The organism is Streptomyces sp. NPDC050264 (genome assembly GCF_040655895.1).
Classification (GTDB): Bacteria; Actinomycetota; Actinomycetes; order Streptomycetales; family Streptomycetaceae; genus Streptomyces.
On record NZ_JBFAKV010000027.1, the window covers coordinates 42,278 to 99,948 of the forward strand.

At 73.3% G+C, this 57,671-nt stretch carries 37 protein-coding genes and 2 pseudogenes (1 of these 39 cut by a window edge); 16 read left to right on the top strand and 23 right to left on the bottom strand.

All coding sequences use genetic code 11. The features are described 5' to 3' along the window. Positions 1–67 precede the first annotated feature (67 nt). The 10 genes from AB0J02_RS35580 to AB0J02_RS35625 form a co-directional block, all read right to left on the bottom strand. Positions 68–1,144 carry an LD-carboxypeptidase gene (locus tag AB0J02_RS35580; protein ID WP_363197982.1) on the bottom strand — a complete coding sequence of 359 codons (1,077 nt, stop codon included), beginning with the start codon at positions 1,142–1,144 and terminating at the stop codon, positions 68–70. Beyond that, on the bottom strand, positions 1,141–2,397 hold the full coding sequence (locus tag AB0J02_RS35585) for a His/Gly/Thr/Pro-type tRNA ligase C-terminal domain-containing protein (protein WP_363197983.1): 1,257 nt from the start codon (positions 2,395–2,397) through the stop codon (positions 1,141–1,143). The genes AB0J02_RS35580 and AB0J02_RS35585 overlap by 4 nt, the downstream gene beginning before the upstream one ends. Next, entirely contained in the window at positions 2,394–5,276 is a 2,883-nt protein-coding gene (locus AB0J02_RS35590; RefSeq protein WP_363197984.1) for a molybdopterin cofactor-binding domain-containing protein, read from the bottom strand. The genes AB0J02_RS35585 and AB0J02_RS35590 overlap by 4 nt, the downstream gene beginning before the upstream one ends. Then, on the bottom strand, positions 5,273–6,166 hold the full coding sequence (locus AB0J02_RS35595; RefSeq protein WP_363197985.1) for an FAD binding domain-containing protein: 894 nt from the start codon (positions 6,164–6,166) through the stop codon (positions 5,273–5,275). The genes AB0J02_RS35590 and AB0J02_RS35595 overlap by 4 nt, the downstream gene beginning before the upstream one ends. Before the next feature lie 70 nt (positions 6,167–6,236). After that, positions 6,237–7,082, bottom strand: a complete 846-nt coding sequence (locus AB0J02_RS35600; RefSeq protein WP_363197986.1) for a class I SAM-dependent methyltransferase — start codon at positions 7,080–7,082, stop codon at positions 6,237–6,239. Positions 7,083–7,138: 56 nt separating this feature from the next. After that, complete coding sequence (locus AB0J02_RS35605; RefSeq protein ID WP_363197987.1) at positions 7,139–8,152, bottom strand: amino acid--tRNA ligase-related protein; 1,014 nt, start codon at positions 8,150–8,152, stop codon at positions 7,139–7,141. 238 nt (positions 8,153–8,390) lie between these two features. Beyond that, on the bottom strand, positions 8,391–9,743 hold the full coding sequence (locus tag AB0J02_RS35610; RefSeq protein WP_363197988.1) for a condensation domain-containing protein: 1,353 nt from the start codon (positions 9,741–9,743) through the stop codon (positions 8,391–8,393). 223 nt (positions 9,744–9,966) lie between these two features. Next, positions 9,967–11,592 (bottom strand): MFS transporter, encoded by a 1,626-nt coding sequence (locus AB0J02_RS35615; protein WP_363197989.1) that lies wholly within the window; start codon positions 11,590–11,592, stop codon positions 9,967–9,969. Next, complete coding sequence (locus AB0J02_RS35620) at positions 11,589–13,181, bottom strand: condensation domain-containing protein (RefSeq protein WP_363197990.1); 1,593 nt, start codon at positions 13,179–13,181, stop codon at positions 11,589–11,591. Before AB0J02_RS35620 ends, AB0J02_RS35615 begins: the two co-directional genes overlap by 4 nt. A 71-nt stretch (positions 13,182–13,252) precedes the next feature. Next, on the bottom strand, positions 13,253–15,070 hold the full coding sequence (locus AB0J02_RS35625) for an asparagine synthase-related protein (protein WP_363197991.1): 1,818 nt from the start codon (positions 15,068–15,070) through the stop codon (positions 13,253–13,255). A gap of 482 nt (positions 15,071–15,552) precedes the next feature. Between AB0J02_RS35625 and AB0J02_RS35630 the strand changes: the two genes are divergently transcribed. From AB0J02_RS35630 to AB0J02_RS35660, 7 genes are read left to right on the top strand one after another with little or no spacing between them, the layout of a single operon-like run. Beyond that, positions 15,553–17,196, top strand: a complete 1,644-nt coding sequence (locus AB0J02_RS35630) for a non-ribosomal peptide synthetase (protein ID WP_363197992.1) — start codon at positions 15,553–15,555, stop codon at positions 17,194–17,196. Further along, positions 17,193–17,966, top strand: a complete 774-nt coding sequence (locus AB0J02_RS35635; RefSeq protein ID WP_363197993.1) for a TylF/MycF/NovP-related O-methyltransferase — start codon at positions 17,193–17,195, stop codon at positions 17,964–17,966. Before AB0J02_RS35630 ends, AB0J02_RS35635 begins: the two co-directional genes overlap by 4 nt. After that, entirely contained in the window at positions 17,963–22,372 is a 4,410-nt protein-coding gene (locus AB0J02_RS35640; RefSeq protein ID WP_363197994.1) for a MupA/Atu3671 family FMN-dependent luciferase-like monooxygenase, read from the top strand. The genes AB0J02_RS35635 and AB0J02_RS35640 overlap by 4 nt, the downstream gene beginning before the upstream one ends. Continuing rightward, a complete protein-coding gene (locus AB0J02_RS35645) occupies positions 22,369–25,050 on the top strand; it encodes a beta-ketoacyl synthase N-terminal-like domain-containing protein (protein ID WP_363197995.1) in 2,682 nt (893 codons plus the stop codon). The genes AB0J02_RS35640 and AB0J02_RS35645 overlap by 4 nt, the downstream gene beginning before the upstream one ends. After that, the gene (locus AB0J02_RS35650; protein ID WP_363197996.1) at positions 25,047–25,760 is read left to right on the top strand and encodes a hypothetical protein; all 714 of its coding nucleotides are present in this window, start codon (positions 25,047–25,049) and stop codon (positions 25,758–25,760) included. The genes AB0J02_RS35645 and AB0J02_RS35650 overlap by 4 nt, the downstream gene beginning before the upstream one ends. Positions 25,761–25,771: 11 nt before the next feature. Then, a complete protein-coding gene (locus tag AB0J02_RS35655) occupies positions 25,772–32,476 on the top strand; it encodes an amino acid adenylation domain-containing protein (protein ID WP_363197997.1) in 6,705 nt (2,234 codons plus the stop codon). Then, the gene (locus tag AB0J02_RS35660) at positions 32,473–33,729 is read left to right on the top strand and encodes an MFS transporter (protein ID WP_363197998.1); all 1,257 of its coding nucleotides are present in this window, start codon (positions 32,473–32,475) and stop codon (positions 33,727–33,729) included. The genes AB0J02_RS35655 and AB0J02_RS35660 overlap by 4 nt, the downstream gene beginning before the upstream one ends. A gap of 39 nt (positions 33,730–33,768) precedes the next feature. Here AB0J02_RS35660 and AB0J02_RS35665 read toward each other — a convergent pair whose 3' ends face one another. Further along, positions 33,769–35,730 carry a BTAD domain-containing putative transcriptional regulator gene (locus tag AB0J02_RS35665; protein WP_363197999.1) on the bottom strand — a complete coding sequence of 654 codons (1,962 nt, stop codon included), beginning with the start codon at positions 35,728–35,730 and terminating at the stop codon, positions 33,769–33,771. Positions 35,731–36,226: 496 nt separating this feature from the next. Here AB0J02_RS35665 and AB0J02_RS35670 point away from each other — a divergent pair, with 496 nt between their 5' ends. The 4 genes from AB0J02_RS35670 (at position 36,227) to AB0J02_RS35685 (ending at position 39,422) form a co-directional block, all read left to right on the top strand. Further along, on the top strand, positions 36,227–37,753 hold the full coding sequence (locus AB0J02_RS35670; RefSeq protein ID WP_363198000.1) for an amino acid adenylation domain-containing protein: 1,527 nt from the start codon (positions 36,227–36,229) through the stop codon (positions 37,751–37,753). Positions 37,754–37,939: 186 nt separating this feature from the next. Next, positions 37,940–38,281, top strand: coding sequence for a hypothetical protein (locus AB0J02_RS35675; RefSeq protein WP_363198001.1), 342 nt, complete (start codon positions 37,940–37,942; stop codon positions 38,279–38,281). A gap of 26 nt (positions 38,282–38,307) precedes the next feature. Beyond that, on the top strand, positions 38,308–38,574 hold the full coding sequence (locus tag AB0J02_RS35680; protein ID WP_363198002.1) for a helix-turn-helix transcriptional regulator: 267 nt from the start codon (positions 38,308–38,310) through the stop codon (positions 38,572–38,574). A 287-nt stretch (positions 38,575–38,861) separates the two neighbouring features. After that, the gene (locus AB0J02_RS35685; RefSeq protein ID WP_363198003.1) at positions 38,862–39,422 is read left to right on the top strand and encodes a hypothetical protein; all 561 of its coding nucleotides are present in this window, start codon (positions 38,862–38,864) and stop codon (positions 39,420–39,422) included. Positions 39,423–39,445: 23 nt separating this feature from the next. Here the strand turns inward: AB0J02_RS35685 and AB0J02_RS35690 are convergent, their stop codons facing one another. From AB0J02_RS35690 to AB0J02_RS35735, 10 genes and pseudogenes are all read right to left on the bottom strand, one after another. After that, a complete protein-coding gene (locus AB0J02_RS35690) occupies positions 39,446–40,480 on the bottom strand; it encodes a LuxR C-terminal-related transcriptional regulator (RefSeq protein ID WP_363198004.1) in 1,035 nt (344 codons plus the stop codon). Between the two features lie 697 nt (positions 40,481–41,177). After that, on the bottom strand, positions 41,178–41,633 hold the full coding sequence (locus AB0J02_RS35695) for a TetR-like C-terminal domain-containing protein (protein ID WP_363198005.1): 456 nt from the start codon (positions 41,631–41,633) through the stop codon (positions 41,178–41,180). Between the two features lie 137 nt (positions 41,634–41,770). Continuing rightward, complete coding sequence (locus tag AB0J02_RS35700) at positions 41,771–42,490, bottom strand: IS6 family transposase (RefSeq protein WP_363198006.1); 720 nt, start codon at positions 42,488–42,490, stop codon at positions 41,771–41,773. 533 nt (positions 42,491–43,023) lie between these two features. Then, entirely contained in the window at positions 43,024–43,281 is a 258-nt protein-coding gene (locus tag AB0J02_RS35705; RefSeq protein WP_363198007.1) for a hypothetical protein, read from the bottom strand. Positions 43,282–43,349: 68 nt separating this feature from the next. Next, the gene (locus tag AB0J02_RS35710; RefSeq protein ID WP_363198008.1) at positions 43,350–43,826 is read right to left on the bottom strand and encodes a hypothetical protein; all 477 of its coding nucleotides are present in this window, start codon (positions 43,824–43,826) and stop codon (positions 43,350–43,352) included. A gap of 500 nt (positions 43,827–44,326) precedes the next feature. Further along, positions 44,327–46,783, bottom strand: a complete 2,457-nt coding sequence (locus AB0J02_RS35715; RefSeq protein ID WP_363198009.1) for an ABC transporter permease — start codon at positions 46,781–46,783, stop codon at positions 44,327–44,329. Beyond that, a complete protein-coding gene (locus tag AB0J02_RS35720) occupies positions 46,777–47,514 on the bottom strand; it encodes an ABC transporter ATP-binding protein (protein ID WP_363198010.1) in 738 nt (245 codons plus the stop codon). The genes AB0J02_RS35715 and AB0J02_RS35720 overlap by 7 nt, the downstream gene beginning before the upstream one ends. A gap of 142 nt (positions 47,515–47,656) precedes the next feature. After that, positions 47,657–47,878 (bottom strand): annotated as a pseudogene (locus tag AB0J02_RS35725) (VTT domain-containing protein); the annotation flags it as partial. 422 nt (positions 47,879–48,300) lie between these two features. Beyond that, complete coding sequence (locus tag AB0J02_RS35730; protein ID WP_363198011.1) at positions 48,301–48,519, bottom strand: hypothetical protein; 219 nt, start codon at positions 48,517–48,519, stop codon at positions 48,301–48,303. Positions 48,520–48,626: 107 nt separating this feature from the next. After that, a complete protein-coding gene (locus tag AB0J02_RS35735) occupies positions 48,627–50,090 on the bottom strand; it encodes a BTAD domain-containing putative transcriptional regulator (RefSeq protein WP_363198012.1) in 1,464 nt (487 codons plus the stop codon). 317 nt (positions 50,091–50,407) lie between these two features. On the opposite strand from AB0J02_RS35735, the gene AB0J02_RS35740 reads away from it, so the two are divergent. After that, positions 50,408–51,679 carry a sensor domain-containing protein gene (locus AB0J02_RS35740; protein ID WP_363198039.1) on the top strand — a complete coding sequence of 424 codons (1,272 nt, stop codon included), beginning with the start codon at positions 50,408–50,410 and terminating at the stop codon, positions 51,677–51,679. After that, the gene (locus tag AB0J02_RS35745; protein ID WP_363198040.1) at positions 51,679–52,311 is read left to right on the top strand and encodes a response regulator transcription factor; all 633 of its coding nucleotides are present in this window, start codon (positions 51,679–51,681) and stop codon (positions 52,309–52,311) included. Before AB0J02_RS35740 ends, AB0J02_RS35745 begins: the two co-directional genes overlap by 1 nt. Before the next feature lie 157 nt (positions 52,312–52,468). Here AB0J02_RS35745 and AB0J02_RS35750 read toward each other — a convergent pair. Both AB0J02_RS35750 and AB0J02_RS35755 read right to left on the bottom strand, forming a co-directional pair. Next, positions 52,469–52,830 (bottom strand): annotated as a pseudogene (locus AB0J02_RS35750) (transposase); the annotation flags it as partial. A 30-nt stretch (positions 52,831–52,860) separates the two neighbouring features. Then, a complete protein-coding gene (locus AB0J02_RS35755) occupies positions 52,861–53,286 on the bottom strand; it encodes a hypothetical protein (protein ID WP_363198013.1) in 426 nt (141 codons plus the stop codon). Between the two features lie 504 nt (positions 53,287–53,790). Between AB0J02_RS35755 and AB0J02_RS35760 the strand changes: the two genes are divergently transcribed. The 3 genes from AB0J02_RS35760 to AB0J02_RS35770 all read left to right on the top strand — a co-directional run. After that, positions 53,791–54,636, top strand: a complete 846-nt coding sequence (locus AB0J02_RS35760; RefSeq protein ID WP_363198014.1) for an alpha/beta hydrolase — start codon at positions 53,791–53,793, stop codon at positions 54,634–54,636. Between the two features lie 118 nt (positions 54,637–54,754). Then, positions 54,755–56,539 carry a stealth family protein gene (locus tag AB0J02_RS35765; protein ID WP_363198015.1) on the top strand — a complete coding sequence of 595 codons (1,785 nt, stop codon included), beginning with the start codon at positions 54,755–54,757 and terminating at the stop codon, positions 56,537–56,539. Between the two features lie 178 nt (positions 56,540–56,717). Then, a protein-coding gene (locus tag AB0J02_RS35770) for a phospholipase D-like domain-containing protein (RefSeq protein ID WP_363198016.1) crosses the window boundary here: on the top strand, positions 56,718–57,671 show its 5' portion. The gene runs 351 nt beyond the window's last position; the window shows 954 of its 1,305 coding nt (coding positions 1–954); it begins with the start codon at positions 56,718–56,720; the stop codon falls past the right edge of the window.

The following is a 57,671-nucleotide window of genomic DNA, read 5'->3' on the forward strand; positions in this document are numbered from 1 at the left end:
GCCACGGTGAGCGCCGCGAAGATGCGGCGCTCACCGTGGCGCGCTCGGGTCTGCGAAGGTCGGGCGGCTATGGACGGCGCGGGCGCAGCAGGCTGAGGGTCGGGGTGCTCGCCGGGTCGGGGCAGTTCAGCGTGGCCGGGCTGCCGACGGGGAGGGTGGCCATGGGGTCGGCGTGGCCCAAGGGGAAGCCGGCGGCGACGGGCAGCCCGTCCGGCAGGCACCGCAGCAGGATCTCGTCGTACCCGGCGTATCCGGACGATGTCGGCTGCGGCCCGCTGACCCTGCTCAGCAGCACGCCGGCCGCCCGGTCGAGGACGCCTGCGAGGCGGAACTGCTCGAGGCGGGCCCACAATTCGTCCGGGGCCATGCCGTCGGCCTCCAGGAAGAGAATCGAGCCGGGGGCGGGTGCGGGCCACAGCGGGGTGCCCAGCAGCAGGCCCAGCACGAGGAGGGAGCCGCCCCACAGCGGGCCGGTCGCCTCCCCGGGGCGCAGCACGCGGGCCGGCTGCTCGCCGCTGTTGCCCCGGCGGCGGCGGTCGTCCTCCCGGTCCCAGAAGAGGTTCTCGTCCGACCACTCCCCCGGTGTCGCCACCGTCCGCCGGGTCCAGTGAGGGCCCGCGCCCAGCACCGCGTCGAACTCGCTCTCGGTGGCTTGCCACGGGCCGTCCGCCTCGCCCCATTCGGAGACGACCATGGGCCCGTGGAAGGCGACGAGACCCGACCTGCGGGGCACGAGGTTGATGAGGGAGGTCAGGTCGCTGTAGCCGATCAGGGGTTTGCCCGCGCGGCCGATCCGGTCGAAGTCCAGGTGCGGGAGGACGGGCGTGAGCGTCCAGCCCCCGACGGCCGCGATCACGCCGTCGGTGTTCTCGAGGAGCGTGTGCAGTTCCTCCGCGAGGTCGGCGGGCGGCAGAGTGCCCGCACCGTTCGCGTGGTGGCAGGAGTCGCCGGTGACGACGGTGTACCCGCGGCGGCGCAGCGCGCCGAGGCCCCGCTCGAAGCGGCGCGGGAAGAGGACCGGGGCGGGGGAGCTGGGGGCCCACACGCCGAGCGTGGCGCCGGCCGGGAGGGGCGTGGGCCAGCGCGCCGTCCCGGGCCGCGCACCGTCCTGAAGTCCGTTGTCGGCGAGTGCCCTCGTGGTCATGCGAGCGCTCCGATTCTGTCGTCGTCGAGGCCGGCCGCGGCGGCCCACTCCTCGCGGCCGCGCCGGGCCAGGTGGTCGAGGAGGCCGTCCGTGGTCAGGGTGGTCTCCGTCTGGTGCGCGCCCCGCGCGCCGCGCAGGCGGGCCGTGCCGTTGTGTGCCTCGTCCCGGCCCACGACCACGCGCCAGGGCACGCCCACCGCGTCGGCGAAGCGCATCCGGCAGCCCATGGAGGCACCGTGCCGGTCGTCGAGGACCACGCTGACGTCGGCGTCGAGCAGGGTCTCGTAGATCCGCTCGGCCGCCCGTGCCTGACCGGGGCCGCGGCCCTGGGGGGTCACCATGACGTCGAAGGGCCGGACGGAGGCGGGCAGGGCGATGCCACCGGGGACGCGGTGCTGCTCCAGCAGGGCCACCACGCACCGCTGGACGCCGATGCCGTAGGTGCCCATCACCGGGACGCGCACCTGGTTGTCCTCGTCGCGGAAGCGGACGTCGAAGGCGGGGGTGTGGGTGTACCCGTACCCCATGGCGACACCGCCTTGTGGGAGGTCGTCGGCGGTCGTCGTGGGGCGCGTGGCGTCGCGGTGGTAGGGGATGGTGCGGCTGCGGGGACGGTCGCCGCGTGCGTAGGGGAAGATGAACTCGAAGCCGCCCGTCGCCTCGTCGCGGACGAGTTCGGCGCGTAGCCGCAACCGGTCGAGGACGGCGCGGACGGCGCGCTGGGCGTGCGTCGCGCTGCGCAGGTAGGCGTCGTGGTCGGTGTCCAGGCTGGCGAACAGGCAGCACTGGAACTGGCGCGAGTTGTAGATGCCCTGCGGCCGGTCGCGGAAGCGGAAGATCTCCCGGAACTCGAACAGCCGCATGGGCAGCTGGCGGTGGGAGGCGAGTCCGCCGGGGCCAAGGTAGCTCAGCAGGGGTTCCTCGCTGGTGGCGGCGAGCGTGTACTGGTCGAACGGGGGGCTGAAGCCGATCAGTTCGCCGCCGAACCGCTCCAGCCAGCCGGCCGGTGCGAGAGTCTCGACGCGGTGCACGGCGGGTCCGCGCAGCTCCGCGTATCCGGCGCGTTCCATCTCCCGGCGGACGACCTGCCGGATGTGGGTGACCAGGCGCTGGCCGACCGGGGCGAACCAGGGGAAGCCGGCGTCGGTGAAGCGGGTCAGGCCCAGGTGGTGCGCGAGGTCGGTGCCGGTGGTGTGCGGTTCGGGGAGAGGGGCGCCCAGCAGTTCGCCGTGCGGGATCCTGCTCAGTCTCATCGGTACTCCGGTACGGGCGTAGGGATCTGGTGGGCCGCCAGCAGGCCGAGGATGCGCCAGGGCGGCAGGTGGCGTTCGGTGAGGCGGACGCCGAGGTGGGCGAGCGCGTCCTCGACGGCGCCGACCACGGCCGCGGGCGCGAGCACCGCGCCGCCCTCGCCCAGTCCGCGGTAGGGCACGTCGCCGGCCCGCCGTGACTCCAGGTGGACCACGTCGATGGCCGGGGCGGTGCGGGTGGTGGGGAGCAGGTACTCGGTCAGGTCGCGGGAGAGGTGCGTGCCGTCGGGGGCGTAGCCGGACCGTTCCTGCAGGACCGTGCCGATGCCCTGCACGGCGCCGCCGCGCAACTGCCCGTCGGCGACGGCCGGGTTAATGATGCGTCCGCTGTCGGCGACGATCAGATAGCGGTCGAGTGCCACCGTGCCCAGGTCCGGGTCGATCTCCACCCAGCAGCAGTGCGTGGCCTCCGCCCAGCCGGTCTCCTCGCTGTCGAAGACCTCGCTCACGTCGAGCGGCGAGCGGCCCTGCGCCGCGGTGACGCAGGCCGCGGCCATCGCGGTGACCGTGCCGAGGACGTGGCCGTCCCGGGTGTCCACCACGTCTCCGGCGGCGATGTCCAGGGCTGCGACGGATCGCCCGGTGCGCCGCGCGGTGTCCGCGAGGAGCGTGGCGCGCAGGGTGCGCGAGGCGCGCAGCACTCCCCCGCCGGCGAGGGCGGCGGCCCGGCTCGCGCCGGTTCCCGCCAGGCTGTACGGCACGACGTCGGTGTCGCCGTGCACGACGTCCACCGCGTGCAGCGGCAGGTCAAGGGTGGACGCGGCGATCTGCGCGAGGGTGGTGACGTGTCCCTGGCCGTGCGGGATCTGGCCGGTCCTGATCTGCAGACGGCCTTCGGGGGTGAACAGCACGCGCACAGGTTCGGGTCCCATGTGGGCTCCCATCGCCTCGTGCAGGCTCCAGGGGCCGGGTGCGGGCTCCAGCAGTGTCGCGATGCCGAGCCCGGTCAGCCGGCCGTCCGCGCGGTCGCGTGCCTGCCGCGCGCGGAACTCCTGGACAGCGGCCTCCTCGCGGGCCCGGCGCAGGGTGGATCCGAGGGCGGGTACGTCGGTGAGGCGGGCGCCGGTGGCCGTGCGCGGGTCGGGGCCGTCGACCGGGGCGAGGTGGCGCAGCCGGTAGCCGGAGGGCTCTTCGCCGAGTTCGCGGGCGAGGAGGTCCATGGTGCGTTCGGCCGCGAACGTCGCCATCTCCCACGGGCCGCGGTAGGCGACGTACGGGGTGCGGTTGGTGAGGGCCAGGCGGCCGGTGAACTCGTAGGCGGGCACCCGGTAGGCGTTGGGGACCAGACAGCCGACGAGCGCGACGAAGACGGCGCTGGCGATCGGGGGGACGGGGTAGGCGCCCTGGTCGACGACGAGGTCGGCGCGGAGCGCCAGCAGTTCGCCCGCGGCCCCCAGGGCCGCCTCGACGTCGATCTCCTCACCGCGGGCCTGTCCGGCGGCGATCAGGTGTTCGCGGCGGTCCTCGATCCAGCGCACGGGCCGGCCCAGGTGCCTGCTCGCCCAGCACACGGCGATGTCCTCACGGAACACACCGCCCTTGATGCCGAAGGAGCCGCCCATGTTGGCGGGGACCCGGACGCGGACGGCGTCGATGTCCAGGCCGAGGACGTCCGCGAGGTACTGGCGGTGGGAGGTCGGTGACTGCGATGCCACGTCATAGGTCAGGTGGCCGGTCCCGGCGTCCCAGCGGGCGAGGCCGCCGCGGGGTTCGAGGGGCGCGTTCTGCACGCGGTCCTGCCGGAGGCGGTGGCGCACCACGCGCGCGGCACGCGCGAAAGCGCCGCTCACGTCGCCGTGGACGCGTCTTTCCGTGTACAGCACGTTGCTCGGCAGTTCGGGGAAGAGCGGCGGCCGCGTGCTGTCGGTGCCGGCCCGCGCGTCCAGTACGGGCGGCAGATCCTCGTAGCCGACGGCGACGAGCGCGGCGGCGTCCTCGGCCGCGGCCTGGCCGGTGGCGACGACCAGGGCCACGGGGTCGCCCTCGAAGCGGGCGCGGTCCCCGGCGAGCGGCGTGAAGGCGGGCGCGGTGTAGCCCTCCAGGGGGCAGGCGATACCGATCGGGTTGAGTCCGGCGCGCATGTCGGTGGCGGTGAAAACGGCGACGACTCCGGGGGCGGCGAGGGCGGCCGAGGCGTCGATGCCGGTGATGCGGGCGTGCGGGCGGTCGCTGCGGACGAAGCGGGCGTGCAGAGCCCCCGGCACGACGAGGTCGGCGATGTAGCAGGCCCGGCCGTCGAGGACGGTCCGGTCCTCGGCGCGCAGGGCTCTGGTGCCGACAGAGGGATCGGTGACCGCGGCGAGGGCGCCGCGGGGCGACGGCGGGTCGCTGTCGGGGGCTGTCGGGTCCGGCGCGGTGACCGGGGACGGGCCGGCCGGGTTGTCCCGGGGTGGGCGGGTGCGGGAGGCGAGCAGGGCCGCCCGCACGATGCTCTCGTAGCCGGTGCACCTGCACAGGTTGCCCGCGAGGTGGTGGCGGACCTCGTCCTCGGTGGGGTCGGGGTTCTCGGTGAGCAGGGCGTGGATCTCCAGGAGGAAGCCGCTCGCGCAGAACCCGCACTGGAAGGCGTGTTCCGACCACAGCACCTCGCGCAGGTGGCGCATCAGCGCGTCCCCGGTGTCCTGCGCGGTGCGCACGGGCAGGCCCTCCGCCTGTGCGGCGAGGACCGTGCAGGAGCGCGCCGTACGGCCGTCGAGGAGGACCGTGCAGGAGCCGCAGACGCCGTCCTCGCAGCCGAGCCGCACGGAGGTGCGGCCCAGGCAGTCGCGGAGGTGGTCGGCGAGGGTCCCGCACCCGTGGGGCGCGTGGGCCGGGGCGGTCATGACGTCTCCTCGAGTCGCGGGAGTGGCGCGCCGGGTCCGCGGTGGCGGGCCCGGGACAGCGCCTCGGTCAGGGCACGGTCCGCCAGCACGCGGACCACGTGCCGGCAGTACGCGGCCGGCGGCTCCTGCCGGTCCGGTGTCCCCGGCACGATGCGCACGGTCTGCGCGGCGGCCTCCCCCGCTTCCGTGAGCCGATGGGTGACATCGACCGCGGCGGGCGGTGACACCCGGGTGCCGACGGTGAGTTCGGCCCGCAGGAGGGTGCCGTCCGGCGCGGTGTCCACGACCGCGGCGACCGTGGTGGCCGGGCGTCCGCCGACGGGGTGGCCGAGCTGGGCGAGCGCGTATCCGCGGCCCGGTCCGCGCAGCGGCAGGTGGACGGCGGTGAGGATCTCGCCGTGGGCGACTCCGGGGGCGTGCGGGCCGCCGAACCAGGAGCGCAGGTCGCTCGTACGGGTGCCTTCGGGGCCGGTGACGACGAGGCGCGCGCGCAGGGCGTACGCGGCGACGACGAGCTGGGCCTGGCTCGCCGCGTGGGCGAGCGTGCCGCCGAGCGTGCCCCGGTGCCGGACGGAGGCGTGTCCCGTCGTGGCCGCGGCCTCGGCGAGCAGGGGGCTTGCGGCGCGTATGCGGGGGTCGGTGGCGAGGGTGTGCTGACGGGTCATCGCGCCGATCCGCAGGCAGCCGGCGTGCTCGGTCACGCCGGTCAGCTCGCCGACGTCGCGCAGGTCGACCAGGAGGCGGGTCGTGCGGGCCCGGGACGCCAGTTGCGGCACCAGGCTCTGGCCGCCCGCCAGCGGCAGGGCCTGGCCCGGCCGGGCCTCGGCGAGACGGGTCACCGCCTCCCCGAGGCGCCGGGGCGCCACGTGGGCGAGAGGGGGGAGCTTCACGGACGGCTGCCTTTCGGGCGGGGCGAGGGGCCCGGCACCGGGGCCGTCGGGGCCCCGGTGCCGGCCGGCGTCAGGACCGCGGGAGGACCGGGCTGGAGACGAACAGCTCCGGCTCGCCCAGCTCGTCGGTCTCGCAGCGCACCAGCAGCTCCGTGTAGCCCATCTGCGCGAGGTTGTCGCGGAAGAGCCGCATGTGGACGGCGTACTGCTCGGTGAGGACCTCGCGGGCCTCGGGGGTGAGTTCGTCGAGGTGGGGGCGGGCGAGGATGTCCCGGACGAACGAGTCGACCACCTCGTCGGAGATCCAGTCGAAGGTGTACTGCTCGCGGGTGAAGGGGATCCGCCCGTCACCGAGGAAGAAGTCCAGCCAGTACGACTCCTCCAGCGGCTCCACCGGGACCTGGATGGCGGCGGTGACGTCGGCGAGCAGCTGCTCGGAGGGCTGCTTGACGTAGTACATCGGGATGGCGGCGATGAAGCCGCCCGGCTTGACGACCCGGGAGTACTCGGCGAGGGCCCGCGCACGGTCCGGTATGAGGGAGGTGACGTTGCCGCAGAAGACCATGTCGAAGGCGTCGTCCGGGTAGCCGGTCGCGGTGGCGTCGTTGACCTCGAAGGTGATGAGGTGGTCCACGCCGAGGCTCTCGGCCCGGCGGCGGGCCTCGGCGATGCTGCGCTCGTTGATGTCGATGGCGGTGATCCGGCAACCCACCAGGCGGGCCAGTTCGATGGCCGTGATGCCGGTGCTGGTGCCGATCTCCAGGACGTGGCTGTCCTTGTCGAGGTGGGCGGCGGTGGCGAGGTGGGAGACGGTCTTCACGCCGCCGGGCGGGCGGTTGGTCTCGCGCACGACGGAGATCAGCTCGTTGTAGTTCATCGAGCGGATCTGCTGGGCGGTCAGGTCGCCGAGATTCATGGGTGCTCCTGGTGCAGGTGAGGGAGGTGCGTGGACGGGGTGTGGTGGCGGTCGGATCAGGGAGTGGCGGGAAGGCCGTTGGCGCGCTCGAGGAGTTGCAGGTCGCGCACGTCGTGGTGGTTGAGGACCCACATGAAGAAGCGCTCCACGCCCATGCCGAAGCCGCTCGTGTGCAGGGGCTTCTCCTGTTTCATCCGCAGGTACCAGTCGTAGTCCTCGGGCGGGACACCGTGCGCGGCCAGCGCGGAGAGGGCGTGCGCGGCGTCGGTGTGGCGCTCGCCGCAGCCGACGACCTCACCGGGTCCGATGAGCAGGTCGGCGTTGAGGGCCTTGGTCCCCGTGGCGTCGGTGGCCTGGTAGAAGGGGACGGAGAGGTGGTCGAAGTGGGTGAGCCACACGGCGGAGCCGTGCAGTTCCATGAGCCGGTGCTCTCCCGCCCGGGTGATGGTGCGCCACTGGTCGTGGGACTCGATGTAGCGCGGGTCGCCGTCGAGCGCGGTGACGGCGTCGTCGAAGGTGATGCGGGCGGTGGGTTTGGCCAGGAAGTCGGTGAGGTGCCCGGTGCCCCGGGCGATCCGGGCGACGGGCTCCGCCAGCTCCCGCAGGACCGCTTCGGTGAGGTGGCGCAGGTAGGCGTCGGCCACCGCGATCACGTCGTCGAGGCCGCCGGGGATCTCGGCCTCGCTGTGGAAGAACTGGCTGAGGTGGGTGGTGTCGGTCTCCTCGCCGCGGAAGCTCGGCATCAGGTAGTAGCAGCCCCGGTCGGCGATGCGGCAGCCGTACTCCAGGAGGAACTGCATGGAGTCGGCGAGGTAGGTGGGGACGCCGAAGAGGTCCACCTGGACCGGCAGCGAGTCACTGCCCAGGCCCATCGGTGAGGAGATGGAGGAGGTGGTGACGGGCAGGTGCAGCGCCTTGACCTGCCGGCCGCGCCAGAACGCGGCGGTCTCGTAGTTCACCAGGTCCTGGAGGTCGACCAGCGAGCGGTACAGCGGGTCGTCCAGGATCCGCAGGAAGCGCGGCCGGCTCTCCGCGAGCGGCCGGGGCGGGCGGGTATCGACATTCGGCATACGGGGGGCCTCCGTTGTGTGCGCACGCCTGTCGGGGACGGGGGTGGGGGGTGGCGGCCGGTGGTCACCGCGCGGTTCGTCGTCGCTCGGCCGGCCGTTCGACTCATCGAGCCTCGCACCCGGCGATTCCCGTTGCGTTGCCGTTCGTTCCGCGCCCGCGGCCAGGGTGCGGAAGACGCAGGGAAGGCGCTCGGTACGGGAAAGGCGCGCGGTGCCCGCGTCAGTGCAGGGAGTCGAGTCAGTGCAGGGAGTCGAGCCAGCCCTGTACGAGGGCACGGTCGAGGAGTTGTTTGCGGAAGACCCCACTGCAGCGCAGGGCGTCACCGGTGTCGGAGATCCACAGGCTGAGGTCGAACATGGCGTCGGTGAGCGTGGGGACGCCCACCTCGCCCCGTATGCCGTCGAGTTCGAGGCGCATCACGGGGTTTCCGGAGATGAACACCGACCGGCGCTCGTAGGCGAACCGCCCGTTGGTTTCGGCACCGTTGCCGACCGCGTCCCGGACCGCGTCGAAGGGGGCGCCCTGGTGGCGCAGGGTCCACAGCACGCCCTCGCGGACCGCTGCGGCCGTGGCCGGCAGGGTCGCGGCGGGTGGCGCGTGGACGGTGACCGGCAGGACGCTGACGAAGTTGCCGAGGACGTCCTGGGCGGCGGGGACGAAACGTCCGGGCAGCGGGGAGAAGAAGGAGAGTTCCTGGCCGAGCACGCTGGGGCGCATCGCGTGCAGGAGTTTGGCGGTGGCGAGCATGAAACTGGACACCGACAGCTCGGCGGCCTGCCGCACGTGCCGCCGGTAGGCCGGGCCGGTGAGGAGGGTCGCGGCCTGGTCGCCCTCGGCCGTGCACGCGGTCCAGGGCAGGGGGTCCGCCAGGACCATGTCGGGGATGCCGTCGGGCAGCCTGCGGCGCCAGGCGTCGCACAGTTCGTCGCGGCCCGCTCCGGCCAGGGCACGGCGCTCGGCCGCGGCGACCCGGGCGAGGGAGGCCCGGCGCGGGACACGGGGGGCCTGTTGCCGGTCCCGGCCCCCGGCCGGGTCCTCGGCACGGTAGGCGGCGGAGGTGTCGGCCAGGAGCCGGGCGTAGGAGATCCCGTCGCAGACCGTGTGGTCGACGGTGACGACGAGGACGGTGCCGCTGCCGTCCGGGGGCCGCACGCAGGTCACTCTCAGCAGGCGTCCGTCGCGCAGATCGAAGGGCCTGCCCATCTCGGCGTCCGCGATCCGCCGGGCTGTCGTACGGGCGTCCTCCCATCCGGCGCCGGAGGCCGCGGCGACATCGACACGCGGACGCCAGCCGGACTCCTGGTACTGAGGGCCGTGCGCGGGGTCGACGCGGTAGCGGTGGCCGAGGGCGGGGTTGAGCACGACGGAACGGGCGAGGGCGCGTTCCAGCCGGGGCACGTCGAGTGCGAGACCGGGAAAGGCGAAGAGGAAGCAGGTCAGATTCTCCGACGGCAGCGATCCGTCGTCCCGCGACTGGTACCGCAACCCGATGCTCATCCGGTGCGGCACGTCGCGCCAGAGGTCTGCGGGGGCGTCTGCGGGAGCTTCGGCGGGGGCCCCGGCGCGAGCTTCGGCGGGGTGAGTGGGCAACGGGACTCCTGAGGGCGTGGGGTGTAAGTACGACGGGGTTGCCGCGTCCGGGGGCACGGATCGGGGTGCGCGATCCGGGGGCGCGGATCCTGTGCACGGAGCGGGGGCACGGAGCGGGTGCACGGTCCGAGTACACGGTTCAGGCGCACGCTCCAGGTGCGTTCCGAGTACACGGTTCAGGCGCACGCTTCAGGTGCACGATCCGGGCACACGATGGAACACGTCAGGAACGGGGAGCCGGGGTGGACGGCGCCGGATCGCCGGTGCGGAGCCCCGGCTCGTCGGGAGGCAGTAGCCGGGCCTCGGCATGCGAGGGACCGGACGAGCGGCCCGGGAACGCCTCCCGCGCCGCCGCGTCGAGCGCCGGCGACGGCGGTACGTCGTCCTGGCCCGGGGCACCGGATGCGTCCGCGCGGTGTCCGCGCGGGACACTCCCACCGTCACCGTCACCGTCACCGCTACCGCTACCGGGCATTGGTGCACCGGGCCCCCCGGACGTAGCGGCGTCGGCAGGCGGCCGCGCCCGCACGGCGGAGCGGACCGCCGGCGCGGGCGGGCGGCTGCCCACGGCCGGGTCGCCGTTCTCACCGGCCGGATCCGCCGTGCGCGGTGCCGCCGGGCGCTCCTGACCGGCCCGGCCCCGCGTGGCGCGCCGTTCCCTCAGCAGACCCGTCACGTGCAAGGCCGCCGCCATCGCCTGGGCCAGGGACAGGATCACGAACACCGTGTGCGTCCCCGCCGGTTGGATCGTGGCGCCCGTGACGAGCAGGCCGCAGGTTCCGCCCGCCAGGGCGACGGCGGTGGCCACGGTGAGGGCCTCGGAACGGACGGCGGCCGGGAGGCTCAGCGCGCGCACGGCGGCGACCGGCGCACTCGACACACCGTTGAGGAGCCCCGCGAGCACGAGGCAGCCGAACACGGCGGTGAGGCCGAGCGGGAGCAGCAGCACCGCGAAGCAGAGCGCCAGCAGCACCCGTCCGCCGACCGCGAGGGCCGGTGCGGTCGTGCGCCGCAGCAGGGGCCCGACCAGCAGTGTGCCGGTCAGGGCTGCCGCGCCGAAAGCGCCGGACAGCGCTCCGGCGACGGAGGGGCCGCGGTCGCCGAACTCCAGCGCGACGACCGGGATGGCCGCGAACAGGCCCTGCCAGGCGAACTCGGAGCAGACGAGGGCCAGGGACCAGGTGGCGGTCAGGGGGGTGGCGAGCAGGGCCCGTACGCCCGCGGCCCCCAGCCGCGACGGCGCGCGCGGCGCCGGAGCGGTCCGCGGCAGGAAGCGGCGCAGCACCAGCAGTGACAGGGCGAAACTCGTGACGTCCAGGTACAGCACGGGCACCGTGCCGAGCAGCCCGATGAGGAGGCCGGCCAGGGGCGGGCCGAGCATCATGCTGAAGCGCATGGCGCCCTGGAGGGAGGCGGTCGCGCGGGCCAGAAGCTTCTCGTCCTCGCCCACCACGTCCGGGAGCATGGCCTGCTGGGCGGCCGCGTAGGGCGCCATGAAGGCACCGAAGAGGAACATCGCGGCGGCGGTGAGGGGGACCGCGAGGCTGCCCGCGGCGGTGAGCACCGGGACGAGGGCGATGAGCACCCCGCGGCACGCGTCCCCGAGGAGCATCACCCGCCGGGGTCCCGTCCGGCCGGCCCAGGACGCGCCCAGCGTGCCGAAGAGGGTGGTCCCGGCCAGCTGGGCGGCCATGACCAGGCCCATGGCGCGGGCCGATCCGGTCGCGCCGAGCATCAGCCACGGCACGGCGACGACGGTCAGCGCGCTGCCCAGCATCGACACGCACTCCGCGGCGAGCACGGCCCGCAGCACCGGATGGCGCCACGGGCCGGGCCCGGTGGTGCTCATGCGCGCGGTCCGACGGCGTGTTCGGTGAACTCGGCCAGCCGCGGCCGGCTGAACAGGACGCTCAGATCGACCTCGCGGCCGAACCGGCGGGAGACCTCGAGGACGAGGCTCTCGGCGAGCAGCGAGTGGCCGCCCAGTTCGAAGAAGCTGTCCTCGGGCAGGATGTCCTCGATGCCCAGGACGTCCTGCCACAGCTCGGTCATGGCGGCGAGGTGGCGGGTGTCGCCGCCCGCGCCGGCCGCGGCGCCCGTGTCGAGGGCCGTCTCGGTTCCAGCCGTTGCGGCGGACTCGATGATCCCGGGCAGGGGGGCGTCGGGGTCGTCGGCGATGGTCCAGAGCACCTCGTGGTACTCGGCGGCGAGCGTCTTGAGCAGGGGCTCGCCCAGGGCTCCCGCGGGGTCCTTCCACAGCACGTGGGTGCCGCCGCTGTCCTGGCGGACCATGACGGCCAGGGTGAAGCCGGCCGTGCTCTCGATGTCGAGCAGGCGGAGCACCGCATGCGAGCCGGGCGTCGTCAGCCGCAGGTCCATCACGTCGAGGCCGTCGCGCAGGCCTGCGTGCCAGTACTGGAAGAGGCTGCGGTGGGTCAGGTCACGGGCGCGCGGGCCCACGAGTCCGGCACTGCGCATGATCGTCGGATGGGGGAGGTCGCCGTGGGTGAGCGCGTTCTTGACGCGTCCGCGCAACTGCCGCATCACGTCGGTGTAGGTGTCTGCCGCGCCCAGCCGGGCCCGCACCGGCAGCAGGTTGACGAAGTAGCCGACCTGTTGCCGGGTCTCGTCGAGGCTCCGCCCGTGGAAGGGCAGGAAGGACAGCACGTCCGAGGAGCCGGTGTGCCGGCGGAGCAGGGCGTAGTAACCCGCCATCAGCGAGGTGACGTACGAGACGCCGGTGGCGGCGGCACGGTGGCGCAGCCCGCCGACGAGGTCCTCGGGCAGGAGGTCGCTGAGCATGGCGGGGCGGGGCGGGTCGGCGGGGTCGGCCGGGAGCGTCAACGGGGCGGTTCCGGCGCCGAGTTCGGCCGCCCAGTAAGCGCGCAGGCGCTCGCCCTCCGCCCCGTCGGCCAGCCGGGTGGAGCGCAGGGCGTGGGCCTCCAGGGCGCGGGAGTCGTCGGGCACGGCCACGGGCTCACCGGCGTACGCCTGGCGCAGCGCCTCCAGCAGGAGCAGCACGGACGCGCCGTCGGCCACGATGTGGTGCAGCGTCAGCAGCAGGACCTGCCAGCCGGGGCCGGTGACGACCTGGACCCTGGCCAGCGGGCCGGTGAGCAGGTCGAACGGGCTCTGCCACGCCTGTCGTACGCCCTCGTCGCGGGTGAGCGAGGAGGTGACCTCCGTGACCGGGATCGCCGGGGCGCCGTCCCAGTCCAGGCGGTGGTTGCCGGGAGCTCCGGTCACCCGCCCGCGGAGCTGGGGGAAGGCCGCTCCGATGGCGTCGACCGCGGAGCGCAGCCGGTCGGGGTCGAGTTCACCCTCGACGGCGAGCGGCACCGGGATGATGTTCGTCCACTGCCGCGGATCGACCTGCCAGGCTACTTTCAGGGCTTCTTGCCCCACGGAGAGGGGCACGCTGTGCGCGGTGGTGTTCATCGGTGGTCGTCTCCAGGTTCCGCGGGAGGGATGGGTTGTTGCGGGGCGGGGCGGGGGTGCGGCCCGTCGGTTCAGACCCGCAGCCGCACCCGGTGGCGGCGGAGCCAGGCGTCGAGCTGGAGGAGCATCTCGACGTCCGCCCTGCCGAACCAGCCGCCCCGGTCGAGCAGTCGGGGATCTTCGGCGATCCGGGTGGCGGCCCGCAGGTCGGTGACCGCGTGCACGGGCGCCGAGGGGTCGTCGACGAGGTGGCGCAGACGAGCCGTGACCGAGGTCTTGTACCGGTCGTCGTAGAGCGCGGGGAACGTCGACTTGCGGCGCTCCAGGACGGAGGGCGGCACCAGGTCGCGGGCGAGGTCGCGGAGCATGCTCTTGGTGCGTCCGCCGGCGGACTTCATGGCGATCGGGACGTTGTACATGAAGGTGTAGAGCGTGTGGTCCGCGAAGGGGAACCGCAGCTGGACCCCGGCGGCGGCGCCGAGGCGCTCGGTGTGCAGCATCGTCTGTTCCAGCAGCCGGGACACGGTCAGGTGGTCGATCTGGCGCACCGTGCGGCGGCCGGGCGAGTCGCCGGGCAGGACGGGGACGCGGTCGAGCGCGGTGCGGAACACCCGTTCCAGGTAGCCGTCGATGTCGAGGGCGCGCAGCAGGTCGGGGCGGAAGAGGCCGGTGCCGATGCCGTGGGCGACGCCGAACCGCCGGGCCTGTTCCAGCCACGGGAAGCCCGTCAGCTCGGGGACGCCGTCGAGATCGCCGTAGAGGCCGCCGAAGAGGGTGTCGGCCGCCTCGCCGGAGAGGGCGACGGGGGCTCGCGCGGACAGGGACCGGTTCAGCAGGTACGGAGTGACGTTCTTGTCGCCCCAGGGAGTGGGGTAGTCCTTCGCGGCGAGTACTTGGTCGAGGGTGACGGGGTCCGTGACCTCGTCGATGCCGACGACGACGTCCTCGTGGTCGCAGTCCCAGAAGCGGACGACGTCCTCGATGAACGGGCGGTCGGGGATGCGGGAGGTGGTGCGGGCGAAGGAGACGGTGGCGGTGACGGGCCGGCGCCCTGTCTGGTCGGCGAGGAGGCCGGTGAGCACGCTGGAGTCCAGTCCGCCGGACAGGAGCACAGCCGTGTCCTGGCCGGCGATGTCGGCGGCCACGGAGGCGCGCAGCAGCCGGTCGGCCTCCTTGGTCGTGGCCTCGGCGTCCAGGACGTGTTCGTGGGCCTCGAGCGCCCAGTAGGCGCGGGCCCGGACCGTGCCGTCCGGGTGGATGCGCAGCACGGTCGCCGGGGGCACCTCGTGGACGCCGGTGAGTGCTCCGCGGCCGTCCTCGCGCATCAAGGTGAGCAGCGCGCACAGGGCGTCGGCGTCGGCTTCGGGAGTGACCAGGGAGTGTGCGGTGAGGACGGCGACGTCGGAGGCGAAGACCACGCCGCCGCGCGTGCGGGTCCAGCTCAGCGGCCGGACGCCGAACCGGTCCCGGCCGAGCACGAGGTCGCCGTTGCGCGCGTCCCAGACGGCGAACGAGCAGAGGCCGTCGAGCCGTTCGGCCGCGGACGTGCCCCAGCGCAGGTACGCCCGGGCGACGATCTCCGGTACGGGGGGCGGGTGCGGGCCGGTTCCGCGGTCGCCGCCGAGCGCGTCCCACAGAGCGGCCCCATTGCGCAGCTGGCCGTCGGCCACGGCGACGGCGGCCGTGCGGCCGTCGTGGCGCACGACGGCGGGGGCGGCCCGCTGTGGCCAGGCCGGGTCGCCGCGCTGGACGAGCGCGGCGCGCCGCCCGGTCCAGGTCGCGCCGCCGCGCGGGGCCCGGGCCCGCAGCCCGGTCGCCATCCTGCGCACCTCGGCCTGCTCGCCCGTCAGATCACGCTGCCCGTCGGTCCATCCCGCGATGCCCGCCACCCGGTCCCACCTCGTCCTCGGCCGCCTGTTGCGCGCCACACGGGCGCCCCCGGACCCGCTGGCCCGGGCCTGCGGGCCCGCGTCGCCTTGACGCCGTCACGCTAGGGGCGCCCGGTACCGTGCGACCCGCCCTGCGACCCCCCGTCGGGATTCCGCCGCGGACCCCTGGCCGGTCCCGTTCCGGAACCCGGACAGCACCAGGGGGGAACGGCACGCCTTCGAGGGCCGGTGAGAGGCCGGCGGCGCCCTCGGGCCGGGCGGCCGCAGGTCCCGCGTGACACCGCCGGCCCAGCGCCCCGGCCGGGCGGAACAGCCCCGGACACCGCCCGGGAACCCGCTCGGCGCGGCATGCGGAACACCGCTCTGGTGGACTGCTCGCGCACCGGGAGACCGGCGGCAGCCCGCGACGCGCAGGCCCCGTGCACCCGCACCATCCGCCCGCCCGCCCCGGGTAGCCAGACGCTGATGTGAAGGAGACGCAGGTGAGTTCACGCGTGCTGGAGCTGGTCGGGGAGCGGGCGCTCGCCCGCCCCGACGATCCCGCGGTCGAGACGGTGGACGGTGTGCTGAGCATGGGCGCGCTGTGGGAGCGGGCTGGGCTGCTGGCCGCGCGGATGACGTCCGCGGGGCTGCGGCCCGGCGAGGTCGCGGTCGTCACCACGGGACGGACCGCGGAGCTGCTCGTCGCCGTCCTGGCCGTCCTGCGGGCGGGCGGCGGGTTCTGTGTCGTGGACCCGGGCTACCCAACGGCGCGGATCCGGCGGATCCTCCGCGAGAGCGGGGCGCGCCTGGTGGTCGGTCCCAGTCTTCGACTGCGTCCCGGGCGGACCGGACCGGCCCGGGAGGGACTGGCGTACGTGGTGTTCACCTCGGGCTCCACGGGCCGGCCCAAAGCGGTCGGGATGCCCCACCGGACCGTCGACGCGCTGATCGAGTGGACGCTGGCCAGCACCTCGCGCGAGCCGCTGCGCACCCTCCAGTTCGCCCCGCTGGGCTTCGACGTGTTCGTACAGGAGGTGTTCACGGCGCTGTGCAGCGGAGGAGTGCTGTGTCTACCGGACGAGGACGAGCGCCGGGACCTGGTGCGGCTCGCGGAACTGCTCGAACGGCGGCGTGTGGAGCGGTTGTTCGTGCCACCGGTCGTGCTCGACCGGCTCGCCGCGCTCGTGCCGTACACGGGCGTGTTCCCCAGCGCACTGCGGGAGGTCGCCGTGGCGGGCGAGGCGCTGCGGGTGACGCCCGGGATCAGGCGCTTCTTCGCGGAGTTGCCGCGCTGTCGGCTGCACCACCACTACGGCCCCTCGGAGACGCACGTGGCCCTCGCGCACACCCTGACCGGCCCGCCCGGCGCCTGGCCTGACCTGCCGCCGATCGGCACGCCTGTGGCGGGCTTCGGAGCCGGCGTGGTCGACGGCGAGCTGTGGTTGACGGGGCCCGGCGTCGGCCACGGCTACCTCAACGACCCGGCGGCGACCGCGCGCCGCTTCGTCCAGGGTCCGGGGGCCGAGTGGCCCACGTACCGGACGGGCGATCTCGTCGCACGGGACCAGGACGGTCTGCTGCGGTTCCTCGGCCGCGCCGACGACCAGGTCAAGGTCCGGGGCCATCTGGTCGATCCGGCGGAGGTGGAGTCGGTCCTCGGGTCGCTGCCCGGGGTGCGCGAGTGCGCGGTGACCGCCGAACAGGTCGCCGGGGAGACGCAGTTGGCGGCGTACGTGGCCGGCGACGCGGCGGGGCTGCGGGCCCGGCTCGCGGCGGAGCTCCCGGCGCACCTGGTGCCCGCGCGGATCCAGTCCGTGGACCGGCTGCCGCTCACCCCGCACGGCAAGGTCGACCGCGCCCGGCTGCCGGCGCCTCCCCCGCCCGGAGCGGCGGGGGAGGCGCCGGACGGGAGTGTCGAGCGGGAGGTGGCGTCGGTGTGGTCGGCGGTCCTGGGCCGCGAGGACATCGGCCGTGACCACTCCTTCCTGTCGCTGGGCGGCACGTCTCTGTCGGCGGCGCTGGTCCTGGCCCGGCTGCGGGCCAGCTTTCCGGCCCGCGTCGACCTCAGCGGTTTCCTGGCCGCGCCGACCGTGCGCGAGCTGGCCCGACGACTGACCGAGACCGAACCGGTGAGGGGCGCATGAGCACGCCGACGCTTGAGCTGTATCTGGACCTGATCAAGGAGGTCCTGTCCAACACGATCTACGAGGATCCGCCGATCCCCGCCGACTGGGCGCCCTCGGCCGACTACGAACCGCTCAACCGCAGGCTCGGCGTGGACTGGCCGAGCCAGGCGCACACGATGATCGGCCGGCGGCGGCTGGACAACCTCCAGTACTGCGTGGAGCGCGTCCTGGCGGACGGCGTCCCGGGCGACCTGATCGAGACGGGGGTCTGGCGGGGCGGCGCGTGCATCCTGATGCGGGCGGTCCTGCGGGCGCACGGCGTGACGGACCGGCGGGTGTGGGTGGCGGACTCCTTCCAGGGCATGCCCGTGCCGGACGCGGACACCCACCCGGCAGACCGGGCGCTCGCCGCGCACACCCACAACGACGTCATCGCCGTGGACCTGGACACCGTGCGGCGCAACTTCGAGCGGTACGGGCTGCTGGACGAGCAGGTCGTGTTCCTGCCGGGCTGGTTCCACGAGACGCTGCCGTCCGCCCCGCTCGGGCGGCTCGCGGTGCTGCGGCTCGACAGCGACCTGTACACCTCCACCGTGCAGACCCTGGACCTCCTCCACCCGAGGGTGTCCCCGGGCGGCTTCGTCATCGTCGACGACTACCACATCCCGGCCTGCCGGGACGCCGTCCACGACTGGCGGGAGCGCAACGGCGTGCGCGAGGAGATCGAGGACATCGACGGGCTGGGCGCCTTCTGGCGCCTGACGCCCTCGGAAGGGGCCACCCTGTGAACGCGACGCTGCCCGCCGTACGTGCCCTGGTGGCCGAGGTGTTCGGGCTGCCGGTGGACGCCGTCGACCCGGAGGCCCCGCTGATCGCGCTGGGCGGCGAGTCACTGACGCTGCTCGCCCTGACGCGCAGGCTGCATGACCGGTTCGGAGTCCGGCTGCCGGTCCGCGCGTTGTTCGAGGACGAGCTGTCGGTGCGGGCCATGACCGCTCGCCTCGCGCCGGAGCCGGAGCCGGACCCCGGTCCGCAGGGCCGCCGGAGCGCGGACCGCGGCCCCGTCGACTTCAGCCTCTACTTCTTCGGCGACTACCCGCACGGCGACGGCCCCGCCCGCTACGAAGCGCTGTTGACCGCGGCGGAGTTCGCCGACACGAACGGCTTCCACGCGCTGTGGGTGCCCGAGCGGCACTTCCACTCCTTCGGCGGGCTGTTCCCCAACCCCGCGGTGCTGGCCGCGGCGCTCGCGGCGCGCACCCGGTCCGTGCGCCTGCACGCGGGGTCGGTCGTGCTGCCGCTGCACCACCCGGTGCGGGTCGCCGAGGAATGGGCCATGGTCGACAACCTCTCCGGCGGGCGGGCCGGGCTGTGCGTGGCCTCCGGTTGGCATTCGGGCGACTTCGTCCTGGCGCCCGGGAACTACGAGGACCGGCGCGAGCTGATGTACGAACGCCTCGACACCGTACGCCGCTTGTGGGCGGGCGCACCGCACACCGCGGTCGGGGGCGACGGCGAGCCCGTCGACGTGACGCTCTTCCCGGCGCCGGTACAGAAGCGGATGCCGCTCGCGGTGGCCGTCCTGTCCACTCCCGCGAGCTGGGAGCGGGCGGCGCGGGAGGACGTGGGCGTCGTGACCAATCTGATGCAGCAGGACGTCGGGGACCTGGCGCGCAACATCGCGCTGTACCGGCGCACCCGTGCCGCGTGCGGGCTCGACCCGCGGGAGGGGCGGGTCACCGTCCTCGTCCACACGTATCTGCGCGGGGACGGCGCGCGGGCGCGGCAGGAGGCGTACGGCCCCTTCAGCGCCTACCTGCGGTCCTCGCTGTCGCTGTTCGACACCGCGGTGCGCAGTCTCGGCGTCGAGGTGGACCTGGCGCACACCCCGGCGGACGACGTGGAGTTCCTGCTGGAGCGCGCCTACGACCGCTACTGCGCGACCCGGGCGCTGATCGGCACCCGGGCCGAGGTGCGGCCGGTGCTGGACGCGCTGGTGGCGGCGGGGGTGGACGAGATCGGCGCCTTCGTGGACTTCGGTCTCCCCGCCGCGGACATGCTGGCCGGCCTCCCCCACCTGGCGGCGCTCAAGGACGACCCGGCCCCGGACGGCGGCCGGCCGGCCCGGGCACCGGCCGTAGTGGTACCGGCCGTGGCGGCACCGCCCGCCGTCACCGCGCCCGCCTCGCCGCAGCAGCGCCGGATGTGGCTGATGGACCGGATGGACCCGGGACGCTCGGTCCACAACGAGCCCAAGGCCGTGGAGCTGACGGGACCACTGGACCGGGACGCGCTGATCGGGGCGCTGGCTGAGGTGGTGGCTCGCCACGACGCGCTGCGCACGTCCTTCCGGGAGGTGGACGGCGTGTTGCGGCAGGCGGTCGGAGGGCCGTTCACCCCGCAGTGCCCCGTCACCGAGCTGACCGGCCGCACCCCCCAGGAGGCGGTCGCCGAGCTGCACGCCGCACACGGCACGGCGCCCTTCGATCTGTCGGCGGGCCCGCTGTGGCGGGTGGCGCTGGGCGTGCTCGGGCCGGAACGCCACATCCTGTACCTGGTGGCGCACCACAGCGTCTTCGACGCCGGGTCCACCGCGGTCTTCCTGCGCGACCTCGCCGCCTGCCACCGCGGTGGCGCCGCCGCGCTGCCTCCGCTCCCCCAACCGCCGGCACCGGACCCGCGTCCGGAAGGCGAGGCCGGACTCGCGTTCTGGACGCGGCTGCTGCGGGGCGCCCCGGTGCTGCGGCTGCCTGCCGACCGGCCGCGCGACGCTGCCCGGCCGGTGCGGGGCGCGAGCCTGACCCACGACTTCGACGGCGCGCTCGCCCGGCGCCTGCGCGCCTTCGGGCGCTCGGTCGGGGCCACCGCGTTCACGACGCTGCTGAGCGCGGTCGCCGCCGTGCTCGGCCGGTTCGGCGACACCGACGACGTCGTCCTCGGTACCGCCGTCTCGCACCGGCCACCGGGCACCGAGGACCGGATCGGGATGTACGTGGAGACCCTGGCCCTGCGTCTGGACGTGTCGGGCGACCCGTCGTTCGCCGCTCTCGTGCGGCGGGTGCGCGGCGTGGTCATGGACGCGCTGGAGCACCGGGACGTGCCGCTGGACGAGGTCGTCGCGGCGGTCAACCCGGAGCGGGCCGCGGGCACCAACCCCCTGTTCGACGTGCTGGTGGAGTACGAGGAGGAAGTGGACGGGGACTTCGGCGGGGCAGGGCTGTCCGCGCGCCCGCTCCCGGTGCCGCGTGCGCAGGCGCCCTTCGCCCTGGCCCTCTACTTCACGGGCCGCCCGGACGGCCTCGGCTGCACGGTGGAGTACGACGAAGGCCTGTTCGAAACGGAGACGCTCACCCGGCTGCTCCGCCACATCGAGGACCTGCTCCGCCGGGGGCTGGACGACTCGGCCGGGCCCCTGTCCGCCCTGACCTCGCTGACCGCGCCGGACGAGCGTTTCCTCGCCCTCCACGACGGCTCGGCCGCCGCGACGGAGGACCGCGCCGCCCCCGGAGGGGGTCACGAGGACGACGGACCGGCGTCCCTGCACGGGCTGTTCGAGCGGGCGGCCCTCGCCGAGCCGGACGCGGTCGCCCTGTCCGGAGCGCACGGCACGATCACGTACGGCGAGCTGGACTCCGACGCCAACCGGCTCGCCCACCGGCTGATCGGCGAAGGGGTCACCCCCGGCAGCGCGGTCGCGGTGCGGCTGCCCCGGGGGCCCGGCCTGGTCACCGCGCTGCTGGCGGTCCTCAAGTGCGGGGCCGCGTACGTCCCCGTCGACCCGGCTCTGCCCGCCGCGCGCCGCGAGGCGCTGGTCCGGGAGAGCGGCGCCGTGCTCGACCTCACCGATCCGCACGCCGACCCCGCCCTCCCGATGGCCCCGCCCGGCGTGCCCGCCGACCCGGGCGCGACGGCGTACATGATCTTCACTTCAGGGACCACGGGCGGCGCGCGGCCGGTCGCGGTGCCGCACCGCGGACCGGTGGCCCTGCTGCGCTGGCAGGCACGGACGCACCCGCCGCTGCGCACGCTCCAGTGGACCTCGGCCAGCTTCGACGTGAGCGTGCAGGAAGTCTTCGGCACGCTCGCCGCGGGTGCGGAACTGGTCCTGCTGGACGAGGCCGACCGTCTCGACCCGGCGGCCGTCGGAGAGATCGTGCGCCGGCACGAGGTCGAGCGCCTGTGCCTGCCCGCCACCCCGCTGGCGGCCCTCCTGCGCAGCGCCGGACCGATGCCGTCCCTGCGAGAGATCTTCTGCGCGGGCGAGCCCCTGCGCATGGGGCCCCCGCTCACCCGGTTTCTGGCGGAGCAGCCGCAGACCCGCCTGTTCAACCAGTACGGGCCGACCGAGGCATCGGTGATCGTGACCGAGCACCTCGTGTCGCCGGCCGACGGCCCCGCTCCGCCGATCGGACGGCCCGTCACCGGGGTGCTGCTGCGGGTCGAGGACCGGCAGGGTCGCCCGGTGCCACCGGGGGTGCCCGGGGAACTGCTGATCGGCGGGGCGCAGGTGGCCGACGGCTACCCGGGCGACCCGGACCTCACGGCCCGCCGGTTCCTGGACGACGGCACCCGGCGCTGGTTCCGGACCGGCGACCTGGTCCGCTTCACCCACCACGGCGCGCTGGAGCACCTCGGCCGCCTGGACGACCAGGTCAAGATCCGCGGGTTCCGGGTCGAACCGGGTGAGGCGCAGGCGGCACTGAACGCGCTGCCGGAGGTGGTGGAGGCGGCCGTGCTGGCCGAACACGAGCCACAACCGCGGCTCGTCGCCCATGTCGTGCTGCGCGAACAGCCGGCGGACTGGGTGTCCGTGCTGCGTGCGGGGCTCGCCGAGTCGCTGCCGGACCATCTCGTCCCGGCGGCCTGGTTCGCCGTGGACCGGCTTCCCGTGGGTGCCAACGGCAAGCTGGACCGGGCCGCGCTGCGCGGGACGACGGGAGCTGGGGCCCTGCCCGTGGGCCGCCCGCCGGCCACTTCGCAGGAGGAGCGGGTGCACCGGCTGTGGTGCCTGGAGCTGGGCGTGCAGAGCCTTCCCGCGGACGTGTCGTTCTTCCAGGTGGGCGGCGACTCCCTGCACGCCGTGCGGATGCTGGAGCGGATGCGCGGCGAGACGGGCGAACGGGTGCCCATGGCGGAGTTCCTCAAGGCGCCGACGATCCACGCCCTGGCGCGGCACTTCGCGGGTGCCCGGTGAACGGCACGCGGGAGCGGGTCGCCCGGACCGTGGCCGCTCTGCTGGGCGGCACGCAGGTCGATGCCGAGGTCCCCTTGCCCGAACTGGGGCTGACCTCCCTGCTCGCCGCGCGGCTGCGGCTGCGTCTTGAACGGGAGTTCGGCAGGGCGGTGCCCGCCGCCGTGCTGACCGAGCACTACACGGTGCGCGCCCTGGCCCGGTACCTCGACGGGGACGGGGCGCGTCCCGCGCCACCCGCGGCCCGCGTGGACCCGCCGGTGACCGTGGACCGGCGGGTGGCCGTCATCGGCATGGCGGCCCGGCTCCCCGGCGCCCCGGACATCGACGCCTTCTGGCAGAACCTGCAGGCCGGGGTCTGCTCGGTCGGCGAACCGCTGGCCGACGCGGACGCCTTCGATGCGGCGTTCTTCGGGATGAGCCCGCGGGAGGCGGAGCGGACCGATCCCGCGCACCGGCTGCTGCTGGAGAGCTGCTACCACGCCTTGGAGGACGGAGGCTGCCCGGAACCGGACGAGGAGACCCGGGTCGCGGTCTTCGCGGGCACCGGCATGAACCTCTACGGTCCGCAGGCGCCGCACTTCCTGCGCGACGGCAGCGCCGCCGATCCGCTCGAGGCGGTCGCCGAACTCATCGGCGGGCAGGGGGACTTCCTGGCCACCCGGGTCGCCTGGCACCTTGGGCTGACCGGGCCGGCGGTGACCGTGCAGAGCGCCTGCTCCACCTCGCTGGTCGCGGTGCACATGGCGGTCCAGGCACTCCTGACGGGGGACGCGGACCTCGCGCTCGCCGGCGCGGCGGCCGTCCGCCGCACACCCGTCCCCGAGGGCCCGGCGGACCCGGAGTACATCCTGTCGCCGAGCGGGGTCGTCCGCGCCTTCGACGTGGCCGCCGACGGCACGGTGGGCGGGGACGGGGTCGGCGTGGTGCTGCTGAAGCCGCTGGCCCGGGCCCTGGCCGACGGGGACACCGTGCACGCCGTGATCCTGGGGTCCGCGGTCACCAACGACGGGCACGCCAAGGCGGGGTTCACCGCCCCGTCGGTGCGCGGTCACGCCGCCGCGGTCCGGCACGCCCTGGAACGCGCCGGGGCCGAGCCGCAGACGATCGGCTACCTGGAGGCGCACGGCACCGGCACGGCGGTGGGCGACCCGGTCGAGTTCCGCGCGCTCACCGAGGCCCTGGCGGGGCCCGCGCCGGGCGGGACCGCGCGCACCGGGCTCGGCTCGGTGAAGCCGTCGGTCGGGCACCTCGACACGTGCGCGGGGATGGCCGGGCTGATCAAGACGGTGCTCATGCTGCGCCACGGTGAACTGGTGCCCACGGTGAACTCGTCGGCGCCCGACCCGCGACTGGCATGGTCGCGGAGCCCGTTCTTCCCGGTCACCGAACGCGCTGCTTGGCCGGCGGGGAGCGGCCCGCGCCGGGCGGGCGTCAGCGCGCTCGGGTTCGGCGGCACCAACGCCCACGTCGTCCTGGAGGAACCGCCCGTGCGAGCCACGGTGCCCGATGGCGGCCGGGAGGCGCTGGTGCCGCTCGCCGCACCCGACGAGGCCTCGCTGCGGCGCCGGGCCGCCCAGCTCCGCGACTGGCTGCGCGGGCACGACGGTCTTCGCGCGGGGGACGTCGCCCGGCGACTGCACGGCCGCCCGCCCCGTCCGGCCGCCCGCCTCGCCGTCGCGGGACGCACCGCCGCGGAGATCGCCGACGCGCTGGACGCCGCGCTCGCCCGGGAGTGGCCCGGGGAACCACCGCTCGGGCCCCCGGCGTTCGCGTTCCGCGGCCAGGGCGCCGGCGCGTGGGACACCGGCGCGCACCGGGACGACCCGGTCGTCCGGGCCGTGGTGGAGCCGTTCGCGGAGGTGCTGGACCGGCCCCAGGCCGCCCACCTCGTGTGGCAGGTGGCGCACACCCGGCGCTGGGAGCGGGCCGGGGTGGAGCCCGCCTGTGTGGTCGGGCACAGCCTGGGCGAACTGGCCGCGCTGTGCGCGGCGGGCGCCCTGACGCCGGCCGACGCGGTCCGCTTCACACTGATCCGCGAGGAGTTGACCCGGTCCACCCGGCCGGGACGCATGCTGGCGATCAGCGCGCCCCTGGAGGTGGCGCTGGACGCGGCCGCCGGGACCGGGGCGGACCTCGCCGCCCACAACGCGCCCACCTCGCACACTCTCTCGGGACCCGACGCGGTGATGGACCGCGCGGAGTCCTGGCTCGACGCCCGCGCGGTGCCGTTCCGCGCCCTGCCGATGACGACCGCCTACCACTCCCACCTGATGGAGCCGGTCATGGACCGGCTCGCCGGCTGCGCACGTGACCTCGACTGGCGCCCCCTGCGGGTGCCGTGGGCCTCGGCGGCGGACGGCGAACTGCTTCCGGCCGGAACCACTCCCGACCCGGACTGCCTGGTCCGCCAGGTCCGGTACCCGGTGCTGTTCGACCCCGCTCTGCGCGCGTTGGGCGCCACCGGCACCCGGGACTTCGTGGAGATCGCGCCGACTCCCGTGCTGCGGGACTTCGGCCGCCGGGTGCTGCCGGACAGCGCCTGGTACCTCTGGGGCGCGGCCGGACTCGCCGCCCTGCACCGGCGCGGCGCCGCTCTCGACTTCGCCGCGCTCAACGGCCCCGGCCCGCGGGCCCCCCTTCCCGGATTCCCCTTCACCCGGCAGAGGTTCCCCTGGTGACCCCCGCGCCCCCCGTCCTGCTGGCCCTCGACCACCCCGCCCAGCGCGCCGAAGCCCCCCTGTCCGCCCTCCGGCTGCCCGCTCTCCACCAGCTCCTGCCCGCGCCTCCCCCGCCCGCGTCGCCCGGCCCGTACCTGGAGGGGCTGTGCGCTGCTCTGCCCCCCGACAGGCCCGCCGCGGTGCTGGCCCCCTGCGCGTCCGCGCCCCTGGCCGCCGTCCTCGCCGGCCGGACGGACCGCGCGGTGCCGCTCGTCCTCTTCGACGCCGAACCGGTGACCGCGGCGATGGTCCTGACCGCCTACCGCGACACCGTCGCCCAGCTCGGTGTGGTGCCGGACCACCGGGAGGCCCGGCACCTGGCCGCGTGCGTCGGCGAGCCCGGCGCCTTCCTCGCGCACGCGCGGCACCGGCTCGCCGCGCACGTCGACGGGGCCCTGCGCGCCGACGGCGCCGGCGCCGAGGACGTCCAGGACCTCGCGGAGCCGTTGGTCGACGCGGCCCTGCGCTGGCTCGCCCATCTGCTGGCCGCCCATCACGCCCCGCCGCCCGCGTCGGTGGGCCCGACGCTGCGGATCCTGTCGGCGCGCACCCCCGGCGACGGCCTGCGCATCGGGTGCGAGCGGGTTGATCTGCTGCGTGACCCCCGTACCGCCGACGCCGTCGTGGCCTTCCTGGCCGCGCACGGCGTCCGCACCGGCCCCGACCACTAGCGGAGAGCACCGTGGAATTTCCGGCGTCCAGCGCCCAGCAAAGGATGTACTACGTCGATGCCGCGTCCGGCACCTCGGCCGTCCACCACCTGCCCGTGGCCCGCACACTCCACGGCGATGTGCGGCCGGCGGAACTCGCCCGCGCGGCCCAGCGGCTGGTGGACCGCCACGAAGCGCTGCGGACCCGGTTCGCCCTGCGGGACGGACGGCTGACACAGATCGTGGACGCCCGCGCGGAAGTCGACTGGCGCTACGACGAACCTCCGGGCACCGCACGGGAAGTGCTCCCGGACGACGCGGCGGCCCGGTGGACGGACGTCGAGCGCGACCGCCCCTTCGATCTGGCGAGCGGACCGCTGTTCCGGGTGCGGCTGCTGCGCCTGGGCCCCGAGCGGTGGCGGCTGCTGCTGTGCATGCACCACATCGTGAGCGACGGCTGGTCGGTGGGCGTGCTGCTGGAGGAACTCTTCGCACGCGAGGGGCCGGCCGCGCCGCCCTACCGGGCGTTCACCTCCGCGCAGGAGGCGTTTCTCGCGAGCACGGACGCCGCGTCCGAACGGGCCTACTGGCGCGAGCGGCTGGGCGACGGACCGGCACCGCTCGTCCTCCCGCCGCCCCTGACCCGGGACAGCCGGGACGGCAGCGTCGTCCTCGCCCTCCCCTCCGACGTGGTCCGGCGCCTGCGCGCCGTCGCCGCCGGCGGTGACACCACCCTGTTCGGGGTGCTGCTGTCCGCGTACATGGTCCTCCTCAGCCGGTACGCCGGGACCGATGACGTGGTGGTGGGCACGGTGGTCGCGGGCCGCACCGAGGCGCGCTTCGACCGGACCGTGGGGCTGCTGGCCAATACGGTCGCGCTCCGCGCGGACCTGCGCCCGGACCGCTCCTTCCGGGCCCTGTGCGGTGTGGTGCGCGACGAGCTGTTCCGCGCGCTGGACCACCAGCGACTGCCGTTCGACGAGGTCGTGGCCGCCGTTCGGCCGCAGCGCCGCGAAGACGGTGCGCCGCTCGTGCGAGCCGCGTTCACGCTGCGCCGCGCCGAGCCGCCCCGCACCCCACGGCCCGGCCTGCGCGTCGAGGAAGAGGACGTGCCGGTCGCCGAGGCGAAGTTCCCGCTGCTCCTGGACGTCATGGAGGACGGGGAGGGGGCGCGCTGCACGCTGGAGCACCGCGCGGACGCCATGGACGCGGCGATGGCACGGCGGTTCGCCGAGCACTACGGCCACCTGTTGCGCGAGGTGGCTGCGCGCCCCGACGTCCTCCTGTCCCAGGTGGACGTGGTGCCCTCGTCGCCGCCGTCCGCTCTGGAGGTGCCGGTGGTGGGGCGGTGCGCCCACGAGGTGTTCGCCGAACTGGCGGCCCGCCGTCCCGACGCGGTCGCGGTCGTCGCGCAGGACCGGTCGCTGACCTACGGGGAGTTGGAGCGGCGGGCCAACCGGCTCGCGCACCGGCTGCGCGAACACGGGGTGGGCCGGGGCACGCTGGTCGGCGTGCACGTGTCCCGGTCGTCCTTCCTGATCGTCGCCCTGCTGGGCGTGCTGAAGGCGGGCGGCGCCTATCTCCCGCTCGACCCGGCCCATCCCCCGTCGCGGCTGCGGCGGTTGGCGGCCGACGCCCGGCTCGGCGTCACCGTCACCGACGGCGGGCCGGCCGGGTTCGCCGGGCGGTGCGTCGATGTCGCCGACCCGTCGCTCGCGCGGCACCCGGACACGGCGCCCGAGACCGGCGTGACCCCGGACGACCTCGCCTACGTCATCCACACCTCCGGCTCCACCGGCACCCCCAAGGGCGCCCTGGTGGCCCACCGCAACATCGTGCGACTGTTCTCCGCCACGGACCGGTGGTTCGGCTTCGGCGCGGACGACGTCTGGTCGCTGTTCCACAGCCATGCCTTCGACTACTCGGTGTGGGAGCTGTGGGGCGCCCTGTTGCACGGCGGACGGCTCGTCGTGGTGGACGCGGACACCACCCGCTCCCCCGCACTGCTGCACGCCCTGGTGCGGCGTGAACAGATCACCGTGCTCAGCCTCACCCCGTCCGTGTTCGCGCAGTTCATCCGGTACGACACGCAGGCACCACCGGGGCTGGCGGTGCGCAGGGTGGTCCTCGGCGGGGAGGCGCTGGACCCCGGCATCCTGGCCGGCTGGTTCGCCCGGCACGGCGAGGACAGCCCGCGGGTCATGAACATGTACGGCATCACCGAGGCCACCGTGCACGCCACCTGCCGCCGGATGACCGCCGCCGACACCACCCGCCCCGGCAGCCCCGTCGGGGTCCCCCTGGCGGATCTGCGCGCCCACGTCCTGGACCACCGCGAGCGTCCGGTGCCGCCGGGCGTGGTGGGGGAACTGTGGCTGGAGGGAGCCGGTCTCGCCGACGGCTACCTCGGCCTGCCGGGGCCCACCGCCGAGCGGTTCGTGGAGCGCGCCGGGAGCCGCAGGTACCGCACCGGCGACCTGGTGCGGACGCTGCCCGACGGGGGCCTTGAGTACCACGGCCGGATCGACGACCAGGTCAAGATCCGGGGGTTCCGGGTGGAGCCGGGAGAGGTGCGGGCCGCGCTCGCGGCGCTGGACGGGGTCCAGGAGGCGTGTGTGGTGCACCGCGACGGTGTACTCACCGGATACGCCGCGGCCGACGCCGGGATGCACCCCGACACGCTGCGGCGCGCGCTGCGCGCCCGGCTGCCCGACCACCTGGTCCCGGCCCACCTGGTGGTCCTGGACCGGCTGCCGCTGACGGTGAACGGCAAGGTGGACCGGGCGGCGCTGCCGGACCCGGTCGATCGGGCCCCGGCGCCGCGCGCACGCCCCGCGGCCGCGGTGGAGGCGGCCCTCGCGGCGATCTGGCAACAGGTGCTGGAGCGGCCGGCGGTGGACGTGGACGACAACTACTTCGCGCTCGGCGGGGACTCCCTGCGCAGCATCCGGATCGTGGCCCTGGCCCGTGCGCAGGGCCTGCACCTCGACGTGTCCGACCTGCTGCGGCACCAGAGCGTGCGCGCGCTGGCGCTGGCCGCCGTGCCCGCGCCGCCGTCCGGGGCGCACGCGCACGAGCCGTTCGCGCTGCTGTCGCCCGGGGACCGGGCCGGGATCGGCCCCGGCGTCACGGACGCCTACCCGCTGACCCGCCTCCAGGCGGGCATGTTCTTCCACAGCGAGCGGTCGGGGCTCTACCACAACGTCAAGGCGTACACCCTGCGCGGGCCGTTCGACGCGCGCCGCTGGCGCGAGGCCGTCTCGGGCCTGACGGAAAGCCATGAACTGCTGCGCACCTCGTTCGCGCTGACCGGGTTCAGCGAACCCGTGCAGCTCGTGCACGCCCGGGTTCCGGTGCCCCTGACGGTGGAGGACCTGCGGGGGCTGCCCGACCGGGAGGCGCGCGGGGCCGCACGGTTCGCGGCCGAACGATCCAAGGCGTTCGACACGGCGCGGCCACCCCTGGTCCGCTACCACCTCCAGCGGCTCACCGACGACCTGACCCGGCTCTTCGTCACCGAGCACCACGCCGTCATGGACGGCTGGAGCGAACGCTCCCTGCTGGTGGAGCTGCTCGCCCGGTACGCGCGTACCGGTGTCGGAGCGCCGCCCGTCGCCAGGTTCCGCTCCTACGTGGCGCTGGAACGGGCGGCGCTCGCGGACCCGGCACCCCGCGCGTTCTGGCGCCGGAAGCTGGCCGGCATGTCGCTGACGGAACTGCCCGGACGGCGCTCCGCCGGCGGGGGGACCACGATGCGCTATCTGGAACGGCCGTTGGCCGAGGGCCTGGCGGAGCGGGTGACCCGGCTGGCGCGCGCGCTCGGGGTCCCGGTGCGCACGGTGCTCCTCGCGGCCCATCTGCGCGTCGTGGGCCTGCTGTCGGGGACCGATGACGTCGTCAGCGGCGCGGTCTGCCCCGGCCGGGTGCCGGAACCCGACGGCGACCGGGTGACCGGGCTGTTCCTGAACACCCTGCCGCTGCGGCTGCGCCTGCCCGACGGCAGCTGGGCCGAGCTCGTCCGGGCCACCGCCGGGGCCGACCTGGAGGTCCAGCGGCACGTCCGCTTCCCGTTGGCGGAGATCATGCGGGTGACCGGCCGGGCCGTCCTCTTCACGACGTTCTTCAACTTCACGCACTTCCACGTCGAGCGGTCCCTCCCGCCGGACGGGCCGCGGATCGTGGCCGAGGAGGGGGTGGCCGACGCGGACATCCCGTTCGGCGCGGAGTTCTCCCTGGACGGAGCCGACGGCGCGCTGCGCCTGGGACTGCGGTGGGACGCGGACCGTTTCACCGAGGAACGGGTGGCGCTCGTCCACCGTTACTACGGCGCGGCGCTGGAGGCCATGACCGCGCGCCCTGACGCTCCGTACGGCGAGGTGGTCCTGCTGTCGGAGGCGGAGCGCGCCGCGGGCCGCCCACGGCAGGCGGCGCTTGCCGCCGGGCCCGGCACCGCCCTGCTGCACCGGCTCTTCACCGAGCAGGCCCGGCGCACACCGGACCTCGTCGCCGTGCGGGAGGCGGGGCGCACGCTCACCTACCGCCAGCTCGACGCCCGTTCGGACCGGCTCGCCGCCGCGCTGGTGCGCCGGGGCTGTCGGCCGGGCCGGTTCGTCGGCCTGGTGCTCCGGCGCTCCGCCCTCCAGGCCGTCGCGTTCCTCGCGGTGCTCAAGTCCGGTGCCGCGCACGTGCCGTTGGACCCGGACGACCCCCCGTTGCGGCGGGACGCGCTCACCGGGCGGGCGCGCACGCACCTGACGCTGACGGAGCAGGATGTGCGGGCCCTGGAGGCGCAGGAGGCCGGTGGCAGCGCCCCGGTGGCGCTGCCACCGGTGGCCGCGGAGGACGCCGCCTACCTGATCCACACCTCCGGCTCGACCGGTGATCCCAAGGGGGTCGTCGTGCCGCACCGCGCCGTGTGCAACCTGCTGCGCTGGATGCGGGACGCCTTCGCGCTGGCACCCGGGGAGCGGGTGCTGCACCAGACGGCCTGCACGTTCGATGTCGCGGTCATGGAGCTGTTCTGGCCGCTGACCTCGGGCGGCACGGTGGTCGTGGCCGGGCCGGAGGCGCCCCGGACGCCGGGCGCGCTGGCGCGGCTGCTGCGGTCCGAGCAGGTCACCGCCGCGGTCTTCGTACCGTCAGCGCTGGAGGCGTTCCTCGACGACCCGGACGCGGCGCGTACCGGCCTCACCCGCGTACTGTGCACCGGCGAGGTGCTCCCGCGGGCGCTCCAGGACCGGTTCACGGCCACGCTGGCGGAGACCGCGCTGTTCAATCTGTACGGGCCCACCGAGGCCGCGGTGGAGGTCACCTGGTGGCGCTGTGTTCCCGGCGCCGGCGGGGACTCCGTGCCCATCGGCCGTCCCGTCGACGGCGTCGACCTGCATGTGCTGGACCGGCACGGCCGGGAGGTGCCGCTCGGCGTGCCGGGTGAACTGCACATCGCGGGGGCGGCGCTGGCGCTCGGCTACCACCGGGACGCCGCGGCGACCGCGCGCGGCTTTCCGACGATCCGGCTGCCCGGCGGCGGCTTGCGCCGGGTCTACCGCACCGGGGACCTGGTGCGGCGGCTGCCCGGCGGTGAGCTGGAGTTCACCGGCCGCGCCGACCGCCAGGTCAAGATACGCGGCTTCCGGGTGGAGCCGGCCGAGACGGAGGCCGCGCTGGCCCGGCACCCCGGCGTGCGGCAGTGCGCGGTCACCGCGGACGGGGACCGCCTCATCGCCCATGTGGTCGGAGGTACGGGCGCCGCCGAAGGGCTGCCCGCGCCCGGCGAACTGATCCGGTTCGCCCGGACGCTGCTGCCCGCGCACCAGGTCCCCTCGGTGGTCGTCCCGCTGGACCGGCTGCCCCTGACCCGGCACGGCAAGATCGACCACGCCGCGCTGCCCCGGCCCGGGGCGGATCCGTCGTGGACGGCGCCGCGGACCCTCACAGAGGCACGGGTCGCCGCCGTCTGGGAGCGGGCCCTGGGCCGCGCGCCGGTCGGGGCGCACGACGACTTCCTGACGGTGGGCGGGCACTCGCTGGCGGCCCTGCGACTGATCGGGATGCTGCACGAGGAGTTCGGCGAGCGGCTGCCGGTCGGGGCGGTGCTGAACCACGCCACCCCGGCGCTCCAGGCGGCCCTGCTGGACGGCCGGACGGAGCGCCGGGATCCGCTGTTCATGGTGCATCCGGTCGCCGGGACCGTACTGTGCTACCGCGACCTCGCGGTGTCGGGCGTCCCGGTCCACGCGCTCGCCATCTCGCGCCCGCTGGACTCCGTGGAGGAGGTGGCGCGCGTCCATCTGGCGGAGATCCTGCGGGTCCGCCCGCGCGGCCCGTACCGGCTGGGCGGCTGGTCCTTCGGCGGCGTGGTCGCCTTCGAACTGGCGGTGCTGCTGCGGTCCCGGGGTGAGGAGGTGGCGCTGCTGTCCGTCCTCGACAGCGCTTACCCCGGGACGGCCCCGCCGTCGGACGACGAGGTGCGCTCCCGGCGCCGGCGGGAGGCACCGGACGCCGACCCCGCCGTCTTCCGGGCACACCTGCGGGCCCTGAGCCGCTACCGGCCGCCGCGCTACGAGGGCAGCGTCGTCTTCCACCGCAGCCGGGACGTGGCGGAAGCGGACGTGCGGCGCTGGCGGGCCCGGGTGGCGGGCGGGTTCGACCTGCGGGAGGTCGACACCGACCACACCGGCCTGGTGCGCCATCCACGGGTGCTCGCGGACCTCGGTGAAGAGATGCGCCGGTCATGAGACGCCCCGCGCTCGGCCCGGCCTTCCGGGACCTGTGGGCGGCCCAGGCCGTCTCCCAGTTCGGGGCGAACGTCTCCGTGGTGGCGCTGCCGCTGGTCGCCGCCGTGACCCTGCACGCGGACGGAGTGCGGCTGGGGCTGCTGAGCGCGGCGGGCACACTGCCGCACCTGGTGGTCAGTCCGTTCGCCGGGGTGTGGGTGGACCGCCACTCCCGTCGTCTGCTGCTCGTGTGTGCCGATCTCACGCGTGCGGCACTGCTGTTGGCGGTGCCCGTCGCCGCGGTGTGCCACGTCCTGTCGCCGTCCCTGCTCGTCGTGGTCGCCCTGCTGATCGGCGCCCAGGGGGCGGTGTCGGACGTCGGGTACAGCGCCTTGCTGCCCACCCTGGTCGCGCCCGGGGACCTGGTCCGCGCGAACGCGCGGTTCGAACTGTCGGGGTCGGGGGCGACGATCCTGGGGAGTTCGGCGGGGGGTGCGGCCGTGCAGCTGCTCACCGGTCCGTGGGCGCTGCTGGGGAACGCGGGCGCGTATGCGCTGTCCGCCGTGTTCACCTGGCGGCTGCCCCGGGAGGACCGCCCGCGCGCGCCGGAGGCGGCGGAAACGGACGTGTGGCGACAGATGCGGGCCGGGGCGGCGTACGTCCTCGGCAGTCGCACGCTGCGCGCGGTGACCGCCGCCACCACGGTCTTCAACCTGTTCCTGTTCGTGAGCGAGCCCCCTTTGCTGCTGTTCCTCACCCGGACCCTCGCCCTGCCTCCGTCGTGGACCGGGGCGGTGTTCGCCGCCTCCGGGGCCGGTGCCGGGGCCGGGGCGCTGGTGGCGGGCGGTGTGGCCCGCCGCTTCGGTACGCGGGCCGCCCTGTGCTGGTCTCTGGCCCTGGCCGGCGCGGCGGGACTCGCGGTACCGGCCGCGGTCCACCTGCCAGGCCCCGCGGCGGCGGCCGTGATCGCGGGCTCTCACTTCGTCACGAGCGCGCTGGTCATCGTTTTCAACGTCACTCAGCGCGCCGTGCGCGCCGTGCTGACCCCTCCGGCCCTGTACGGCAGGGTCAACGCCTCGATCCGCACGCTCGTCCTGGGCGTGGCGTCCTCGGGGGCTCTGGCGGGCGGCTGGCTGGCGCACCGGACGGCCCCGCAGACGGCCCTTGCCGTGGGGGCGGTGGGAATGACGTGCGCCTGCGCGTTCCTGCTCCCCCTGCGCACGGCGCTGTCGCGCGGCGGGACCGTGCGCACGCGGGAGACCGCGGGCTGGTGAGGGCGTCGGCGCGTGGCGCGCCCGGTGCGTGGGGCCGGCTCAGCCGGTGCTGAGACTTCGGTCGCGGGCCGCGAGCGCGACGGAGTCCGTCGGGCGGGGCCGGGCGGTGAGCAGGATCGGGAGGGGGACGGGGGCCGGGCCGGGTTCTGCGGCCTCCTGGACGACGAAGCTGCGGACCAGTTCCGGCAGGGCGTAGCCGCTGGGTTCCGGGAGGGGTTGCAGCAGACAGGCGTCGACGAGTCCTTCGAGCGCGTCCTGCGCCTCCGCTTCGCTGACCCCCGCCAGCCGTGCGGCGGTTCCTTCGTCGAGCCGGTCGGCCGGCGCTGCGCCCAGGGCGAGAAGCATGCGCTGCTGGGCCGGGCTGAGCCGCCGGTAGCACTGCCCGATGCCGACGGCCACGCTGCGGTCGGCGAGGGTGAGTTCCCGCAGCCGCAGGTCGTGGCGGCGCATCTGCCGGGCCGCGTGGGCGAGGCTGCGGGCGGGGCGGCTGTTGAGCCGGGTGCCGATGATGCGCAGCGCCAGTGGCAGCCGCCCGCACACGGTGGCCAGGTCTCGGGCCGCGGCGGCGTCGTCGATCCGGTGGGCGCCGATCACGCGGCCGAGGAGGTCGATGCCCTCCTCCTCCGTCAGCGGGCCCAGCTGGATGGGCACGGCGCCGTCGAGGTGGCCGATGACCGTCCGGCTGGTCACCAGGACCAGGCAGCCGCCGGTGCCGGGCAGCAGCGGCCGTACGGCCGCGGCGTCCACCACGCCGTCCAGGATCATCAGCACCCGTCGCCCCGCGACGGCCCGCCGCCAGGCGACCAGGCGTCCGTCGAGGTCGTCGGGGATCTGCGCGGTGGGCGTGCCGAGGGTGAGCAGGAGGTGCCGCAGGGCCTCGGCGAGGGTGGGTGGGCCGCCGTACGGGGCGAGGCCCTGGAGGTCGAGGTGGAGGCAGCCGTCGGGGAAGGCGGCGGCCAGCCGGTGCGCGGCGTGCACGGCGAGCGCGGTCTTGCCGACACCGGGCATGCCCGTGAGGGTGACGATGGTGGGGGCGTGGTCGGTGACGGCGGCGCCGAGGCCGAGGAGGACATCGAGTTCGGCCCGGCGTCCGGTGAAGTCCGCGAGGTCGTAGGGCAGGCTGCCGTGGCCTTCGCCGGCGGCGGATCCGTGGGCCGCGGGGCCGGGCGGGGGCGTGTGCTCGGGTTCGGGCTCCGGCCCGGGTTCCGGTTCGGGCAGGGTGAGGGCGGGATCGTCGTTCAGGATGCGCTCTTGGAGGCGGCACAGGCCGGTCCCCGGTTCGATGCCGAGCTCGACCAGTTCCGCGCGACCCTGCGCCATCACCTGCAACGCGTCCGCGCGCCGGCCCATCCGGTAGAGGGCGAGCATGAGCCTCTCCCGCAGTCCTTCGTGCAGCGGGTGCGCGGCGACCAGGGAGTACAGGTCGGGGACCAGGGCGCGGGCCTCCCCCCGCAGCAGCCGCAGGTCGATCAGCCGCTCCGTGGCGACCAGGCGCCGTTCGTCGAGGTCCCGGCCCCCGGAGGCGACGACGGAACCGCTCAGACCGCTCAGGGCACGGCCGCGCCAGAGCCTCAGCGCCGCGGCGAGGTGTTCGACGGCGGCCTCGGTGCGCTCCTCCGCGACCGCGGCTGCGGCCCGGCGCAGCAGGATCTCGAAGGCACGGGAGTCGAGCTGACCCTCGCTCAGCACGAGCCGGTAGCCGGGGGGTTCGGTCAGGATGCGCACGGTGTCGGGCAGCCTGCGGCGCAGGTTCCAGATCATCTTGCGGACCTGGTTGCCCGCCGTGCTCGGCGCGTCCTCGTCCCAGACCGCGCGGATCAGGCGGGTCACGGGGACCACCTTGTCGGCGTGGGTCAGGAGGGTGGCCAGGACGTGGCGCTGTCTGACACCGCCCGGGTTGATCCGGCGCTCCCCGTCCCACACCTCCAGGGGACCGAGCACCTTGAACACCGGGCCCCGCGCGGTCTCGGGATCCGGCTTCGGGAGTTCGCGCTGGGCCATCCAAGTCTCCGGCTTCTGCTGCGTCCGCGGCGGGCGTCGCCGGGGGCGGGGCGGCTGTACTTGTCCTCTACGATCGTCAGGACGCCCCGCGCGGGCCACGCCCCGGCCACCTCACCGACCTGCACGACAGCAAAGCCGGGGGGGTGCGAAATCCCTCCAACCGGCACAAGAGCCCCTTCTGGGTTCGGCGTTCGGCGACCGCTGCGGCCGCCGCCGGGACGCCGCCGCGTCTCGCGCGGGTGCGGCCCCGGTTCCCCCGCGGTTCCGGCGGTGCACCGCCGCTCCTTCGCGCGGGCGGTGACCGCCACCGCCCACGCGGCCGAATCCCCTGGTCCCCGGCCGGGCCCCGCTCGGGACCGTCCTCCGCGGGCTCGCCGGGCACCGGCCCGGAACCGGCCGGGAACGTCTTGACCGGCCCTCGGCCGCTGCTTAGCGTCCCGCGGACGGTGCCTCGGCGCACCACCGACGGCGCGCAGCGGAGGGGCGGTTCGGCACCATGGAACAGGTCGATGAGTGGGTCCGCAGGAGCATCACCGACCATCCGGGGGGAGTCGCCGTCATCGACGCCTCCCGCGAGGTCACTTACGGCGAACTGGGCGCGGCCGCCGAGGTGGTACGGGGTCTGCTGGCGGACGCGGGGGTCCGGCCCGGCGATCTCGTGGGAATGCGCATGCCGCGCGGCTGGCGGGTGTACGCCGCTGTGCTGGGCATCTGGCGGCACGGCTGCGGATACGTGCCGGTGGACCCCTCCTACCCCCGCCCGCGCCAGGACTTCGTGCTCGCCGACGCCGGGGTCCGTACGGTGGTGGAGGCCGGCCCCGACGACACGTTCATCCTGAGCGGGTCTGCGGAAACGAACGCGCCGGGGCCGCGGGCACCGAAGGGCACCGCCTACGTCCTCCACACCTCGGGGTCCACCGGCCGCCCGAAGGGAGTCGTCGTCTCCCATCGGAGCCTGGCCGCGTTCGTCCGCGGGTTCGTGGCGTCCTTCGGGACCGGCGCCAACGAGGTCTGGGCGCAGTCCACCTCCCCCTGCTTCGACGTGAGCCTGGCCGAGTCATGGGTCCCGCTGGTGACCGGCGCCCGGCTGGTCGCCGTGCCCGAGCGAGCGCTCAGGGATCCGCGCCGGCTGGTCGAACTGCTCGTCGAGGAGCGCGTGACGGTACTCAGCCAGGTACCGACCGTCTTCCGCTATCTGCTCGACGCCGCTGTGCGGGCGGGCGCCTCCTTCCCGGCGCTGCGCCGGGTGCTGCTGGCGGGCGAGGCGGTGGAACCGGCGGTCGTGACCCGCTGGGCCGACCTGGGCCTCTCCCCCGGTGCGACGTACCACAATCTGTACGGCCCGACCGAGGGCACGGTCTACGCGACGTGGCAGCGGCTCACCCCGGTCGAGCTGGCCCGGCGGGACGCGCCGGGCACGCCCATCGGCCGGGCCCTGCCGCACGTGGAGGTGCAACTGCGCTCCGGCGGACGGCTCGTGGCGGACGGGGAGAGCGGGGAGATTTATCTGTCGGGGGGCATCGCGGACCGTTATCTGGACCGGCCCGAGCTGACCGGGCGGGCGTTCGTCCGCGACGCGGACGGCCGCGTCTGGTACCGCACCGGCGACCTCGCCGTACGGGACACCGACGGGTCCCTGCACTGCCTCGGCCGGGCCGACCGGCAGGTGAAGGTGCGCGGGATGCGCGTCGAGCTGGGCGAGGTGGAAAGCCGGCTGCTCGGATGCGCGGGGGTGGCCGGCGGCGCCGTCGTGTCGGTGACCGGTCCGCGCGGTGAACCCATGCTCGTCGGTTGCTTCGTCCCCCGGGACGAGACGGACGACACCCTCGCGCGACGGCTGCCCGCCGAGATGGCGGAGTTCCTGCCCTCCCACATGGTGCCCGCTCGCTTCGTGGCGCTGCCCGCCCTGCCCCTGACCCTCAGCGGCAAGCTGGACCGCGGGAGGCTGGAGGAGTTGGCCGGCCGCCGCCGTTCCGGCTCCGGCACTGGCGCCGTCGCCCCACCCGGCGGCCGCGCCGGCTGAGCGCCGCGCCCGTTTTGCTCAACTGCGCGCCTTTTGCGGCCCGTTCGTCTTTGCTGCCGGACAGGTTGGTGAGCCCCTTCCCCCATGGCGGGCGGGTCACGCAGCCGAGAACCTTGTTGCAGCGGGGACACGGGCCCGGATCACCACCGGCCTCTCCCCCACCACCTCACGACAGGAGCAGCTCCAGTGAACGTCAGACGCCCCGTCACCACAGTGATCGCAGCCGCACTGCTCGCCCTTGGCGCCATGTCCGTCGCAGAGGGCACGGCCCTTCACTCCGCGGTCGTCGCGGCGACCACCGACGACAGTGGCTGGGGCAGCGAGGAGCCTCCCCTCGCCTCGGGCCAACTGCGTGCCGCCGTCGCACCGGGCGACAGCGGCTGGGGCAGCGTGGAACCCCCGGTGTCCTCGGCCGGGCTGCGCACCGGCGTCTCTCCGGGCGACAGCGGCTGGGGCAGCGTGGAGCCCCCGGTGTCCTCCAGTGAGTTGCGCACCGCCGTCCCCGGGGACGACAGCGGCTGGGGCTGAGCAGGCCGGCCGCCGCCACGGTCCCGATGACTCCCTCCGCCCCGGCCTCGCTGAGCAACCGTGAGCGCGAGACTCTCGGACATCTCGCCGACGGTCTCACCTACGCGTCCATCGCGCGCCGGATGAACCTGAGCCCGCACACCGTCGACACGTATCTGCGCAGGATCCGCGAGAAGACGGGAGCCCGGAACCGGATCCATCTGCTGCGCCTCGCCATCGCCCTGTCCGAGACGCACGAGGAGACGCCCCTCCCCGCGGGGGGACCACCGCGCAGGAGCAGCTCACAGACGTAGCCGTTGCGCAGGGGTAGCCACCTCGTACCACCGCGAGAAGCACCGAGCCCGGTGAGGCCGCCAGTCGGCCTTGCCGGGCGGTCGTGCTGCCCGCAACCGCCCGCGCCGTGTAACGGGAACTCGTGACTTCATGTGCGGCCGCGCGAACGTCACAATGCCTTTCACACCGCCGTCGGACGGTGCCGGGACCGGTGGAAACCCGGTGGAACACGACCGAAGCGGCAGCCGACTCGACGGAGCCCGCAAGTCCCCGGCCGGGGGCCGGGCCGATGCGAGATCGGAGAGTTGTGCCGAAGCCCCACCGGCTGGAGAAGCCGCTCGATTCCTTCGTCCGAGAGATCGCGCTGTGCGTCGCGACGCACGGGGACAAGGGCCCTGCACTGTTCTGGCCCGAGGACTTCGACACCCTGCCCGAGCTGCAGCGCCTCGCCCGTTCCGGCCGCCCACCCGAAGGCCGCCCCTACCGAGGCGGGGCCCGGTCCCGCCGCTCGGACGGTCAGACGCAACGCCTCGGGGCCGCGGACCCGGAGACCGAACTGCTGGCAGCGGCGCTCGGCGAACTCCTGGACCTGCGGGTCCGTGCCTCCTACCGGTTCCTGCCGTCGGCGGCGGTCGGCGCACGACAGGCGTCGGCCGCGGCCGAGTACATCGTGACGGTGCTCGAAGGGGCGTGCCGGTGCCGGGTCACCCGCGACACCGGCGTCGCGGGCGGTCCCGCCGGCGACGCCGTGGACCTGCGGCTGCGCGCGGGCGGGACACTCTTCGTGCCCCGCGATCACGCCTACGGCCTCCTCGACGTCCACACCCCGACGGTCCTCATGGAACTCGTCCTGGGCGAACAGCACTGAAACAGCACAGTCCTGAGGGCCCGTCAGCGCACGTCCCGCGGGTCCGTGGTGTCGTACCCCGCGTCGTCGTCACCGAGCAACCCCTGGGTGGCGACGGCGAATCCCGCCTGGAACCGGCTCTCCGCGCCCAGGGTCTGCATGATGTCCGCGATGTGCTTGCGCGTGGTCCGCAGCGACATGCCGAGGCGGCGGGCGATCGTCTCGTCCTTCCGGCCGGTGGCCAGCAGCCGCAGGATGGTGCGGTCCAGGTCCTTGGCGACGGCCTCCAGTCCGTCGGCGGCCGCGTCGGAAAAGGGCTGTGCCTCCGTCCACGCCTGCTCGAACAGCTCGCACAGGAAGTGCACGACCGACGGCTCACGGATGGCGACGGCCCCCCACGTCCCCCGATGGTCGGGCAGGAAGGCCAGCGCCCGGTCGAAGACGATCATCCGGCCGCAGAGCTGGTGGGCGGTGCGGTACTCGGCGCCCAGGGCGCTGGCCAGTGCCACGTAGGCCTGACTCGGGCTGTTGAAGCGCGCGGTGTGGTGGTAGAGAGTGCGGATCCGTACCCCGCGAGCGAGCGCGTCGCTGTCCCTGGCCAGGGCGTCCTTGAGCACCTCGGGGGCGCGTGTGCCGCCGGGCTGGACGGTGATCATCTCCTCGCGGCACATCTCGGCGGCCCGGTTCAGGGCGGCCCGTACCTCGCTGAGGGCGGGGATGGTCTCCAAGGTGGCGGGGGTGCCGCGCAGCCCCTCCTCGTAGTGCGACGAGAGCTGGGCGAACTGGTCACGCAGGGCCCGTAACGATATCTCCTGCTCGCGGATGGCTCTCTCCACGGGCGCCGAGGCCACCGCAGCGGCAAGGTGCGGGTCGACGGCCCTGAGCACCCCGTCGCCCTCCATGTCCCGCTGGAACAGGCCCAGTTGGAGGAGGGAGTCGACGCCACGAGTCACCTCGGCCTCGCTCAGCGCCAGTTCCGCCGCCATCCGGGACGGATCGAACCGCCGGTGGAGGGCGAGCCACCGGTAGACGGCCACCTCCTGGGCATCGAGCTTGTGGCCTTCAGCCTGCTGCCTCAAAGTCATCCCCTGCCTATGACAAGTAACGTGGGAACACAGGAAACTTCGTAGCCCCGTCCGGAACCAGGAATCGATTCTTCACCGACCTGCCGGCCCTCTCTCCTGTAGATGGGCACCGGCCTCCGGGGGTTGCGCGCGACAAAGGCGCCCACTGCACCGGGGCCGCCAAGACATCCCGCTCCTGCTCACCCGTTACCCGTCCCGGCCCACGCGTACCGCCCGGACAGGCGCTCCGACGGATGCCCACCACATCGTGAAGCCCCGCCGAACCCTCCCGCCGACCATCGCGCGCCGCCGATCCATGCCTCTGATGCTTCCAAGCCGGAACCGGTGCGTAGCCGGGCGGGCAATACCATAGCGCCCGAATCGAAGCGGGGACACGACGGGCATGCGCGGACAGGCAAACGGGCACGCGCGAGCGGATAGCGGGCACGGTTCGGCCACGAGGCGCTGACGGGACACGCCGCAGCAGGCGCGCTTGGGGGTCGTGGGAACGTGCCCGCGGGGGTGGGGAGGGTTGATCCTCACCATTTCTCTCCACCCTGGACCTGCTCACGGCCGGTGGGGTGCGAGAGGAGTTGCCGGCATCACCGGTGCGTCCGCCGAAACGCGCACCAGCGGGCTTTGACCTGTGCTGTTACAGGGCGTCAGGGTCGGATGCCGTTGCGCCTGGTGCACGCGCGGAAGGGGCGCCCGGTCAGGATCGCCGACCGCTGCCGGCGATGAGGGTGACGAGCGTGTCGATGAGGTCTTCGGCGCCCACCTCACCCCACTTGTCGTTGGGCAGCTGACCGCTCACCTCCATGCCGGCGACTCCGTTCGCGGCGCTGATGAGCAGGGCGGCGTATCTCCGGGCGTCTCGCTCGCCGACCAGTTCGGCGACGATGGCCAGGAACTCGGTCTGACTCCGCTCGGCCGCACGGGCCAGTGCGGTGGGGTCAGCGGAGGGATTGCTGAACATCAGCTTGTACAGGTGCGGCCGGGAGCGGCCGATGTCGATGAGCGCGATGACTCCGCTGCGCAGTTTCTCTTCGCCCGACAGACCGGCCTCGGCGCGCAGCCTCCTCCATGAGATCGCCGAGCCGGTCCCATGCCCGCGTGCCGATCGCCACCAGCAGGCTCTCCTTGTCGGGAAAGTGCCGGTCGGGCGCACCGCGGGTCACTCCGGCCCGCGCCGACTGCGCGGAGGGTCACCGCTTCGAGGCCTCCGCGGGGCGCTGTCACGTTGTTGGGTGTGTGGGTGTCTGACGGTGCGTCGAAGCATGGTGGGGCCGCGGTCCGGGTCTGTGGTCAGGGCGTGGTGGGCCGGCCGACAGCGCCGGTGATCTGGTCCCAGATGGCGAAGCGGACTGTCATTTCGGCGCGGTGTCGGGTGGCGGTCATCAGGTGGCGGCGGGGCCGGAAGTGGGGTGAGATACCGCTGAACGCGGACAGGAACCGCTGAGCCGCGCCGACGCTACGGAAGCCCTTCATCGCGCGTTCACGCTGCCTGGTGGGCTGGTGGCTGTTCTCCGCCCGGTTGTTCAGTCCCTTGTGGGAGCGGTGCTCGACGGAGGGCATGACCTCGCGGTGGACCGCGCCGTAGGAGCGGAGCTTGTCCGTGACGACCACCCGCGGCACCGTGCCGGTCTTCTTCATCAGCCTGCGGAAGAAGCGTCGGGCGGCGGCCTTGTCCCGCCGATTCTGGACGAGGATGTCGAGTACGTTGACGTCCTGGTCGACGGCCCGCCACAGGTACTTCAGCTCGCCGTTGATCCTGATGAACACCTCGTCCAGGTGCCACTTGTCCCCGGGCCGGGATTGTCTCCGGCGCAGTCCGTTCGCGTAGGCCTGGCCGAACTTGGCGCACCAGCGGCGGATGGTCTCGTAGGAGACGATGACGCCGCGCTGGAGCATCAGCTCCTCAACCTCGCGGAAGCTGAGCGGGAACCGGAAGTACAGCCACACACAGTGGGAGATCACCTCGACCGGGTACCGGTGCCCCCTGTACGACGGCGACGTACTCCCCACGGACGACCCCTCCCAGCATGATCAACCAGAAGATCATCCCACCCGGTCAGTCAACGTGACAGCCCCTCTGTCCGGGCTCTGGTCCACTTCGGGTGGTCGGCTTCCTGGCAGTGATGTCAGTGAGCCCTTTTCAACCTGGTTGCGTTGACCAAGAGTTGGCCGGGCTGACGGAATGAAGAAGCTCCTGATAGACGGTGTCACGACCAAGATCCACCGTGCTGGCTCCCGGTCGCGGAACAGAGGCACCAAACGGCTCTGATCTACACCCGCCGCGACGGCTACCAGTTCACCGCCGACCCGGTCGCGGCGGCGCGAGATCGGCACTCGATGGCGACGCCGGGCAGCCGGGCGTCAGGCACTGCTCGCACCGCACCCGGTCCCTGGAAAGGTGCGGCCGGCCACGAGGCCCTGGCCGAGCGCTCTCTGGCCGCAGGCTGCCACGCGTGCCGTGCAGCGGCCCGGCCGACCGCTCCCGTGTCACGCCGGATGATGCGGCAGCAGTGCCGTCCTCCCGTCCCGCGGCAGCCCCGTGCCTACCCGCGCGGCTCATCAAAGGGCTCGGCGCACACCTGCGGCAGCGGGCAGCCGGTGGCGAAAGCGCGGGCCCGCAGCAGGGCCAGCGCATCCGGAAAGCCGATATCACGGCGGGCCGCCAGCCGGCCGGCGGCCCGCCTAGCCTGCCCCCAGTGAGTATCGATCACCTCGGCCGGCTCCCACGGCAACGCCCCCTGGCCGCCGAAGTGCCGCAATGCGCGGTGCAACAGGATGTCGGTGACCGCCTGAGCGGCCACCAGCGCGTCAGGGAGAAGATTCTCCGCGGGCGACCAGCGACCTCGTGCACGATAAGAATCGCTGCAGGTCAGCTGCTTGTGCCGCCGCGACGACCGAGCCGTTGACCTGTGCGGATGCGGCGACCGCTCGTATCGTGCACGAGGTTGCAGGGCGTGTGCCGTAACAGGTCCAGCGAGCCGATCGGCCTTGTGCCGCCGGAGGGCGTCAGCGGCAGCGCCAGGATGAAAGAGACCTGAGGGAGCTCCTCCCGCAGCCGGGAACCGAAGATCGGCCACAGGGACAGGTACTCGCGCGGGTCCATGCACACCACCGGAACCCCGGACTCGGACGCCGCCATGCACGGCCCCTCCACCGACTCGAACTGCAGCTCCTCCAGCCGCAACGCCTCATCCCCGCTCGCACACAACAACTGACGCGCCTCGGTATGCGTCAGCAGCGCCATCGACGCCCCGTCCATCCCCAGCCCCACACACAACGCCCGGCACAACCGCCCCGGCAGACCCGCCTCATCCCCCGCTACCGCCCGCTCGATCAACTGCCCCACCCGCGCATCACCCATCCGCCACGGATGCCCCCGCGCGCCCTCCCCAGACCCGCAGGCGACACCAAAGACATCCGCACTCCCGTACGGACAGCAACCGCAACCACTCGTATGTCACTCTGCACGGGACAGTGAGCCCTTTCCAACCTGATGTGCGTGTGCGTCGCAGGAGCCCGTTGGAGCTCACCGGAGAAGCATGCGGCTGCGGAGACCCTGGTCAAGAACCCGTGCCGGATGCGGACAATCGATCACCGACAGGGCGCTGACCAGCACGGCCGCCAAGTTGGAAAAGGCTCAGTGTCGTTTGCCGTTGAGCGCGGATGTCACCGTTGTGTCGGCGAAGACGATGTCGCTGTGTTTTAGGGGCAGTTAGGGCCTTGTGGTGGGACGATGGCTGTGCTTCTCCTGCTGGGGGCACCGATGCGCCTGTCGAAATCCAAGGCCGACCTGTACGCGGCGATCCGCCGGGGCGGGGGAACGACCGGCCGGCGCCCGTCAGAGGGTCACTCCTTCACGCCGGCCAGTTCCACGGCCCGGCGTCGCAGCGCCAGCGAGGCGGGCGCGACGGAGAACACCACGGCGAGCACCGCGCACGCCGCGGCCATCTCCCCGATCTCCGCCCATGGCAGCTCCACCGGGCTCCACACCGACTGCAGGCCGAGTGCGCCCCACATCCCGGCCAGGTTCAGCCCGGCGACCAGCAGCCCGAGCACTGCGCCGACCGCGACGACCATCAGCGCCTCGGCGCCGACCAGCCGCAGCACCTGCCACCGGGTGGCCCCGGCAAGGCGCAGCACGGCCAGGTCACGGACCCGGTCGGACGTCGCCATGACCATCGTGTTGGCCAGCGAGATCCCGGTGTAGAGCAGGGCGATGCCGAGGACCAGGAAGAAGCCGTACCGGGTGTTCCGGTTCGTCTCGGGGTAACTCGCCGCCACCCACTGGTCCTTGGTGAACACCTGGCCGCCCGCGGCACCCATCGCCTCGCGCAGGCCCGCGGCCACCACGGCGGCGTCGGCCCCGTCGGTGAGCGAGACGTCCACCCGGTCCACGGGCGCCCGGCGCGCGTTGGCCGGGGTGACGTAGGCACCGTTGTTACCGGTGCCGGTGGTCATGACGGCGGCGATGCGCAACGACTTCTTCGTGCCGTCGCCGAGCCACACGTCGACGTTTTGGCCGACCGTGTGCTGCGCCCACTCCTCGTTGACGATGATCGAGTCGTCGTCGAGGCCGCCGGCCTTCCCCGCGGCCAGCGGCAGCCGCACCGTTTCGGCGAGTGGACCCGCCTGCGCCGCGCGGGCCTCGGACTTGATCAGGGCGACACCATCCTCCAGGACGTACACGGCCGTGGCCGATGTCGCCGACACCTTCGCCCCCTCGACCGCCTTCAGCCGCCGCATCGTCGCCGGATCGAACCCGGTGTCCCCGGCGGGACGGACCACGAAGGCGGCCGTGGTCTGCTCACGCGTCTCGGCGGCCTTGGCCTCGTCGAGTGTGGCCGTGGCCCCCAGCAGGGAGCCCGCGAGGGCGACCGTGACCAGGACGGGCGCCGCGATCGCGGCGGTGCGCCGGACCCCCGAGGCCGCGTTCTCCCGCACCAGCATGCCTGCCGCTCCCGGCAGTTGGGCGGGCAGCCAGGCGAACAACCGGGTCAGCGGGCGCACCAGGATCGGAGCGAGCAGCGCCACCGCCGTGATCAGCAGCATGGGGCGGCTGATGTACGTCTTGCGGTGCAGCAGCTCGCCCGGGTCGCCGGTCAGCGCCATGACCAGCGTCACCACCGCGGTCAGCAGCAGGCCCGCCCCGAACAGCCAGCGGCCCCACGTCATCGCCCTGCTGTCCACCGACGCCTCGCGCAGCGCCTGCGTGGGACCGGTGCGTCCGGCCCGCCAGGAAGCGGCGATCACGCCGAGCAGCGCGACGAGCAGCCCCGTCCAGAACGCCATGTGGTATGGCCAGGTGTGGTCGCCGATGGCGAACCAGCGCGGCGCGAGGTCGCCATCCACCACCCATGTGGCCAGGGGCGGGGCGCCGTACGCGCCGAGCACACAGCCAACCGCCGACGCGAGGACGCCGACCAGCAGCGCCTCCATGAACACCATCCGGCGGATCTGCCCCGGCGTGGCACCCGCGGTGCGCAGCAGTCCGATCTCCCTGCGCCGCTGGGCGACCGTGAACGCGAAGGTGGAGGCCACCACGAACACCGACACGAAGGCGGTGACGCCGCCAGCGGTGCCGAACATGGCGTTCATCGCGGTGAGCGCCTCGCTGTCGCGGTCCGGGTCGGTGTCGGCGCGACGGCGGTCGGCTCCGGTGAGCACGGTGACACCGTCGCGGCCGGCCACCGCAGCGCGCACGGCGTCCGCGTCCGCGTCCACCACGAGCTGGGTGCTCGACGGCGCCAGTTCGGCGGCGCGTTCGTCGGCGTAGAAGACGGCGTCCTCGAAGCCGCGCGGGGCGAGGGTGCCGACGACGGTCACGGTGCCTCGGTCGGTGCGCACCCGGTCGCCGGGCCGCGCCCAGTCCCCGGTGACGACGACCTCGCCGTCGGTGCGCGGCGCGTGCCCCGCGGAGAGCTTGTACGGGGCGAACGCGGCGGTGGACCACGGGTGACCCACCAGCTCGCCGGGACCGTCCTTAGCCCGTACCGCGAACGAGCGGTCGGTGACGACCTTGCCGAGCCCGGCCAGCTTCGCGACGGTCCGCTCGGGCACCGGACGCGGCTGGTCCAGCTTCTGGGCGCGGTCGCCGATCGGCGTCGCCACGTGCAGGGTGTTCTGCCCCTGGACGACGACCGGCGCCGCGGCGAACCGCTCCGGCTGCCGCTCGGGCGCGTCCACCGAGGAGGCGAGGGCCAGCCCCATCACGGCGAGCAGCGCGACGCCCAGCGAGAGCGCGATGAAGCTGCCGACGAAAGTGACCCAGCGGGTACGCAGGGTGCGCAGCGCGACGCTCAGCACGGCGCGGCCTCCAGCTTCGTCATCCGGGAGGCGATGTCGTCGGCGCTCGCCCCGAGCAGCTCTCCGTTGACGCGGCCGTCGACGAGGAAGACGACGCGGTCGGCGTAGGACGCGGCCACCGGGTCGTGGCTGACCATGATGACCGTCTGGCCCTCGCGATCGACCATGGAGCGCAGCAGGGCGAGCACCTCGCGGCTGGTCCCCGAGTCCAGGGCGCCGGTCGGCTCGTCACCGAACAGCACCTCGGGGCGGGTGACCAGGGCGCGGGCCAGGGCGACGCGCTGCTGCTGACCGCCCGACATCTCACTGGGCCGGTGACCGGCGCGTCCGCCGAGCCCGACCTGCTCCAGGACCTGGCGGACCTGCGCCTTGGGCACCCGCTTGCCGGCCAGCTTGAGCGGCAGCGCGACGTTCTGCTCGGCGGTCAGCGACGGCATCAGGTTGAACGCTTGGAAGACGAACCCGATGCGCTCGCGGCGCAGCAGCGTCAGCTTGGTCTCGCTGAGCCGGGTCAGTTCGGTGCCGCCCATGGTGACCGATCCGGACGTCGGCCGGTCAAGCCCGGCGGCGCATTGCAGCAGGGTCGACTTGCCGGAGCCGGACGGGCCCATGACAGCAGTGAACGTGGCTCGGGGAAAGGAGAGCAACACTTGGTCGAGTGCCGTCACGGCACTGCCGCCGGCCCCGTACCGCCTGCTGACGGAGCGCAGTTGGATCGCGTCGTTGTTCATGAGTCCCAACTCGTTCGAGGTTGGCCCTCCCGCCGCTCGGGCGGGAGGAGTTGGAGAAACGGCGCCGAGGACCATTGTCCGGGCGTGGTGTTCGGCGGCCGGGCGTCGCGCATGGTAGGTCCCTGCACGAGGCGCACGCGCCTCATCCGGGCCCGGGCGGGCCCATCACGTAGCCGATGAGGACGAACGTGGGCGCCCACACCGCGCTGCTCACCGCGGACCACAGCAGGTAGCGCCGCAGCGGCATCCACGTAGCCCCGCACAGCGTGGGGACGACGGTGCGCAGCACGGCGGTGAACCGGCCGATGAGGACCGCGTGGACGCCGCGCCGCGCGATCAGCCCGAGGGCCCGCTCGGTGTGGCGGCGCCGCCGTTCGCCGCCCGCGGGGGGTGAGCAGCCGGGCGTGCCAGCGCCGCCCGACGGAGTAGCCGGCCAGCTTGCCGAGTATGGCGCCGGCCACCGCGGTCAGCAGGGTCGCCCCGACGGTGACGTGGCCGTGCCAGGCCAGCATGCCGCCCACCACGACGGCCGTCTGACCGGGTATTAGGGCGCCGAACACGGGGATGGCGGCATCCAGCGCGGGGAACAGCAGACTGCGCCGAGGATGCCGAGCGTGCCGTGCGCCAGCACGTGTTCCGCGAGCCAACCTGTCATCGGACGCCACCACCCTTCGTTTTCGCGGTGGTTCCACGAAACCGCGTGACGGTGCCCCGGCGCAGTGCGGCAGGATCGAGACTTGGGGTAGGGCCAGGCGTACCTCCCCGCCTCGGGCCGGCTCTCCACGATCACTGGGGTACGGGTTCGAGCGCGCCGCTGCCGCACGCCGCCTGCCGCATCAACTCGTGGAACTGGTAGCGGGGCCGGCCGGGCCGGCCCCCTGTGCCGATGCCCGGCATCGTCAGGACCGCGCCCTCGACCATCCGCTCGAGCAGCTCCTCGGCGGCTTCCTCCGGCAGTTCGAGCTCGACGGCGGCGTCGTGCACGGTGAACGCCTCCCGCCCCATCGGTGCCAGTCGCCGGGCCGTCTCCCGTTCGTCGCCGGGACGTTGCCGCAGTGCGGCGTCCAGGCGGGCGCCGGTGTCGATTCCGCCGGTGGCCAGCTCGGCCAGTCTCAGGGCCGGGTCGGCGAGGCGCTGGGCCAGCCGGGACGCGGGCCGGTGCGGCCGGGCGCTGAGCCGGTTGGCCGCGGCCCGCAGTGCCAGCGGCAGCCCGGCGCACGCCCGGACGATCGAGGCGGCGGCCCGCGGGTCCGGTGCATGAGCGGCCGGCCGGCGGACGGACGTGAGCAGGGCCAGGGACTCGGTGCCGCCCAGGGGGGGGCGAGGGCCACGGTGCGCGAGCCGGGCACCGCGTTCAGCCTGCTGCGGCTGGTGACGAGCACGGCGGCGGCGGTCGTGGACGGCAGCAGAGCGTCCAGATGGAGCTCGTTCATGGCGCCGTCGAGGACGATGAGCGTGCGGCGGCCCGCCGTCCGGGTCCGGTAGGAGCCGATCAGGTCGTCGAGACGGTCACCGCAGTCGCGAGCCTCGTCCGCCGCCCCGAGCGTCCGCAGCAGTTGGGCGAGGACGGCGGCCACGTCCTGGGGTGTGCCGTCCTTGCGGTGCAGCTGCGCGTACAGCAGCCCGTCGGGGAACTCACCCGCCACGGCATGCGCGACCTGGACGGCCAGGGTCGTCTTGCCGACCCCCGCCGTCCCGGAGATCAGCATCCGCCGCGACCGGAACGCGCCGCGCGCTTCCCCGGACGGCGGCGCCAGAGCCGCGCACAACTCGTCGAACTCGGCCTGCCGTCCGGCGCAGTCGGCGAGCGCGGGCGGCAGGGTGAAGGGCCGGGTCGCGAGCACCGGGCCCCGGACCGGGCGGACCGGCGGCTTCGGCGTGCCGGTCAGCACCGCCTGGTAGACGGCCACCAGATCGGGACCGGGGTCCACCCCCAGCTCCTCGGCGAGGATGGCGCGGCCCTCGTGGAACAGACGCAGTGCGTCGGCCTGCCGTCCGCAGCGGAACAGGGCGGTCATCAGCTGGGCGCGCAGCCGTTCACGGATCGGCGACTCGGCGACGAGACCGGTCAGTTCGGAGACCAGCTGGTGGTGCCGGCCCAGCATGAGGTCCGCCTCGACGCGGTGTTCCAGGCAGCTGGTGTGCGCCTCCTCCAGCTGCGGCAACTCGGCCTCGGCGAGCTGCGGCGACACGTTGGCGAGCGTGCCCCGCCACAGGCCCAGCGCCTCGCGCAGCAGCCCGGACGCCTCCTGGGAACGGCCCTCGCGCAGCGCCGCGGCGCCCCGCTCGTGCAGCAGCTCGAACTCCACCACGTCGACCCGCGCGCCCGCGTCGACGAGCTGATACCCGGGCGGCCGGCGGACCAGGTCGGCATGGGGTCCGAGGAGTTTCCGCAGCCGCGAGATGTAGGTGTAGATCTGGGCGTTCGTCGTCGCGGGCGGGTCCCATCCCCACAGCAGTTCGCTCATCCGCCCGTCGCTGACCACCCGCCCACGCGCCAGCAGCAGCGCCGCGAGCACGGTGTGCGCCTTGGAGCCCGACAGCGCGACGTGCCGTGCCCCGTCTCTTGCCTCCACAGGCCCGAGAAGCGGGAGTTCCCTTGGTGTCCCCCCACCACATGCGGCCGGGGCCGCACAGTGGCGGCGCGACCGGTTCGGAACGTCGAAGCGTCGTTCTCCAGCCATATTCGCGCCGGACATTGGCGGAATTGAGTGTTCAACTTGGCAGCAGCCCTGCGGTGGCAAGAGCCTGCACGGGGCCACTCGTGACCCGGGGTGCGGTCCCCGCGGGGGTAGGGCCGGCCCTACCCCATATCCGGCATCTGGCCCCCTGGCCTGCCCGGGGAGCGGACTTCTACCGTGCTGTCATGCACCCTCGCAATGTGTGGCAGGCCATGTCCCGGCCCGGTTATCTGCGCTCCGCCTGGCCCTGGCGCAGCGCCGCCTACCTCGTCACCGGCGCGGTGGCCGGAGCCGTCGCCCTGGTGGGGATCGTGACCGCCGCGGCCCTGGGCGTTGTGCTCGCCGTGGTGCTGGTGGGGCTGCCGCTGGTCGTGCTGACGGCGCTCGCGGGGCTGCCGGTGGCCTGGGTGGAACGCAGCCGGCTCGGCCTGGTCGACCTGGATCCGGCCCCGGAACAGCACCAGCCGCCTGCTTCCGAGGGGCTGTGGGCGTGGCTGACGACGCGTCTGCGCGAGCAGGTGACCTGGCGGGAGCTGGGCTACGCGCTGCTGTTCGCGGGCCTGTTGTGGCCGGTCGACGCCCTCGCGGTCACCGTGGCCCTGTTCCTCCCCCTCTCCGTGGTCGCCACCCCCGTGATGATGGCGACGGTCGGCGGCGGCGAGGAGGCGAAGGTGCTCAAGCAGTGGACGGTCACCACGTGGCCGTCCGCGTTCGGCATCGCGATGCTGGGGCTCGTGCTCCTGGCCTTGGGGGCGTACGTGCTGGGGACCGCGGCTGGCGCCCGCGTCGAGCTGACCCGGCTGCTGATCGCCCCGCGCGACGGTGACCTGGGCGTCAAGGTGGTGGAACTGACCCGCTCCCGCGTCCGGTTGGTGGACGCCTTCGAGGCGGAGCGCCGGCGCATCGAGCGCGATCTGCACGACGGCGCCCAACAGCGCCTGGTCGCCCTGACGATGACGCTGGGCCTCGCCCGTCTGGACGTCCCCGACGGTCCCCTCGCCGACCAGCTCGCCCGTGCCCATGACGAGGCCGGCAAGGCCTTGGCGGAGCTGCGCGAACTGATCCACGGCATCCACCCCAAGGTGCTCGCCGACTACGGCATCGAGGCCGCCGTGAGCGACGCCGCGGACCGCTCGCCGGTACCCGTCGACGTCGACCTCGACCTGTCCGGACGGCTCTCCCAGTCGGTGGAGGCCGCCGCGTACTTCGTGGTGTGCGAGGCCCTCGCCAACGTCGCCAAGCACAGCGGGGCGAGCCGCGCGCGGGTGTCGGGCGGCTGGGCCGGCGGACGCCTTGCCGTGCAGGTGCGCGACGACGGCCGTGGCGGCGCGGACGCACGGGGCGGCAGCGGGCTGACCGGACTCGCGGACCGGGTGTCGGCACTCGATGGCAAACTCTCCCTGTCCAGTCCGCCCGGCGGACCGACCGAGCTGCATGTGGAGTTTCCTTGCGAGTTGACCGACCCGGCCGATCGCTGCGCGTAGTGCTGGCCGAGGACAGCGTGCTGCTGCGCGAAGGGCTCATCGGCCTGCTCGGCCGCCTCGGACACGAGGTGGTCGCCGCCGTGGGGGACGCCCCGGCGCTGATCGCCGCGGCCGAGGAGCACACGCCGGACATCGTCGTCACCGATGTGCGGATGCCGCCCGGATTCCAGGACGAAGGCCTGCACGCGGCCGTCCGGCTGCGCCAGAAGCGGCCCGCGCTGCCGGTGCTCGTCCTGAGCCAGTACGTGCAGCGGACCTACGCGGCGGAGCTGCTCGACTCCGGGGACGGTTCGGGCGTCGGCTATCTGCTCAAGGACCGGGTCGGCCAGGTCGAGGAGTTCGTGGACGCCCTGTGCGAGGTCGCCGACGGGGGCACCGTGGTCGACCCCGAGGTGGTGCGCCAGCTGCTGCGCCGCCGCCGCGACCCGCTGGAGCGGCTCACCCCGCGCGAGCGCGAGGTCCTGGCCCTGATCGCGCAGGGCAAGTCGAACGGGGCGATCGCCCGGGAACTGGTGGTGTCCGAGGCGGCCGTCGGCAAGCACATCGGCAGCATCCTCACCAAGCTCGACCTGCCGCAGGCGGACGAGACGCACCGCCGTGTGCTGGCGGTCCTCGCCTTCCTGCGGGCGTGAGGCGGCGGGGTACGGCCCGGTGCGCCCGGTCCCGGGGGAGCAAGGCCACGTCAGGGGAGAAATAGAAGCGGCATGGAAGCGGGGGTCTGCCGCACGATCGGGTGACATCTTGACCTGCCCCACCATTTGGGCTCCAGGTTCGGTGACTAACTGGCAGCCGGGAGACGCCAAGGATCCGGCAGCATCGGTCGACCGGTGCCCCGGCATCGACGAGTCGCTCGATCACCGGGTAGAGCCTTTTGGGCGGGGCTTGTCCTCGCCCAGGAACTTCGCCGCCTGCCGGACGATCCCCAGCTCGGTTTCCAGCTCGCGGATCCGCCTGCGGGCGGCCCGCAGTTCGGCAGACTCGCTTGACGGTGTTCCCGGCCGCCGCCCGTGGTCGATGTCGTCCTGCCGCAACCACTTCGACAACGTGACGGGATGGATACCGAGCTCGACCGCGGTCTGCTTGGCCTGCTTGCCGGCGCGGACCAAGGCGATGGCCCGCGCCCGGAACTCCGGAGGATAGGGACGAGGCATGGCTGCCAGCCTTCCGTGAAGGACCGCCAGTTAGCCACCAGAACTGGAACCCAGGATGTGGGGCAGGTCATCTGAACTGGCTTGCCTTGTGGGGCGGGTGGGAAGGATGTCGCTGTGCCCAAGCCTTATCCGGAAGAGTTCCGCCAGGATGTCGTGCGCGTCGCGCGGAACCGCGGCCCGGGCGTGACGGTCGAGCAAGTGGCCGCCGACTTCGGTGTCCACGCGATGACGCTGTGGATAGGGGGAACCGCCCGAGGTCGTGACCGATGCCGGCGCAAACCCGAATCGGTCGTACTCCTCCGTGACCGTGCTCGGGTCGAACTGAGCCTGGGTGCAGCTGTCGATCTTCGACCCGGCGCCGATCCCGGTCGGCATACCGTGGATCACGTAGACGGCACCGGCATCGTGCAGATCCGTGCCGTCCTTGGTGACATCCTCGTACGGCGCGCCGACCACCAGGTCCGCGCATCCTCCTGCAGCGAAACCAGCCCCCCAACTGTCGCCAAAACCGTGGCCACTATAGCGGCCAGACCGGCCGCGCTCATGCTTCTAGGCATGAGTCATCCACCCCACCCATCGGTATGTCGTTGTTGTCCAATCTTGATGCATGCATCCGGAAACTTTCCAGATCTCACACCGCAAGCAATCAAGCGTACGTAAAGCTATCGACCTCAATGGCGCCCATGTCAAACCCATGCCCAATTTACGCTAAGTAATTACGCCCAACTCTTACAAAGAACCGGATTGCCGCCTTCCAATCAAATTACGGACAAGTCAGACAAACTTGCTTGTTTGTACTTGACTACCCATTGGCCCGCCCTCCATAGTTCCCCCACTAGGAAATCGCAGGACGTTCAAGGTTTCGGCACATCAGGGGCATGCCGAAAGGGTTCACAGTGGTGCGAACCGGCCAACCCTGCACGTCGCCTGCCCTTGGACCGGGACGGAGACAGAGAACCTGTGAAGCGCCTACGGGGTTGCCTGCTTGCGTGTGCGGCACTTGTCAAGAGTTTGCTAGCCCCTGGCATCCAGCCCAGTTCCGCCACAGGCCGCAGCGAATCGACGCATTCATACGGCACGCACCCTCGACGGAAACTCGACGCATACTGGACCACGTCAAATTCCAGCCAGCCGAGAATTATCATCCTGCACGGCGGATACGAGTACGAGGGGTCCGAGGTGGCCACCCGGTCGCGCCACTTCGCCGACCGGGGATATGCCGCCTTCTCGGTCGACTATCGGCTGAATCTCGACGTCTCCTGGGCTGCCCCGCGCACTGACCCGATCTCCGCCATCGACCGGATCAGGGACAACGTTGCCAAGTTCGACCTTGATCCGGAGCGCCTCGGCTCCTCGGCTGGTGCCCAGATCGCGACGGCACTCGCCGCCTACGGGGCCGGAGCTAATCGCGTCGGCGGAGTCGTCGCCCTGGCCCCGACCACCTCTCCTTACCGGGCGTGGGACGACAGAAATCACGACACCAGCACGGACAAGCAGCGCAAGATCCGTAACAACGCCACAATCCTCGCCCGTTTCCCCTACCCCGCTGACACCGACACCTCGCTGCACGCGAGCTGCTGGGGCACCTGGACGGACTTCGTCGTCAAGAACCGCGCCTCCGGCGTCGACGACGCCCCCGTGCAGCTCTCACTCGACCTGGAGGAGGCCGAGGAAGTGGGGCACGGCATGCACACAGACGGAGTCACCGTCGAGACCGCAGCCCGGAGCAGCGCCCATGGCAGCGCACTGCTGGATATCCCGGGCATGCCCGAAAAGGTCCTCGCCCGGATCGGAACTCACGTCTGACCTCACAGCACAGATGCATCTGACTAACGGTCAATTGATCTGATCAGCAGGTGCCGCCGTGCACGGCGGCTCGATGGGTCGGTCCGCACCAGGTCGCGTCCCAGACAGGAAACCCCACATGCCTTCCCCTCTCTACCGCCTCGCCGACCAACTGCTGCCTGGGCGCGTACGTGCTCGCGAGGAACAAGCCGCCCAGGCCGAGGCCACTCGGGCCGCAGAGGTGACCCGCAAGCGTGCGCAAAGAATCGAGGCCCGGCGGCGCGCGATGCTGGATACGGACACCACGGTGCGCACGGTCACCTTCGAGGACCGCACCTACTACGGCCGCATCGTGAATCAGTTCACCGCCGCCGGTGCCAGTGCACGCAACCTCGCCCTTGTCGCCGACGCCCTGCAACAGGCCGGTGTCGATTACTTCCTCGTCCCCGGCCGCTCCCGCACCCGCCACGTCGTCGCCCTACGCCGCGCCGACCGCAAGACACTGCTGGACACTCTGCGCGCCACATACGGGTCAAGCCCCCTCTACGCCCTCAAACCCAGCAGCGACCCCCTGCCCGCAGAGGCCGTGCTCTACGCCGACGGCTCCCTGCCCACCGCCCTCAAACGCCAGGACGTGATCCGCTTCGGAGAGATCCTGCTCGGTCCCGCCGGACAGATCCTCGCCGACCTCACCTACGGCTGCGACGTCGAGTTCTGGAACGACGGCCAGGCCCTGCTCGACGACAGTGAACGCGGAGCCGCCCGCATGGACACCCTGCGTACGCAGGCTCCGCCCGCCGTACTCGCTGACGCTCTGGTCGCCCCCCGTCCCAACGCGGTCGCCGACGTGGTTCCCGCCGACGCGCGCACCGCTGCCGTCCAGACCGTCGAGGGCCGCGACCACCCCACCCACGAGAGCTTCGTCCGTCCCCGCATCGACACCGTCGACTTCCCCATCGACCTCGTCTACACCTGGGTCGACGGTGACGACCCCGACCTCGCGGCCCGCCGGAACTCCTTCCGCGCCGGAGCGGAGGTCCCGCGAATCCACGCCCGCGAATCCGGTGCCTCGCGCTACACCAGTCGCGACGAGCTCAAGTACTCCCTGCGCTCAGTGGAGATGTACGCCCCGTTCGTGCGGAACATCTACCTGGTCACCGACGGCCAGACACCCGCCTGGCTCGACACGGAAGCGGCCGGGCTCCAGGTCATCGACCACAAGGACATCTTCACCGACCCGACGGCGCTGCCCGTCTTCAACTCCCAGGCCATAGAAACCCAGCTGCACCACATACCGGGCCTGTCGGAGCACTACCTGTACCTCAACGACGACGTCTTCTTCACCCGCCCCTCCACCGCCGGCCAGTTCTTCCACGGCAACGGCATCGCCAAGCTCCCCTTCTCACCATTCCAGCTCGGCCTCAGCGCCCCACACCCGGATGACCCCGCGCCGAACTCGGCAGGGAAGAACGTGCGCGAGCTGATGCTGAACGCCCACGGCCGCTTCACCGTCAGCAAGTTCAAGCACACCCCCCATCCCCAACTCCGTGACGTGCTAGCCGAGTTGGACGAGCAATTCGCGGATCATGTGCAGCGCACGAGCCGGTCTCGGTTCCGCGCCACGACGGACATCGCCATGGCGACCTCACTGCACCACCACCACGCCTACCTCACCGGCCGTGCCGTGCCCGGCACATTCAGACTGCGATACATCGATGTAGGCAAGCCGGGCCTGGCCGCGGCTCTCGACGAGTTCCGGCCGGGGCACACATACGACTTCCTGTGCCTCAACGACGTCGACACCGCCGCCCCTGAGCTGGAGCGCGTGGCGGGCGCCCTCCGCGATTTCTTGGAGAGTCGATTCCCATTCGCCAGCCGCTGGGAAACGCCCAGCATGCAGGGCTCTGAACTGGTTCCAAGCTGACGTTTTCCGTTGGCGAGTTCACCTGGTCGGTGACTGGGCAGCCCGCCGCACCGACCGAGCGGACAGGCCGGTACCGCTACATCGGCCGCCTGGCTGGCCTTGCCCCCCTAGTCATTGCTCGGCCGGCACAGCAACACCCCGACTTGTCATCGCCAACACCCCAACGAAAGGCACGCCCATGAAGCGAACACTCACGTTGATCACCGCACTGGCCATCACTGCGCTGTCCCCGACCACGGCGCAGGCGGCGGTCAAGCAGGCGAAGTCCCCGCTCAGTTGCGAGTCTCGGACGTTCACCTCAAAACCGGGCCCGAGCTTCAGCGACCCGGAGGACGCCGACGCCCAGATGAACGTCATGGGCCCGATCATCGAATCGATCAACAGCGCCAGTTGCGGGCAGACCATACGCGTCGCCATGTACTCCATAGGCAACACGCAGCCGGGCCCGGACTTCGCAGCCGCCCTGATCGCCGCACACCAGCGCGGCGTCATCGTCAAGGCACTGATGGACTCCCACAGCGACAACGCGACCTGGCAGTCGATGGTCACCGAGCTGGGCAACGACCCGCAGGCCTCCAGCTTCGCCGCGCTGTGCCCGGGCGGCTGCCTGACCCACTACTCCGGCTCCGCCCTGCACGCGAAGTACTACATGCTCAGCGGCGGAAGCGACGCGAACAGAACGGTGACCGTCAGCAGCGCCAACCCCACCTCCGCCCAGGCCAACACCGCGTGGAACAGTGCCGCCACCGTCAAGGGCAATGTCGACCTGTACAACTCTTATCTCCGCTACTTCACAGCCATGTCCAAGGGAGCACTCAACGGTCCGGGCCCGCTGGTGCCCGACTACTACAACTCCGATAGCGGTATGGCCGCCCGAAAACTGTACCCAGCCTCCTATCAGTGGCCCAAGGCGCGCGACAGAAGTGACACCTGGGTCGACTTCCTGAACAACGTCAAGGCGCCGGCCACGATCAACATCGCCATGTTCGAGTGGACCTCTCACGGGGATCCGGGCGACCGGAACTACCTGGAACTGCCGAAGAAGCTGGTGAGCCTGGCAGAAACTGGCGTAAAGATCCACATACTCTTCACCGCCGGCCAGGTGGACAGCAGCGTGCAGGACTACCTGAAG

Bases quoted from the DNA above. Each gene is read 5' to 3' on its own strand.
- AB0J02_RS35580 (WP_363197982.1), bottom strand. From the start codon at position 1,144: ATGACCACGAGGGCACTCGCCGACAACGGACTTCAGGACGGTGCGCGG.
- AB0J02_RS35585 (WP_363197983.1), bottom strand. From the start codon at position 2,397: ATGAGACTGAGCAGGATCCCGCACGGCGAACTGCTGGGCGCCCCTCTC.
- AB0J02_RS35590 (WP_363197984.1), bottom strand. From the start codon at position 5,276: ATGACCGCCCCGGCCCACGCGCCCCACGGGTGCGGGACCCTCGCCGAC.
- AB0J02_RS35600 (WP_363197986.1), bottom strand. From the start codon at position 7,082: ATGAATCTCGGCGACCTGACCGCCCAGCAGATCCGCTCGATGAACTAC.
- AB0J02_RS35605 (WP_363197987.1), bottom strand. From the start codon at position 8,152: ATGCCGAATGTCGATACCCGCCCGCCCCGGCCGCTCGCGGAGAGCCGG.
- AB0J02_RS35615 (WP_363197989.1), bottom strand. From the start codon at position 11,592: ATGAGCACCACCGGGCCCGGCCCGTGGCGCCATCCGGTGCTGCGGGCC.
- AB0J02_RS35620 (WP_363197990.1), bottom strand. From the start codon at position 13,181: ATGAACACCACCGCGCACAGCGTGCCCCTCTCCGTGGGGCAAGAAGCC.
- AB0J02_RS35635 (WP_363197993.1), top strand. From the start codon at position 17,193: ATGAGCACGCCGACGCTTGAGCTGTATCTGGACCTGATCAAGGAGGTC.
- AB0J02_RS35660 (WP_363197998.1), top strand. From the start codon at position 32,473: ATGAGACGCCCCGCGCTCGGCCCGGCCTTCCGGGACCTGTGGGCGGCC.
- AB0J02_RS35665 (WP_363197999.1), bottom strand. From the start codon at position 35,730: ATGGCCCAGCGCGAACTCCCGAAGCCGGATCCCGAGACCGCGCGGGGC.
- AB0J02_RS35670 (WP_363198000.1), top strand. From the start codon at position 36,227: ATGGAACAGGTCGATGAGTGGGTCCGCAGGAGCATCACCGACCATCCG.
- AB0J02_RS35680 (WP_363198002.1), top strand. From the start codon at position 38,308: ATGACTCCCTCCGCCCCGGCCTCGCTGAGCAACCGTGAGCGCGAGACT.
- AB0J02_RS35720 (WP_363198010.1), bottom strand. From the start codon at position 47,514: ATGAACAACGACGCGATCCAACTGCGCTCCGTCAGCAGGCGGTACGGG.
- AB0J02_RS35730 (WP_363198011.1), bottom strand. From the start codon at position 48,519: ATGGGGCGGGAGGCGTTCACCGTGCACGACGCCGCCGTCGAGCTCGAA.
- AB0J02_RS35740 (WP_363198039.1), top strand. From the start codon at position 50,408: ATGTCCCGGCCCGGTTATCTGCGCTCCGCCTGGCCCTGGCGCAGCGCC.
- AB0J02_RS35765 (WP_363198015.1), top strand. From the start codon at position 54,755: ATGCCTTCCCCTCTCTACCGCCTCGCCGACCAACTGCTGCCTGGGCGC.